Genomic DNA, 56140 nt, shown 5'->3' on the forward strand with positions numbered 1-56140 from the left:
GGACTCGGACAGCCAGGTCAGCAGCGGCATGGTCGGCGCACCTCTCCACCTGCCCGGGCGAATCCCGGACGCCCCGACCGTAGCCGGGCAGCCGGCTCAGCGCCGGTCGGGGGTGAGCCGGTGCGTCAGCGCGGTGTGCCGGCGGCCCGTGCCCGCCGTACGGACCGCGATGGCCAGCGCCTTGCGCGAGCCGGCCAGCACGACCAGGCGCCGGGCCCGGGTGACCGCCGTGTAGAGCAGGTTCCGCTGCAGCATCGTGTACGCGCTCATGGTCACCGGAACCACCACCGCCGGGTACTCGCTGCCCTGCGAGCGGTGCACGGTGATGGCGTACGCGTGCTGCAACTCGTCCAGCTCGTGGAACTCGTAGCTGATGTCCTCGTCCTCGTCGGTGCGGACCACGAGGGTCTGCTCGTCGGGGTCGAGGGCGGTGACCACGCCGACCGTGCCGTTGAACACGCCGGCCGCGCCCTTGTCGTAGTTGTTGCGGACCTGGATCACCTTGTCGCCGACCCGGAAGACGCGTGCGCCGTGCCGACGCTCCGGCGTGCCCTCGCGCTGCGGGGCGATCGCCTGCTGGAGGAGGGTGTTCAGGTTCGCCGCGCCGGCCGGGCCGCGCAGCATCGGGGTGAGCACCTGCACGTCGCGGGGGCGCAGGCCGAACCGGCGGGGGATGCGCCGGGCCACGATGTCCACCACCTGCTCCGCGGTGACCTCGGGGTCGTCGCTGGGAAAGAGGAAGAAGTCCGGGTGCTCCCCGAACAGCGGGGCCTGCCCGGCGTTGATCCGGTGCGCGTTGACGACCACGCCCGACTCCTGCGCCTGCCGGAAGATCCGGGTCAGCCGGATGCGGGGCACGCCGTCGGCCGCGAGGACGTCGCGCAGCACCTCCCCGGCGCCCACCGACGGCAGCTGGTCGACGTCGCCGACCAGCAGCAGGTGCGCCCCGGGCGGCACCGCCTTGACCAGCTTGTTGGCCAGGATCAGGTCCAGCATGGACGCCTCGTCGACCACCACCAGGTCGGCGTCGACCGGGTTGTCCCGGTCGAAGGTGGCGTCCCCACCGGGGCGCAGCTGGAGCAGCCGGTGCACGGTCGTCGCGGCGTGCCCGGTCAGCTCCGTCAGCCGCTTGGCGGCACGGCCGGTCGGCGCGGCCAGCACGATCTTCGCCTTCTTCGCCGCGGCCAGTTCGACGACCGACCGGACGGTGAACGACTTGCCGCAGCCCGGGCCGCCGGTGAGCACCGCCACCCGGGAGGTCAGCGCCAGCCGTACCGCCTGCTCCTGCTCCGCTGCCAGCTCGGCGCCGGTGCGGGCCTTCAGCCAGGCCAGGGCGCGCCCCCAGTCCACGCCGGCGAACGCCGGCATCCGGTCGACCGGGTCCCGCAGCAGTCGCAGCAGGCTCGCGGCGAGCGCCGACTCGGCCCGGTGGAAGGGGACCAGGTACACCGCCGGGATGACCCCGCCCTCGCTGCTCGGGTTGGGCACCGCCTCGCGGACGACCCCCTCCTCGGTCGCCACCAGCTCGGCCAGGCCGGCGGCCACCAGCTCCGCGGGCACCTCCAGGATCGTCGCCGCGTCGGCGACCAGGTTCGGCTCGGGCAGGTAGCAGTGCCCGGCGTCGGCGGCCTCGGAGAGCGTGTACCGGATGCCGGCGCGCACCCGCTGCGGGCTGTCGTGCGGGATGCCGACGGCCCGGGCGATGCCGTCGGCCGTCCGGAACCCGATGCCCCACACGTCGGCGGCCAGCCGGTACGGATCCTCGCGCACCACGGTGACCGAGGAGTCGCCGTACTGCTTGAAGATGCGTACCGCGTGCGAGGTCGAGACGCCGACGCCCTGGAGGAAGACCATCACCTCCTTGATGGCCTTCTGCTCCTGCCAGGCCGCGCCGATCGCCGCCGTGCGCTTCTTCCCGAGGCCGTGCACCTCGACGAGCCGCCCGGGTTCCTCCTCGATCACCCGGAGCGTGTCGACGCCGAAGGCGGCCACGATGCGGGCGGCCATCTTCGGGCCGATCCCCTTGATCAGGCCGGAGCCCAGGTAGCGCTCGATGCCCTGGACGGTGGCGGGCAGCACCGTGGTGCAGCTGTGCACCTCGAACTGCCGGCCGTACCTGGGGTGCGACCCCCACCGGCCGACCAGCCGCAGCCGCTCGCCCGGCTGCGCGCCGGGCAGCGGGCCGACCACGGTGAGCAGGTCGTCGCCGGACCGGTCGGTGGCCACCCGGGCGATGGTGTACCCGGTCTCCTCGTTGACGTACGTGACGCGTTCCAGCACCGCCTCCAGCACGGCGCCCCGGGCGGGGGCGGCGGGGGCGGCCGGCGGGCCGGCGGTCGGCGCGGTCGGGTTGGCGGACATCGCAACGATGATGGCAGACGGCGGTCGTGCGGTTTCGTCGGTACGATCTCCGGCTCGGCGGATTAGCGGGCGAACAGGAAGTGGTGGGGCCGTCAGAGGCAGAGCCGGACCGGACGGTCCGCCCGCTCAGGGCAGAGGACGGCAGATGCCCCGCGCGTGGTCGGTGACGGCCGCGCCCACCACCGTGGCCTCCAGCGGCAGCATCTCCAGGCAGCGCCGCACCGCGGCGGCCATCAGCGCGTTGGGCACCCGCATCGACAGCGTGCAGTGCGGCACCCAGCGTCCGGGCTGGTAGTGCTCCACCAGCCCGATGCCCGCCCGGGCCAGCCGGTCGTGCACGAGGGCCTGGTGGGCCAGCAGTTCGGCCGTGGGGGCCGGCCCGAGCCACAGCACCCGGCCCACGAACTGCCCGGCGTGCTGGAACGACAGCCGCAGTGGGGCGGCCACCACCGTGCCCTCCAGCGCGGCGGCGACCCGGTCCGGGTCCAGACGCGGGGCGACCGCGAGGGAGACGTGCGGCCGGTGTCGCTGCTCCAGCAGGGAACGCATGCTCTGCACCCCCTCGGACTCCAACGCGTCCCACAGCACCCGGATCCGCCGGGTGGCGTCGATGTCCAGATACAGCTCCAGTGCCGCGACCACGTCGATCACCCTAGGGCCCGAGGTTTGCCCGGGTGCGCACCCCGGCCGCGGGGCAGCGGCCGTACAACCCGGTGGGGGCACACGTCGGCGCGGTCTGGCCGTCGGACAACGCCATCATCGCGGCCGGGCTGCGCCGCTACGGCTGCGACGAGGCGGCGGCGCGGATAGCCGCCGGCATCTTCGACGTGGTGGAGGCGATGGGCAGCCCGGTGCCGGAGGCGATCGCCGGGTACGACCGCGACCTGACCGACTACCCGGTGCGGCTCCCGAACGCCGGCCGGGACGGTGGCACCGGCGCCGTCGGGGTGGCCGGCTGGGTGGGGCCGGGCGGCAACGGCAGGGCCGGGGTCCGGGAGGGCCGCCCCGCCGGTCGACCGTTCTCGTCGGGTCGATCGCTGTCGCCGGCTGGGCCGGTCGGCTTCGAACCGGCCGCCGCGTCCAGCGTTTCGGCGCACCAGGCCACCACCCTGTCCGGGGCGCCGGCGGCGGCGACCAGTTCGGCGTAGCGCGGCTTGGCCAGCACCCGGCCCGGGTCCCTGGGGGCATCGGCACGCAACTGTTGGCACAACCGCACGAGCGGCGCGGCGGGGACGCGGGTGCCGGCCGGGGACCCGGCGGGGTGCGGGCTCGGCCCGCCGGACGCCGAGGGACGGCCCGTGGCGGGGGGCGAACTCCCGGGGCCGACGGCGGGCCCGTCCGGCCCGGGCGCCACCGCGTGCGCGGCGGCGAGCGCGACCCCGCCGGTCGCCGCGAGGGCCAGCGCGGCGAGGCCGGCCTTCGCGCTGACCAGGCCGGCGAGGAGCGTACGCCGGCCGTCGAGGGCGGTCACCGGCGCGGGCGGTGCCGCGCGGGCCACCCGGTACGCGTCCAGGGCGGCACGCTCGCCGCGCAGTTCCTCGGGGCGGGCGGCGGCGCGGAGGGCGGCCAGTAGCCGCACGAGCGGGTCGGCGCCGTCCCGGGAACCGACGGCGCGACCACCCAGCAGGCGCTCGAGGGTCTCTTGGTCCATCCGCTGCGAACTCATCTCGTGTCCCTCAGCGCTGCCGTCCGCCGGGACGTCACATCGGAGCCGCCCAGCTCGGTGCAGGCGGAGAAGGGGGACCCCCGCGGCCCGGCGGGCGGGCGCTCGGGTTGCCGATCCGGCCGGGGCGCGGTCCACTGAACTACATGGGTGGAATTCGGGTGGGCACGGCGTCCTGGGCCGACCGGATGCTGCTCTCCTCCGGCTGGTATCCCCGGGCGGTCAACACCCCCGCCGGCCGGCTCGGCTACTACGCCCAGCGGTTCGGACTGGTCGAGGTGGACACCTCGTACTACGCGGTGCCCGCGCCGGAGACGACCGCCGGTTGGGTCGACGCCACCCCGCCCGGGTTCACCTTCGACGTCAAGGCGTTCAGCCTCTTCACCGGCCACCCCACCCCGGTCACCGCGCTGCCGAAGGACCTGCGGCCGGCCGCCGGCGCCGCCCGGATCCGGTGGCGGGACCTGCCCGCCGGGGCGTACGACGAGCTGTGGCGCCGGTTCCGGGCGGCGCTGGAGCCGATCGCGGCGGCCGACCGGCTCGGCGCGGTGCTGCTGCAGTTCCCCCCGTGGCTGGCGCGCGGCGCCGCCGCCGAGCGACGCATCGTCGAGCTGGCGCGGCGGCTGCGGCCCTGGCGGGTGGCCGTGGAACTGCGGCACGGCTCCTGGTTCGCCGACGACGCCGCCCTGCGCACGCTGGCGCTCCTGCGCGAGCACGACCTCTCCTTCGTGTGCGTCGACATGCCGCAGGGGTTCGCGTCGTCGGTACCGCCGATCCCGGTCGCCACCGCCGAGCTCGCCGTGGTCCGGTTCCACGGCCACAGCGACGCGTGGGAGAGCGGCGACAAGCAGGACCGGTTCCGGTACGCCTACGGCGAGCGCGAGCTGCGGAACTGGGCGCAGCTGCTCGTCGAGCTGGCCGAGCGGTCCGCCGAGCTGCACGTGCTGTTCAACAACTGCTGCGGCGACCAGGCGCAGCGGGACGCCGCCCGCCTCGCCGGCATCCTCGCCGAGCGGGGCGCCCCGGTCGGCGCGGCGGCGGGGCCGGCCGGCCACCCCTGATCCGGCTCGCGGGGCGCCGGTACCGGTCAGGCCGGGCGGCCGACCTCGACGACGACGCCGCTGGCCGGGCGGGTGGGGATGCGGTGCAGGGGAATCGTCAGGTCCTGCTCCGGCAGCCGGTGATCCAGGCGGGCCAGCCGGACGGACAGCTCGCGCAGCAGGGCCACGGTGATCTTCTCGCCGGGGCACCGGTGCCCGGTGCGGGGATCGCCGCCGCCCTGCGCCACCAGCTCGAACTCGCCGATCTCCCGGCCGACGAAGCGGCCCGGGTCGAACCGGTACGGGTCCGGCCAGAGCCGGGGGTCGTGGTTCTGCCCGTACAGGTCGAGCAGCACCAGCGCGCCGGCCGGGATGTGCACGCCCCGGAATTCGAGGTCGCCCACGGCCTTCCCGCCGACGAACGGGGCGAACGGGTAGAACCGCCGCACCTCGTGGGCGAACGCCTCCGCGAACGCCAGGTCGCCGGCGCGCAGCCGCTCCCGGTGCGCCGGCCAGCGGTGCAGGGCGTGCGCGGCGAAGGCGACGAACCAGCTGACCGCCACGGTCGGCCGCAGGATGTTGAGTAACTCCACGGCGGCGGTCCGGGCGTCCAGCGGCCGGCCGTCGGCGTCCCGGTGCCGGGCCACGGCGGTCACGGCCGAACCGTCGGGCACCCGCACCGTGCCCGCGCGTACCGCGTCCACCAGCCCGGTGAGCCTCGCCTCCCGGCGCCAGCGCGCCAGGCGGGCCCGCCAGTGCCGGGGGCCCGCGGTGGCGAAGCCGTCCACCATCGCCACCAGGTCTGCCGCGAAGCCGGGCACCTCGCCGGCCGCCAGCGGCACGCCGGTCCAGTCGCACACCGCCCGGGTCAGCAGCTCGGCCGTGGCGTCGAACAGCACCACGGAGGGTCGGCCGGCCCAGTCCCGGGCCGCCCCCGCCCAGGCCGCGCCGGCCCGGTCCACCAGCCCGTTGACGTCCCCCGCCATGAGCAGGCCGGTGAACAACGCCCTGCGGACGCGGTGCGCCTCGCCGTCGAGGCTCTGCACCGCGCCCTGCCCGAACAGCGTGCCGCGCACCGGCTCGGGGATGGCCCCGTGCCGGCGGACGTGCCGCTCGTCGTAGAAGAAGCGGGCCGCCTCCGGGCCGCGCAGCGCGACGGTCCGCAGGCCGAACAGCCGGGTGACCAGCACGTCGCCGCCGGACCGGCGCAGCCGGTCCGGCAGCCAGGCGTACCCGCGCAGCGCCAGCGGCAGGGTGTCGTCGAGGCGGAGCCGACCATGACCGGGCATGACCCCCTGGTGCCCCGGTCGCCGGCCGGCAAACGCCCGCGCTCGCGTCACCGGCCCGTCGAACCGTCGCGGCTGACCCCTTCGGGGCGCATGCGGGTCGCCTCCTCCAGGGCGTTGTCGGGCAGGTCGCCGTCGGCGTCCTCGGTCGGGAAGGTCCGCCGGGACGGCGCGGGGTCGGGCGGCGCGCCGGGGCCGGCCTCCGGGACCCGCGACGGCTCGACCGTGCCGAAGCCGTGCCGCCCCGCCGGTGGGGTCGGCGCCGACGGCTCGCCGGCCCGCTGGTCGCCGCGGCCGCCCGGCGCCACGGCGGTCTGCTCGCTGCCCTCGTTCATCGGCGAGTCCTCGCCGGCGCCCCACGGCGGGCCGGCGTCGAAGTCGTCTCCGCTGGTGCCGTACGGGCCGGGGGCCTGGGGCCCGGGCGTGCTCCCGCCGCTCGTCGATCCGTCCCTGCTCGTCATGGCCACCTCGCTGGTCGGGTCGGGTCTGGCGTACCGGTGCTGGTTGCCCGTCCCCGCGCCGCGCATGCCCCGACCGCGGGGCATGCGCGGCGGGGCGGTCAGCGGCCGGACATGGCCATGCGGCGCTTGGCGGCGGCCATACCCGCCATCTTTCCCGTCGTCCTCGGCATGCCGGAGCGCCGGTTCTTCATGGCCATGCGGCGCGTGGCCAGGCCGATCGCTGCCATCGTGCCCATCGCCTTCGGGGAGCCGCCCAGCATGCCCACCCGGGTCAGCATTCCCCGGAAGACCTGGCCGGGCTTCTGCTGCTCGCCCATGTACGCGCTCACCACCACGAGCGCGCCGGTGAGCGCCGGGACGGCCCACTGGAGCAGCTTCATCTGCCGCTGGCAGGAGGCGACGTTCGCCGGGGTGTGCGAGTTCGGTTCCGTCGTCCCCTCGACCGGCGGGCCGCCCGCCTTCTGCAGCCGCATCCCGAGCAGCCGGCTGTACCCGGTGACCGCGAGCGCGCCGAGCGTCAGGCCGGTCTTCAGGGCGCTGACCCGGCCCACCCCGCGCTGGGTGACCACCCGGGGGCTCTCCGTGACCAGTTCGCCGACCGCGCCGGTCAGGTGGGCGCCGATCGCGGCGGCGTTGACCGGGGTCCAGCGGGCCCAGCCCGCCGAGGCGACCGGAAGCCGCTGGCCCGGGTCGTTGACCTTGGCCGCCGCGCCGTTGACGCCCAGCGCCCCCATCAGCGAGCCGCCGAACCAGGCCGCCAGCCCCAGGTCGTGCATCGAACGTAGTGCCGTGTGCGTTTCGGACATCTGATCCCCTTCCACCGTACGGGCGGTGCCGCATACCCGCCGCGCGCGCGAGTACTCCTGGTGTCGGAGCTCTTCTCGTCCGTGTTCGGCGGGGGTCCTGCAGGAGTCGACCGTGCCAGCGCGGGTAGGCCACCGGTGACGACGAGCGGGAGGAGACGGGCGTGTCCCAGCCGGACGAGAACCAGAGGAAGACCGCCAAGACCGACGCGGTGCTGATGCACCCGGGCAACGATCCGAACCGGGAGCCCTCCCAGGTGCCGCCGCCGGCGGAGCGGGGCCAGGTGCGGGTCGAGCGCGACGGCGAGATGGTGCCCCTCGAACCGGAGCAGTGACCGGCGGCGGGTCAGGCCCGCGCGGGGAGGCCGGCCGCGAAGCCGGGGCGGGCCCGCGGGTAGCGCGGGTCCGGGGCGGGCGCGTCAGGCCACGGCCGGAACGGGCCGGGCGGCGCGGGCGACCGCGCCGTACACCGCGCCGAGCTGCTCCGCGCAGCGCTTCCAGGAGTACCGGCTGCGGATGCGGTCCAGCGCCGCCGTGGCGTACGCGAAGCGGCGGACGTTGTCGGTGAGCAGGCGGCGGACGGCGGTGCCCAGCGCCCGCGGGTCGCGCGCCGGCACGAGGTCGCCGGTGAGGCCGTCGACGACGGTGTCGGCGATGCCGCCGACGTTCGTGCCGACCACCGGGACCCCGCACGCCATCGACTCCAGGGGGGTCATGCCGAACGGCTCGTACCAGGGGGCGGCGACCAGCAGGTCCGCCGAGCGGTACCAGGCCGGCATCTCCTCGCGCGGCACCGCCCCGACCAGCCGCACCCGGTCGGCGACGCCGCACGACCGGGCGAGCGCGTCGAGCCGGCGGGCGAAGGCGTCGGCGGGCAGCTGCTCGGCCCGCGGGCCGCCGACGACCACGCACTCGGCGTCCGGCACGGCGGGCAGCGCCCGGATCACGTCCGCGAAGCCCTTGCGCTCCACCATCCGGCCGACGGTCAGCACCCGGGGCCGGGCCGGGTCGCGCGGGACGGCCGGGCCGTCCGGTCGGAAGATCCGCTCGTCCACCCCGGCCGGGACCAGCGCCATCCGGGACCGGGGCACACCGAGGCGCACCAGCTCGCCGACCTCGTCCTGGCACTGCGCGACCACCCGGTCCACCGCCCGGCCCAGCGCGCGCTCGTAGCCCACCCGGCCCGGCGGGCCGCCGTCCCGGCCGCCGTGGTGCCGCCGCCGCACCGCGCCCAGCCCGTGGTACGTCAGCACCACCGGAACCCCCGCGCGGCGGCCGGCGTGCACGCCGGCCAGCCCGCTCGTCCAGTGGTGGGCGTGCGCGACATTTGGCAGCCACGCCCCGTCGCGCCACTGACCGGCCAGCCACCGGCCGAACTCGCCGAGGTGCGGCAGCAGCTCGTCCACGGGGACCCGGTCCGGCGGGCCGGCGGGCACGTGTACCACCTGGTAACCGTCCGCGGTGGACACCGCCTCCGGCAGGGCGGGGGAGTCCCGGCGGGTGTAGACCCGCACGTCGTGGCCCGCCCCGGCCAGCGCCGCCGCCAGGTCCGCCAGGTGGGCTCCGCGCCCGGCGGCGTCCTCCCCGCCTCCCACCGCGAGGGGACTGGGGTGTACCGAGACCAACCCGATCCGCATGTTCTCCTCCTCCGTCAGGCGCGGGGCACCACACGTCCGTACCCGGGGCTCCGCCGGCTAACCGGTGCGGGGGGAAGGACGGGCCCCTCGTCGACGCCCGCGGTGGCGAAGGGCGCCCCTCCCACGCCCGGCGTAGGGTCACCGCGGGTGGGATGAAGCGCCCGCCCCGCGGCGTTGACACAGTCCGTACGCGCCCTCCGGCCGCCGCGGGCGAGGAGTCCCGAGCGGCGCCGGTGCGGCCCGGACTGCGGGGCGCCGACGTCCTGTCCCACCTGCCGGTTAGGCTCGCTGCGGCGCGCCGCGCGAGGTGATCGCGCGCCCGGGGCGCCGCCCGCGTCCCCGGCCCGGCCGCCGGTGAGCGGCACCACACCGCCGAGACCTGGGAGTACGACCAGTTGACCGCACAGCCTGAGACCCTCTACGGGGCCGACGACCTGACGCACCTGGAGGGGCTGGACGCCGTCCGCAAGCGCCCCGGTATGTACATCGGCTCGACCGACAGTCGTGGCGTGGGTCACCTCGTCAACGAGATCCTGGACAACTCGACGGACGAGGGTGTCGCAGGTCACGCCACTCGGATCGCGGTGACGCTGCACGCCGACGGCTCGGTGCAGGTCGACGACGACGGCCGGGGCATCCCGACCGACGTCCACGCGAAGTCGGGCATCTCCGGCGTCGAGCTGGTGCTCACCCGGCTGCACGCGGGCGGCAAGTTCGGCGGCTCGGGATACAAGACCTCGGGCGGCCTGCACGGCGTCGGCGCGTCCGCCGTCAACGCGCTCTCCCGGCGCTTCGACGTGACGGTCCGCCGGGGCGGCAAGGTGCACGCGATGTCGTTCCGGCACGGCGTACCGGGGATCTTCGACGGCCCCGGCCCGGACGCCCCCTTCACCGCCGGGCCCGGCCTCGAGGTCGTGGGCGCGATGAAGCGCGGCGAGCGCACGGGCACCTCGATCCGGTACTGGCACGACGCCCGCTACTTCGAGACCGGCGCCGCGCTGGACGCCGAGGCGGTCCGGCTGAAGCTGCGCAACACCGCGTTCCTCGTCCCCGGCGTCCGCTACCTGCTGCGCGACGAGACCGGCGAGGAGCCGGTCGAGGAGACCTTCCACTTCCCCGACGGCCTGACCGACATGGTGGAGTTCCTGGCCCCGGCCGGCGACCGGCCGGTCTCCGGCACCCTGGTCGTCACCGGCGAGGGCACCTACCGGGAGAACGCCGCCGACGCCAACGGCGTCATGCAGTCCAACGTGCAGCGGCGGGCCGAGGTCGAGATCGCGTTCCGCTGGGGCACCGGCTACGAGCGCACCGTCGAGTGCTTCACCAACACCATCCGCAACGCCCACGGCGGCACCCACCGCAAGGGCTTCGAGCGGGCCCTGGCCCGTACGCTGGCCGACGCGGCCCGCAACGCGCGGGGCCTGCTGCGCCCCAAGGAGGACGCGCCCACCCTGGACGACGTCCTGGAGGGGATGACGGCCGTGGTGCACGTGCGCATCCCGGAGCCGCAGTTCACCTCCCAGACCAAGGACGAGCTGTCCACCGCCGGCATCACGAAGGTGCTCCAGGGGCTGGTCGAGGCGCACCTCAAGGCGTGGCTGGAGGACCGCCGCACCAAGGCCGAGGCGCGTACGGTGCTGCAGAAGATCGTCGACGCGGCCCGCGTCCGGCTGACGCAGAAGCAGCAGAAGGACGCCGCCCGGCGCAAGACCGCCCTGGAGGGCGCGGCCATGCCGGCCAAGCTCGTCGACTGCCGCTCGACGGGGGTGGACCGCAGCGAGCTGTTCATCGTCGAGGGCGACAGCGCCCTCGGCACGAGCCGGATGGCCCGCTCGTCGGAGTACCAGGCCCTGCTGCCGATCCGGGGCAAGATCCTGAACGTGCAGAAGGCCACCCTCCAGCAGGTGCTGGACAATGCCGAGTGCGCCGCGATCGTCCAGGTGCTCGGGGCCGGCTCCGGCCGCACCTTCGACCTGTCCGCCCTGCGGTACGGCCGGGTGCTGATCATGGCGGACGCCGACGTGGACGGCGCGCACATCCGTACCCTGCTGATCACGCTGTTCGCCCGGTACATGCGGCCGCTCATCGAGGCCGGCCGGCTCTACGCCGCGATGCCGCCCCTGCACAAGATCACGACGAAGGGGCGCAACCCGCAGACGGTCTACACGTACACCCAGGCGGAGATGGAGGCGACGGTCCGCCGGCTGGAGAAGGCCGGCAAGCAGATCGTCACCCCCATCCCGCGGTTCAAGGGTCTCGGCGAGATGGACGCCGACGAGCTGTGGGAGACCACGATGAACCCGGCCACCCGGGCGGTCCGCCGGATCACCCTCGACGACGTCGAGGCCGCCGAGCGGATCCTGGAGCTGCTGATGGGGGAGAAGGTCGAGCCCCGCCGCAACTGGCTGATCGACTCCGCCGACCGGGTCGACCGCGAGGCGATCGACGCATGACCACGCTGACCACGCTGGCCGCGCGCCGGGAAGGACGCTGAACGATGGCACGCCGCAAGGAATCCGCCGCGAAGGTCGAGCTGTCGGCCTTCGACCAGGCCGGCGCCCGGGTCTTCGACAACCCGCTGGTGACCGAGGTCTCCGACTCCTACCTGGAGTACGCGTTCTCGGTCATCCACTCCCGCGCGCTGCCCGACGCCCGCGACGGGCTCAAGCCCGTGCACCGGCGCATCCTCTACTCGATGCACGAGTCGGGCTACCGCCCCGACCGGGCGTACGTGAAGTCGGCCCGCGTGGTCGGCGACGTGATGGGCCGCTACCACCCGCACGGCGACACCGCCATCTACGACGCCCTGGTCCGGCTCGCCCAGGACTTCTCGCTCAACGTGCCGCTCATCGACGGGCACGGAAATTTTGGGTCCCCAGACGACGGCCCGGCCGCCGCGCGCTACACCGAGTCCCGGATGTCGCGGGAGGCCATGCTGCTCGTCGGCGAGCTGGGCGAGGACACCGTCGACGTCGAGCCGAACTACGACGGCTCGCTCACGCAGCCGACCGTGCTGCCCGCCGCGTTCCCCAACCTGCTGGTCAACGGCGCGTCCGGGATCGCGGTCGGGATGGCGACCAACATGATCCCGCACAACCTGGGCGAGGTCGTCTCGGCGGCGCGCTGGTTGATCAACCACCCGGACGCCACGCTCGACAAGCTGATGGAGTTCATCCCCGGGCCGGACCTGCCGACCGGCGGCCTGCTGCTCGGCCTCGACGAGGTGCGCCGGGCGTACGAGACCGGACGCGGCGTGGTCCGGATGCGCGCCCGCGTGGAGATCGGCCCGCTGGAGGGCAGCCGGGGCCGGCAGGCGATCACCGTCGTCGAGCTGCCGTACGGCGTCGGCGCGGAGAAGGTCATCGCGGCGATCACCAACGAGGTCAACAAGACCAAGCGGCTCACCGGCATCGCCGACGTCAAGGACCTCACCGACCGGGAGAACGGCACCCGACTGGTCGTCGAGTGCAAGGTCGGCGTCAACCCGCAGGCGCTGCTGGCCGACCTCTACCGGCTCACCCCGCTGGAGCAGTCCTTCGGCGTCAACAACCTGGTCCTGGTCGACGGGCAGCCGCAGACGCTCGGGCTCAAGGCGCTGCTGGAGGTCTTCCTGCGGCACCGCTACGAGGTGGTGACCCGGCGCAGCGCGTACCGGAAGCGCAAGCGCGAGGAGCGGCTGCACCTGGTCGACGGCCTGCTGATCGCGTTGCTGGACATCGACAAGGTGGTCAAGCTGATCCGGGCCAGCGAGGACGCCCAGGACGCCCGGGACGGCCTGATGCGCCGGTTCAAGCTCTCCGAGATCCAGGCCGGCTACATCCTGGACACCCCGCTGCGCCGGCTGACCAAGTACGACCGGCTGGAGCTGGAGGCCGAGCAGGAGCAGCTGCGCGCCGAGATCGCCAAGCTGTCCACCATCCTCGACGACCCGAAGGTGCTGCGGAAGGTCGTCTCCGACGAGCTGGCCTCGGTGGTGAAGCAGTTCGGCGCGCCGCGGCGCACCACGCTGGTCGACGGCGACCTCAAGGAGGTGCTGGCCGCGTCCGTGCCGGCCGGCCCGCTGGAGGTGGCCGACGACCCGTGCCAGGTGATCCTCTCCGCCACCGGCCTGGTGGCCCGCACCGCGGCCGAGTCGGAGGAGACCGCCGAGGGGCGTCGCCGCAACGGCCGGGTCCGGCACGACGCGGTACGCGCGCTCGTCCACTCCACCGCCCGCGGGCGGGTGCTGCTGGTCACCAGCGCCGGCCGGGCGTTCAAGATCGACGTACTGCCGCTGCCGGTGCTGCCCGAGCAGGCCGGCACGGTGTCGCTGCGCGGCGGCATGTCGGCCGCCGAGCTGGTGCCGCTGGAGTCCGGCGAGACGGTGGTCGGCCTGGCCCCGCTCGGCCCGACGGCCGAGGGCTCGCCCGGGCTGGCCCTGGGCACCCGGCAGGGCGTGGTGAAGGTGTGCGCCCCGGACTGGCCGGTCCGCTCGGACGAGTTCGAGGTGATCGGCCTGCGCGAGGGCGACGAGGTGGTCGGGGCGACCTGGCTCACCGACGGCGGCGAGACGCTCGCGTTCGTCTCGTCCGAGGCGTCGCTGCTGCGCTTCGACGCGTCCCTGGTCCGGCCGCAGGGCATCAAGGGCGGCGGCATGGCCGGCATCAACCTGCCGGCCGGGGCGCGGGTCGTCTTCTTCGGCGCGGTCCGCACCGACGCCTCGGGGCAGGGCGAGCCGATGGTGGTCACCTCGACGGGCGCGACGGTCAAGGTCACGCCGTTCGGGGCGTACCCGGCGAAGGGGCGGGCGACCGGCGGGGTGCGCGCGCAGCGGTTCCTCAAGGGCGAGACGGACCTGGTGGTCGCCTGGGTCGGCCCGCGGCCGGTCGGCGCGACGCAGAACGGGGAGCCGGTGGAGCTGCCCCCGGCCGACCCCCGCCGCGACGGCTCCGGTTTCGCGGTGATGCTCGGCCCGACGGTGATCGGCCACCTCATCGAACGCGACTGACCGGGCCTCCGTGTCGATCAAGAGGTTTGCGTCGCCCGAGGGCTTCCCGGCGACGCAAACCTCTTGATCGCGCGCAGGGGTCAGAGTTCGGGTTCCGGGCCCCGGCGGGACTCCGGCGACGTGCCGCGGAGGCGGGCGACCAGGCGCATGCCGTGGTAGATCACCAGAGCGGCGGCGGTGCCCAGGGCGATGCCGTTGAAGGAGAGGTCGCCGGCGGTCAGCCCGCCGAGCGCGGGACCGATGTCCCCGCCGGCCTTCGCGGCCAGCACCGGCGCGATGAACGCGAACGACGACCCGAGGTACGACGGCAGCCGGTTGCGGGTGATCAGCAGGAACAGCAGGGTGCCGATGCCGGAGAAGAACAGCGTGGTCGCCGGCGGGAAGCCGGTGATCAGCGGCACGGTGAACGTGGCGCCGAACATCGCCACCACGTGCTGCACGCCCACCCCGAGCGTGCGCGGCCAGGAGAGCCGTTCGTCGGGGCGGACCACGTCGCCGGGATGGATGGAACGGCCGTCGCCGTGCAGGGACCACGGGGACCAGCGGGAGCGCGGCCCGGTCGGGGTGTGGGTCATGGGAGAGAGCGCCCTTCACGTCGTGTAGTGCCAGGTGACGGGGGCGTGATCGACCCTGGGAGTCGTTTGTAGCAGCAGGGGCGGGGCGGGCCGGCGGCGGGCCGGGCGCCGGTGCGTCCACCGCCACCCGGCCTGGGCCCGTCAGTTGCCGGTGAGGGCCCGGTCCCGGCCCGGGCGGGCCTGCCGCACGATCGCCGGGGACGGCTGCGCCGGACGGAGCGTGAGCAGGCTGCCGACCAGGCCGGAGAAGAACACCACCACGCCGAGCGCGATGGCGGTGGCCGACGGCAGCACCACCCGGAGGGTCTCGTGCGGGTTCAGGTCACCGAAGCCGTCCAGCCCCCAGTAGGAGACGGCGCCGACGGTGCCCACCGTGCCGGCGAGGAGCAGGAACAGGCCGACGGCGGCGCCGGTCTCCAGCCGCAGGAGGCGGATCCACCGCTCCGACGCGCGCTGCGGGACCAGCCGCTCCTGCCGCCCGTAGATCTCGGCGAGGCCGCCGAAGAGGACGAGCTGCAGCCCGACGAGCACCATCAGGCACGCGTAGACCAGCGTGCTGACGTCGAGCCGGACCGCGCCGAGGCTGAGCGGGCCGGGGGTGAGCGTGCCCACCCCGACCAGCCCGGTCAGGGCCAGCGCGGCCCCGGGCCGGACCAGGGTCTTGCGCGGGGCGAAGACGAGCAGGAAGCGCAGGTGCCGCCACCCGTCCCGCCAGGTACGCAGGTGCGGCGGGCGGGACCTCCCGTCCGGCGACAGGGTGGTGGGCACCTCGACGACGTCGTACCCGGCCAGTGCGGCGCGGACCACCAGTTCGGAGGCGAACTCCATGCCGGGCATACACAGCCCGAGGGCGCGGATCCGCTCGGCGTTGAACCCGCGCATGCCGCAGTGGAAGTCGCCGACCCCGCGCAGCCCGAACAGCGTCCGGCCGAGCCAGCTCAGCACCGGGTTGCCCAGGTAGCGGTGCATCGACGGCATGGCCCCGGGGGCGATCCCGCCCCGGAACCGGTTGCCCATCACGACGTCGTGCCCGGCGCGCAGCGACTCGACGAACGGGCCGAGGTCCGACAGCGCGTACGAGTCGTCCGCGTCGGCCATGATGACGTACCGGCCGCGGGCCTGCTCGATCCCGTTCAGCAGGGCGCCGCCGTAGCCGCGGACCGGGGCGTGCACCACCCGGGCGCCGGCCCGCTCGGCGATCGCCTGCGACCCGTCCGTGGAGCCGTTGTCGGAGACGAGGACCTCGCCGACGACCCCGCACTCCTCGAGCGAGCGGAGTGCCTTGCGGACGCAGATCTCCAGCGTCTCAGCCTCGTTGAGGCACGGCAGCAGGACCGTGACCTCGATCTCCTGTTCCTTCGTCATGCTTCCCGTTGCTTTCTGCCGTCGGGGGCGTCAGCCGTTCCGGCTCGCCGTCGATCGGTGGGGGCCGGTCGGTCCGGGCCGACCGCAGCCGCTGCCCGCCGACAGCCGCGGCGATCGGGAGGAACGCCAGGGCCGGCAATCCGTAGCGGAGGTCGAACATCGAGGTGGCGACCGAGAAGACCATGATTCCGATGCCGATCACCGCGTAGAGCAGGGCGACCATGCGCAGCCGTGGCCCGTCCCGGCCCGGCCACGCCGCCCCGAGCAGGGCGATCAGCGTCGCTGCGGCCAGCACCAGGGGCGGCGTGACCCCGTACCGGCCGTACGCCTGCATGAACCGGCTCGCGGTGTTGGGCTCGACCTCCCGCGACGGGGCCGGCTGCCACTGGTAGTCGGGGCCGGCGGTGCGGGGCGTGCAGTCGTAGTCGACCGCCCAGTTGGTCGGGGCGGGGCGCGGCCGCCACAGGCTGGCCAGGCACGCCTCCGCCGGGCCCAGCCGGGTCGGCCAGAAGTACCGGGCCGTGTCCGACGCCACCGCCGCCAGGTAGTCGCCGGGCTGTTGCCGGATCACCTCCCGGGCGAACTCGTCGAGGTCCGCGGGCCGCTCGGCGTTGTGGATGGGGCTGTCCCGGGTCCAGATGAACCAGTCCGGCCGCTCGGGCCGCTGGTCCAGCGGCTGCGTCGGGCAGAGCCTGCGCAGGCCGGGGCGCAGCTCCAGTCGATCGCAGTCGGCGATCTGTGCGGTGCGGCCGTAGAGGAACTTGCCGCCCTCCATGCCGAGCGCGTCCCGGACCGTGCCGGTGCCGACGAACACTGCGCCGAAGAACGCGACGATGCCGAGCAGGTACGCCACCGGCGGACGCCAGCCGCGCCACGGCAGCACGAGGAACACCAGCAGCGCGCCGAGGGCGACGATGCCGGTCGGACGGGTGGCCATGCCGAGCGCGACGGCCAGCCCGGCGCCGAGGCTGGCGAGCGTGCCGGGCCGCTCCCGCCGGACCAGCAGCAGGGCGGAGACGGCCAGTGCCGCGGTGAACAGCGTCTCGGTGAGCAGGTAGTGCTCCAGCGTCAGCTGGGTGGCGTCGAGCAGGAGGGGCGCCGCGGCGAGCGCGGCCAGCCACGGCCCGACCCCGAGCCGGCGCAGCAGCAGGTACGCCGCGACGCCCAGGGCGAGCCCGGCGAGGTGCTGCACCGCCACCACCGAGGCGAGCGTGCCGGTCCACTCGAAGGCCTTGAGCAGCCACGGGAACGGCCAGCGGGGCTCCAGCTCGGGCCACTGCTGCGACCTGCGGAGGTACGCGCCGGAGTCGCCCTGGAACCAGAGCGCCGGCCGGTACGCGAGCATCATCACGAAGCGCAGCGCGAGCCCCGCGGCCAGCAGCAGGACCAGCGCGGGATGCCGACGCGACAGGTCGGCCAGGAAACGAGCGGCCCGCCGCGCGGTCAGGCGTCCAACGGGCAAGGAAGACTCCACGGGACATTACAGACGGTCATGACGCACGGTGACGTTATCATGACGCACGGGGTCATAAGCGCCGTTCGACGACGGAGCGTGTCGGCGCGCTCGGTGGTCGTGCCGCGGGTGATCTGCCATCCCTGCGCCGAACGGACCGCGCGGGCCACGTCGGACGGTCGCCGCCGCCGGCCGACCCGGCGGTCCTGACGGCTGGGCGGCTGGGCGGCGCCGGTGGCTCAGGCGACGCCGGCCGGACGGAACTGGACGCTGACCCGGGGGCCCACCGCGCGGGTGGTCTTCGGGATCGCGTGCTCCCAGGTGCGCTGGCAGGAGCCGCCCATCACGACGAGGTCGCCGTGGCCGAGCGGGAAGCGCAGGCTCGCCCCGCCGCCGCGCGGGCGCAGCAGCAGCGGCCGGGGCGAGCCGAACGAGACGATGGCAACCATGGTGTCGGTGTGCGCGGCGCGGCCCAGGGTGTCGCCGTGCCAGGCGACGCTGTCCCGGCCGTCCCGGTACAGGCACATCCCGGCGGTCACGAACGGCTCGCCCAGCTCCGGGGCGTAGTGCGCGGTCAGCGCCGCCCGCGCCCGGGTGAGCACCGGGTGGGGCAGCGGCCGGTGGGCGGCGTACCAGCACAGCAGGCGGGGCACGTCGACCTCGGCGTCGTACATGGTGCGGCGCTCGGCCCGCCAGGGCACCTCGGCGAGCAGCGCCTCCAGGACCCGGTCGGAACCGAGCACCCAGCCGGGGAGGTGGTCCACCCAGGCGCCCCGGCTCAGCGCGTGCCGGCGCAGGCCGGCGAGGGAGCCGAGGGACGGCTCGTCGACGGCGAGGTCGAGCATCGACGGCTGGTAGGCGGCACCGGACATGTCCCCACCCTACCGTTCGTTCGTACAGGCGTACGACGGCGGGCTTCCGTCACCTGCCGGTCACCTGCGGCACACGTGCGCGTCGCCGTCCGTCGCCGGGGCGGTCCTAGCGTGGTCCCGCTCCGCCCGGGTCGGGCGGATCTTCCGGTGCCGCGAGGAGGCCGTCCGTGCAGAGCCCGCCCGCCACCGCCCCGGTGGCCGCCCCGCCGGAGCGGGGCACGTCGCCCCGCCGGGCCGCCCCCCGGCTGGTCGGCTGGCTCGCCGCCGCGTGGCTCGGACCCCTGCTCGCGTACGCCCTGGGGGTCGCCGGGGTGCTGCCGGTGGTGGTGCTCGGGCTGACCGCCGCGCTGCTGCGCGGCGGCCGTACGCTGCTGGACCGGCTGGTGCTGGCCGGGGCGCTGCTGCTCGGGGCGACCTGCGCCGCCGGGCTGCTTTTCTCCGCCTGGCCGTGGGGGCTGCACCCGGTTCCGGTGGCGGGCACGGCGCTGACCGTCCTGCTCGGCGTCGCCGCCGCCACCGGCCGCCGGCCCCGGCTGCCCCGCCCGGTCCCCGCCGACCTGCTCCCGGTCGCCGCCGCGCTGGTGGCGGCCGGGGCGCTGGCCTGGCCGTACCTGCGGGCGGGCGACCTCGCAAGTCGGCTCGCGTACGCGATGACCGGCGAGGACAACAGCCGGCACCTGGCCACGGTGGAGGGGATCCGCGCGGTCGGCGGGTACCTGTTCGCCGACCCGTCGGCGGCGGCCCGGATCGCACCGGAGGGGATGGTCTGGTACCCGCAGGGCTTCCACCTCACCGCGGCGCTGCTGGACGGCTTCCTGCGCTCCTCGACCGCGCCCGCCGGCCCGGCCAGCACGCTCGACCACTACCTCGGCTGGTCGCTGGGCGCGTGGGGCCTGCTGGTGCTCGCCGTCACCTGGGCGGCGAACCGGCTCGCCGGCCCGCGCCACGACCTGCCGCGCGCGGCGGCCCTGACCGGCGCGCTCACCGCCGCCTGCCTCGGCTCGGAACTCGCCCGTTTCGTCGTGTACGGCTACCCGGGCGAGAGCCTCGGGCTCGCCGCGACGGTGCTGCTGGTGGCGCTGACCTGCCGGCCGGTGGCGCGTACGGGCACGCAGTTGGCCGTGGTCGGGGCGCTCTGCGTCGCGGTCGGCTTCGCGTACCTGATGTTCCTGCCGGTGGTCGCGGCGCTGGTGCTGGCCTGGCTGGTGCGCGACCGGCGCCGGCTGCGCCGCCGCCCGGCGGCGCTGGCCGTGATGGCGCTGCTGACCGCCGTCCTGACCCCGCTGCCGGCGGTCGCCGGCCTGCTGCGCACCGACCAGGTGGACAACGTCGCCACCGGCGGCGGGGTGTTCCCCCGCTACGACGCGTTCCTCGCGCTCGCCGGCCTGGTCGCCGCCGGCCTGTTCGCGGGCGGGCTGCGGCTGCCGGTGTGGCGGCGCTACGCGGGCGCGCTGGCCGCGGCGCTCGCCTTCGCCGGCGGCTTCCTCCTCTACTTCCGCGCGCTGGGCACCGACCCGCGCTACTACTACGGAAAGACGCTGCACCTGCTGCTGGCCGTGCTGCTCGTCGGCGCGGGCGCGGTGACCCTGCTGCTGCCCGCCCCGGGCCGCGCGGCGCAGTCCCGCCCCCGCGCGGCGCGGCCCCACGACCGCCCGGCGGAGTCCCGCTGTCGGGCGGCGCGGCCCCGCCGGTGCGCGCCCCGGTCGGCGCGCGCGCTGGCCGCGGCGGCCGTGGTGCTGGCCTGCGCGGGGCTGGCCGGTCTGCCGCGCGGCACCGGGATCTTCGCCCAGCCGTTCGGCGGACGCACGATGACGTGGGCGGCGGCCTGGTGGTCGGGCACCCAGGCCCGTCCCGGGCCGGCGGAGTTGGCCGTGCGCGCGCTGGCCCAGGCGCCGGCCGAGGCCGGCGTGGTGACCGTGGTGGTCAGCGACCGCCGCCGCGAGGGCTACCTCGCCACCCTCTTCGTCGCCACCCTCCAGGGCACGCACGGGGCGTCCGGGCCGGCCGTGTACCGGCTGCCGCTGGCCGAGCCGGCCCGCTCCGCCGCCCTGGTGGAGAGGGTGCCCGGCCGGATCCGGTTCGTCGCCGCGGACCCGGCCGCCGCCGGGATCGTCGAGGCGCTGCTGGCCGCCCACCCCGACCTCGCCGGGCGGGTCACGCTCCAGCGCCTGCGCTAGCGCCGGCCGGTGCGGTCAGCCGGGGGTCCGCGCGCCGACCAGGGCCAGCACCTCGTCGGCCACCCGGGCCCGGCCCCGGCCGTCCACCGTCGACCAGGCCCGCTCGGCCAGGGTGGCCCGCCGTCGCGGGGACTCCAGCAGCGCGCGCAGCGTCCGCGCGGCCTCCGCCCGGGCCGCCCGGCCGGCCAGCCCGGCGGCGGCCAGCGCGGGCAGCTCGCCCAGGCCGGCCGCGACGCCCTCGGCCACCACCCGGTGGTACGACTCCCGCTGGTTGTCCACCACGCAGACCAGCGCCGCCGCCGCGCCCAGGCAGCACAGCTCCCAGGTGGACGTGCCGGCGGCGCTGACCACCAGGTCGGCGGCGGTGATCAGGGCGGGCAGGTCGTCGGTGGGCGGGACGGGTCGCACGGCCTGCCCCCGGCCCGGGGCCAGCGCCGCCAGTGCCGCCTCGACGTCGGGCCGGCCGACGACCACGGTCAGGTCCATCGGGTGTCCGGTGGCGAGCAGCACCCGGGCCAGCACCGGCGCCGCCCCGAACGCGTCGGTGCCGCCGAAGAAGGCGAGCACCCGGGGCCGGCCGGCCGCCGTCGCCGGGCGCGGCGCCGCCGGCCGCGCGGCCAGCACGGAGTCGCGCAGCAGCGGGTACGCCGTCCCGGCGAGCAGCCGCCCGGGCAGCGGCCCGTGCGCGGCGCCGAGGTTCTGGTCCAGGTACACGTCGGCGTCCTGCCCCCGGGTGTCGCCGTCGACGACCGCGAGGGTCACCACCCCCGCCGCCCGCAGCGCCCCCGCCCCCGCCGGGTCCAGCTCGTACGAGTCGAGCACCATCACGTCCAGCCCGTGCCGGCGGGCCGCGGCGACCAGGTCCTCGGGGCGCTCCGGCCCCGGATGCAGCGGCACGCCCCGGTCGGCGAGCTGGCGGGCCGCCCAGGCGACCCCCTCGACCCTGCCGAAGAACTCGACCCGGGCGCCCCGGGCGAGGAACTCCTCGGCCAGGGCGAGGCAGCGGACCAGGTGCCCGACGCCGCGGGTCGGCCCGGCGTCGCAGCGCACCCCGACGCGTACCGTGCTCAGGACTCCTCCAGCCGCTTCTGCCGTACCGAGGCGTTCAGGGCGCGCAGCGCCGGCTGACCGGCCAGCCAGTCGGCGAGCTTCGCCAGCGGCACGCTGACGTCGCCGAAGTGGTCGGTCACCGCCCGGACCAGCGCCCAGTCCTCCTCGGTGTCGAGCGTGAGTCGCAGAGCCGAGCGGTCCGGCGTGAGCGTCACCCCGAGCACCCGGAACAGCTCCGGGTGGGTGTACGCGTACGAGGTTACGTGCACCCGGTGGTGCTCGGTGGCGATCCGGTGCAGCGTACGCAGCGTGTCGGCCCGGACGATCTCCGCGTCCAGCCCGCGCGGCAGCGTACGGGCGATCGAGGTGCTGGCGTAGTCCAGCCCCGGCACCGCCCGGTACACGTCGGCGACCAGCCGGACGATCTCCGGGTCCAGCAACGGGCAGTCGGCGGTGAACCGCATGACCGCGTCGGCGGGGTGCCGGTCCAGCGCGCCGACGAACCGGTCGAGCACGTCGTCGACGGGTCCCCGGTAACAGGCCACGCCGAGCCGGGCGCACTCCGCGACCACCGCGTCGTCCACCGGGTCGCTGCTGGTCGCGACCACCAGGTCGGCGAGCACCCCGGATTCGGCGGCGGCGCGGACCACCCGCCCGAGCACCGACCGGCCGGCCAGCGGCCGCAGCACCTTGCCGGGCAGCCGGGAGGAGCCCATCCGCGCCTGCACGATCCCGACGATCCTGGTCACGGCTGCCCCCCGCCCTCGCGGCGTTCCCGCAGCGCCGCCTTCGCCCGGCGCTTCGCCGCCCCCGCGCCCCGCTTGGCCAGCCGCGCCGGGGCGATGGCCAGCCGGCCGACCCGGTAGCTGAGCGAGCCGCTGAGCAGGTTGATGGTGGCCTCGGCCCGGCGCAGCGCCCGTTCCCGGGAGGTCAGCAGGTCCTCGGTCCAGCGCAGCAGCGCCGCCAGCCGGGTCAGCTCCTCCTTCTGCCGCAGCCACGCCTCGCGCAGTTGCTGGTGGCTGTCCAGTCCGGGCGGCGGCGCGGTCGGCTCGACCGCGCGCAGCTCCTCGGCGAGGGCGAGCCGGGCCGTCCCGTCGAGCCCGCGCAGCGCCGCCGTGACCGCCACCTCCGCGTCCACGGCCGCCGCCACGGTCGCCCGGTCCAGCTCCCGCCCGGCGATCCCGCCGAGCACCACCGTCAGCCCGGCCACGTCGAGGGTGGACGGCCACGGGTGGGCGTACCCGCCGGTGACCAGCGCCGCGGCGAACCGCCACAGGCCCCGGGCCAGCACCACGTCGACCGGCCACGCGTCGGCGGCCCGCCAGCTCGGGTCGAGCACCGCGAACACCGGTGTGGGGCCGGCGGCGTCGGCCACCACGACGTTGTCGGGTGCGGCCAGGGCCACCGCGCCGCCGAGCCGGCCGGCGTGGTCGGCGTGCCCGGCGAGCCAGTCCGCGTACCCACCCAGCAGCCGCCGCAGGGCGTCGAGGTCCCGGCGCAGGCACGCGTCGAGCAGCACCGTACGCAGCAGCCGTCCCCCGGGCACCGGCCCGGCCAGCGCCGACGGGTCGCGCCAGGCCGCCTCGCGGGTGGCGAACGGGGCGTCCCGCGTCGCCGTCACCGGCCCGGCGACCCGCCACCGCCAGCCCTCGGTCACCTCCACCGCGCCGATCCCGGGCGGCCCGGTCTGCACCAGCGCCACCGGCAGCCCGTCGGTCCGGGCCGGCGGCGCCGGCCGTCCGTCCGCCTCGGGCCCCGTGAGCGGCGCCGGCGGCCCGTCCGGTTCGATCCCCGTGAGCGGCGCCGGCGGCCCGTCCGGGGCGTCGCCGGCGCGCACGGCCAGCACCAGCCACCCGGGCGCGAGCGCCGCGCCGAGGCCGGCGTGCAACGCGTCGACCGCCAGGCGCGCCGGGTCCTGGAGCACCGGCCGGCCGGCGAAACCGCCGGCGCACGCGCCGTGCAGCACGGCGTCGAACAGCCCCGACGTGGTACGGCCGGCCAGCGCCTCGGCGTCCACCAGCGCGGTCGGCGCGGCCGTTGCGGGGTACGCGGCGAAGCAGCCGGACGGGCGCAGCCCCACCCCGGCCAGCCGGTCCCGGAGCTGGTCGAGGTTGGCCGGCCGCCCCGTGTCCAGCGCCCCGCCGACCGCCCAGTCGGCGTCGTCGCGCCCGGCGTACCAGGGCGCCGCGGCGACGATCCGGTCCAGCCCGGCCGGGTTGTCCAGCCGCAGCAGCAGGGTCCCGCCCGGGGCGAGCGCGGCGGCCAGCCGCTCCAGCAGGCCGTCCCAGCCGACCCGGGCGCCCTCCACCGACTCGACGGCGTCCAGCCCGCAGGCGGCGACCACCACGTCGAACGTCTCGTCGGCGGGCAGCCCGCCCGGGCCGCCGACCACCACCGAGACCGGGCGGTCGCCGGCCCGGTCGGCCAGGGCGACGCCGTCGGGGTAGCTGCGCAGCAGGCAGGTCACCTCGGCGTGGCCCAGCCGCTCCAGCAGGGCCGGGTCGTGCGGACCGGCCAGCAGGACGCGCGCGCCCGCCGGCACCACCCGCTCGACCAGTGCCGCGAGCGGCCCGCCGCCGGGCAGCCGCCGCTCGGGCAGGTCCGACCAGGCCAGCATCTCCCCGCCGGGCAGGGCGATCCGGGGCGCGGTCTCAGTCGTCAACTCGTTCCTCCTGGAGGTTCGCCCAGCCCAGCAGCTCCCGCAGCTCGGCCGGCGCGCAGCGGTGGTCGGTGCCCAGCTCGGCGCGGGCGATCTCGACGGCGGTGGGCAGGTGCACGGACTCGCCGTGCAGCTCCGGCCACTGCCGCCGGATCCGGGCGGTGCCGCCGAACGTCGGGTCCTCGTCGGCCAGCACCATCGGGTCGCCGTAGACGGCGGGCTCGCACCCCGCCGCGATGCCGTAGAAGATGGCGCTGGTCAGCCGGTTGGACGCGACCCGGCGGTGCCGGCGCAGCTCGGTGAGCTGCTTGTCGAGGAACAGCGGGTCCGTGTCCTTCCACCAGTGGCCCCGGTAGCCGTGGCAGATCACCCGGAACCCGGCCCGCTCGTAGAGCCGGCGCACCCGGCGCATGCCGTACTCGTGCCAGTACAGGCACACGGTGACCGGGCCGGGCTCGGTGTCGCGGATCCGGGCGATCAGCTCGCGGTGGTCGCCGCGCACGTGCTGGCCCTCCCAGCCGTGGAACGGGTACCAGATGGTGCCCTCCCGCTCCTCGGCCGGCGGGTCGTCGGGGCGCAGCGCCAGCAGGTACGCGAACGGCGCGCCGATCACCACGACGTTGCGTCGCCCCACCGACCAGGCTCGCCGCCGGGTCTGCTCCGACCACAGCAGGCTCGGCGTGCCCGCCACGTACGGGTGGCCGGGCGCGAGGCCGTCGCCGATGTTCCAGCCGTGCTGGACGTACCCGTTGATCCGCGGCGGGTGTCCGTCGCCCAGCCCGCAGTAGCGGGCCAGCACGTGCGCGTGCCCGTAGAAGTGGTTCGCGTGGTGCATCCGTGGCCCCTCAGGCGGCGGCGCGGGCCGGGGCGGCGTGCAGCGCGGCGGCCAGCGCGTCGACGACCCGCTCCTGGTCGGCGTCGGTGAGGTCGGGGAACAGCGGCAGCGAGAGCTGCTCGGCGTAGAACGCCTCGGCGACCGGGCAGGAGCCGCGCCGGTAGCCCAGGTCGGCGAACGCCGGGTGCCAGTGCGCGGGGATGTAGTTGACCTGCACCCCGATCCCGGCGGCGCGCATCGCGTCGTACACCGCGCGGCGGCGGTCCTCGTGCACCCGGATCGGGTACAGGTGCCAGGCCGGCCCCGCCCACGCCCGGCGGCCCGGGATCGACACCCCCGGCAGGTCGGCCAGGGCCTCGTCGTACCGGGCGACGAGTTCGGCGCGGCGGGCGAGGAAGGCGGGCAGCCGGCGCAGCTGGCTGCGGCCCAGCGCGCAGAGCACGTCGGGCAGCCGGTAGTTGAGCCCGAGCTCGTGCACCTCCTGGTGCCAGCCGCCCTCGTCCGGCCAGCGCTGCTCCTCGCGTACGCGGACCAGGCCGTGGTTGCGGAACCGCCGGGCCCGGGCCAGCAGCGCCGGGTCCACGGCGGCGATCGCGCCGCCCTCGGCGGTGGTGAGGTTCTTCGTCGGGAAGAACGAGAAGGTGGTGAGGTCGGCAAGCGAGCCGACGGGCCGGCCGTGGTAGGTGGCGCCGATGGAGTGCGCGGCGTCGGCGAGCAGCAGCGCGCCCGTGTCGCCCACGGCCGCGCGCAGGGCGTCGTAGTCGGCCGGGTGACCGGCGTAGTCGACGGCCGCCACCACCCTCGTCCGGTCGGTGAGCGCGGCGGAGACGGCCGCCGGGTCCAGGGTGAACGTCTCGGGCTCGACGTCGGCGAAGACGACCTTCGCGCCGAGGGCCACGGCGGTGCTGGCGGTCGCCACGAACGTCATCGGCGGGACCACCACCTCGTCGCCGGGGCCGACCCCGGCCGCCGCGTACCCGACGTGCAGCGCCGCCGTGCCGTTGGACACGGCCGCGCAGCCGGCGCCGCCGGTCCAGGCCGCGAGGTCGGCCTCGAACGCGTCGACCTGCGGGCCGGTGGTGAGCCAGTCGCTGCGCAGCGCCGCCACCACGGCGGCGACGTCGTCGTCGGTGACGGACTGCCGCCCGTACGGGAGCATCGCCGTCACGCCGCGATGCCGAGCATGTCGCGCAGCTGCTCCACGCTCAGCCACTCGTCGTTGCTGTCCGACTGGTACGCGAACCCGTCCGGCACCGGCTCGCAGTCGGCGGGCGGCTGGTAGCCCCAGCCGGCGATCGTCGGCTGGACGACGAACCGGTCCGCGAGACGCACGGTCCGCCGGCTGTCGTCCGGCGCGATCATCTCCTCGTGCAGCTTCTCGCCCGGCCGGATGCCGACCTCGTGGGTCGTCGCGTCCGGGGCGACCGCCTCCACCAGGTCCATGATCCGCATGCTGGGGATCCGCGGCACGAACAGCTCGCCGCCGCGCATCTGGTCGAACGAGTCGACGACGAACCGCACCGCCTGGTCGAGCGTGATCCAGAACCGGGTCATCCGCTTGTCGGTGATCGGCAGGCTGCGGCCCTCGGCGGCGAGCCGGCGGAACAGCGGCACCACCGAGCCGCGGCTGCCGACGACGTTGCCGTAGCGCACCACGGCGAACCGGGTCGGGTGGTGGGCGGCGTAGTGGTTCGCCGAGACGAACAGCTTGTCGCCGACCAGCTTCGTCGCGCCGTACAGGTTGATCGGGCTGGACGCCTTGTCGGTGGAGAGCGCGATGACCTTCTTCACGCCGGCGTCGATCGCCGCGTCGGCCACGTTCTGCGAGCCGCTGATGTTCGTGGCGATGAACTCCGACGGGTTGTACTCGGCGGTGTCCACCTGCTTGAGGGCGGCGGCGTGCACCACGTACTCCACCCCGTGCATCGCCCGGGTCAGCCGCTGCCGGTCCCGGATGTCGCCGAGGAACCAGCGCAGCCGGGGGTCGTCGCCCAACTGCTGGCGCAGCTCGTACTGCTTGAGCTCGTCCCGGGAGAACACCACCACCCGGGCCGGGTCGACCTCGGCCAGGAGGTGCCGCAGGAACGTGCGGCCGAAGGACCCCGTTCCGCCGGTGATCAAGATGGACGACCCGTTCAACTCGCTCAACTGGTGCTCCGATGGTGATGGGTTTCTCGGCCTGGCGGCCGGCGGACGGATCGGACGCTAGGCCGGGTGGGTTAACGGGCCGACGCCACGCGGTGAACGCGTGCGACGCTCGCGATGAACTGGGGCAAGCCCGGGCGGGGTGACCGACCAGGTCCGTCGCCCGCGCCCGGCGGCCGTCAGATCAGGTCCCAGCCCAGCGCGGTGCCCCGGGGCACGTCGCGGCGGAACGTGCGGCCGAGCACCCGGTCGAGGTCGACCGGCGGCAGCCCGCCCGCCGGCCGGATCGACCGGACGTTCTCGGCGGTCACCGGGTCGCCGGCCCGCACGTCGGCCACCACGTACAGCGACCGCCGGAAGCGCAGCCCCTCCCGCTCGGTCGGGGTGGGGCCGATGGCGGTGCTGCCCAGCGCCGCCCAGGCCCGCTCGGCCTCCACCCGCAGCTCGGCCAGCTCGGTCGGCTCCAGGGAGAAGTCCGAGTCCACCCCGCCGTCGGCCCGGCGCAGCGTGACGTGCTTCTCGATCAGGCAGGCTCCGAGCGCCACCGCGGCGACCGGCACCCCGATGCCGGGGGTGTGGTCGGAGAGCCCGACCGGCACGCCGAAGGCGTCGGCGAGCACCGGCAGCCGGCGCAGGTTGCTGTCCTGCGGTGGCGCCGGGTAGGACGCGGTGCAGGCCAGCAGCACGATGCCGCCGGCGCCGCCGTCGCGGGCGGCCCGGACCGCCGCGTCGATCTCGCCGATCGTGGCCATCCCCGTGGAGATGACCAACGGCTTGCCGGTGCTGGCCACCAGCCGGATCAGCGGCAGGTCGACCAGCTCCGACGAGGCGATCTTGTACGCCGGGACGTCCAGCTCCTCCAGCAGCTGCACGGCGGTGGCGTCGAACGGCGAGGAGAACGCCGTGAGCCCGTGCCGCCGGGCCCGCTCGAAGATCGGCTCGTGCCACTCGTACGGCGTGTGCGCCCGCTCGAAGAGCTGGTAGAGCCGCTCGCCGCCCCACAGCTCGTGCCCGCCGGAGATCCGGAACTCGGGCGCGTCCACGTCGATGGTGATCGTGTCCGGCGTGTACGTCTGGAGCTTGAGCGCGTGCGCCCCGCTCGCCGCGACCGCGTCCACGATGGCCAGGGCCCGGTCCAGGTCACCGTTGTGGTTGCCCGACATCTCGGCCACCACGAAGGGGCGCTCCCCGGTGCCGACCGCGTGCGGCCCGATCTTCACTGTCGCCGTCAAGTTCCCCTGCCCAGTTCCGTCCACACCACCTGGTGCGGCGTGCCGTCGACGTCCCGCTCGTAGCGCCGGACGATCTCGAATCCGAAGCGCCGGTGCAGTGCCAGCACCGGTCGGTTGGTGGCCAGCGTCTCCCCGCCGAGGGTCCGCGCGCCGAGGGTGTCGAAGGCGTACGCGATGGCGGCGCGTTCCAGCGACAACCAGGCCGGCATGAGCTGCCCGCGCGCGTCCAGGCCCTCGACGTCCAGATAGAAGCCCCAGGTCAGCGCCTTCTCGGGGCTGTCCACCCCGGAGAAGGTCACCACGCCGCAGGGCTCGCCCCGGTGCTCGTGCACCAGCAGCCGGCGGTCCGGGTCGGTCCGCACGACCGCCCACCAGGCGGCGTGCTCCGCCGGGCTGATCTCGTGTCGGGTGAGGCTGACCTCGCGGACCCGCGGGTGGTTGCGCCAGCGCAGGATCGTCTCCAGGTCGGCGTTCTCCGCCGGGCGGAGGCCGTCGGCGGCTCGGGTCGCGGTGTCGCTCATCCCTGGCCCGCCAGCGCGCTGGGCTGCCCGGCCGCGGCCTCGACGGGCCGGCCGGGCGGCCCGCTCCCGGGATCCGCCCCGGCGGGCGCGGGCTCGGCGGCGCGGGCCGGACGCACCCGGCCGGCCAGCCGGTGGGCCCGGCGCAGCGTGCTGTACGCGAGGTAGCTGTCCCGGGCGACCAACCGGTGCTTCAGCCCGGCCACCCCCACCGGCCGGGGGTAGCCGCCCGCCGGCAGGTACCGGTGGTAGTGCTCGGCCACCCGGCGGAAGAACGCGCGCCGTAGCCGCGGGTGCACCCGGCCCTCGTTGCCCACCACGACGAGGTAGTGGTTGACCATCAGGGCGAACAGGTCGGTGCGGATCCACTCCTGCGTGACGTGCCGGGCCACCCACTCGTGCAGCCGCTCGTACTGCGTGAACGCCTCGAAGTGCCGGCGGCTGCGGGTGGAGGTGATCGCGCCGAGGCGGCCCTGCCGGTAGCGGTAGCAGACCCGGTCCAGCACCGCGATCCGCTCGGCGGCGATCAGCAGCGGGTGGCTGAACGGGATGTCCTCGTACCAGCCGGGGTGGAAGCGCAGCCCCAGCTCGTCGAGGAACGTCCGGCGGACCACCTTGTTCCACGCGGTGTGCTGGACCCGCAGCAGCTCGGGCCGGTCGGCCAGGCGGACACAGCCGTCGATCCCGCGCAGCAGGTGGCTGCTCGCGTCGACCTCCAACCGGCCGTTCTCGTGCACCCGCAGGTGGTCCAGCAGCAGCACGTCCGGCTCGTCGCGGCGCAGCCGGTCCAGCACGGCCGGCACGCTGCCCGGGGGCAGCCAGTCGTCGCTGTCGACGAACCAGACGTACCGGCCGGTCGCCGCCTCCAGCCCGGCGTTGCGGGCGAGGCCGAGCCCGACGTTGCGGGTCAGCTCGACCACCCGCACCTGGGGGCGTCCGGCCGCGTACGACCGCAGCATCTCCCCGCACCGGTCCGGGGAGGCGTCGTCGACCGCGACCAGCTCGACGGCGTCCGCCTCGGCGGCGGGCAGCCCGCCCAGGACCGACTCCAGGCACTGGTACAGGTACGCCTCGACGCCGTGCACGGGCACGACGATGCTCAGCAGTGGGCTTCGCGTCGGCTCATTGACCACGCCCGACAATTTCGACCGCCCGGATGGACGGCCCCGGAACCTGGCGTTGCCGCCGGGCGTGGGATGGCTGAACAGCCACCCCACGGAGGGTTAACGCTTGAGGATCTGCCGCACCCGGCCACCCACCGCCGCCCGCACCCGGGCGGGCAGCCGCTGGCTGTTCAGCTCGGTGACGGTCTCCGTCAGCTCCTCGTTCCGGTCGCGCAGCCACTGGATGCGGGCGATCAGCTCGGCCGGGTCGACGGCGCTCTGCGCGCGTACGGCCGGGGGGTACGTCGTCGCGGCGACCTGCCGGTCGAAGCGGGCGGCGCTGTCGCCGTCGGCGAACGAGTGGCCCAGGTCGTGCTTGGCCAGGAAGCCCACCATCGTCTCGAAGCGGGCCTTGTGCCCGTTGTTCAGCGCGGTGTAGTCGGCCTCGTCGTAGAGCTGGATGGCGTCGATGTCGGCCGGCACGTCCTTCATGATCCGGTGCGGGATGTCGAAGTAGCGGGCCAGTTCCAGGGTGCGCGAGTCGTGCGCGAACAGGTAGCCCGGGGTGCCGGCGATCAGCGCCGTGATCGTGCCGTGGATGCGGGTGCCGAAGTTGAAGTCGAACCGGGACAGGTAGTCCATCCAGGTCCACGGGTCGACGAACATCCGTACCTTGTCCTCCAGGAACAGCGGGTGCGAGGTGTGGATCGGGATGGCGGCGCTCTTGCCCCGGTCCTCCTTCGCGTCGCCGTACAGGAGGGTGCCGAGGGTCTTCAGGTCCTGGGGGATGTACCGCAGGTTGGGGTAGCGCCGGTGGTGCGAGGTGATCACCTTCGCCATCGACTTCACGTACGGGGAGATCGTCAGCGCGACCCGGTCCTCGACCGTGAGCGTGGCCTTCTTCTTCTCCACCCGCAGGCTGTCGCCGTGCAGGAACATCGACGGGCAGCCGATCACGTCGACCGCGGAGAAGCCCAGGGCGCGCAGGTAGCTCTCGGTGATCTCGCCGCGGACGCCGATCGTGTGCGACCGGTCGAGCACCGCCTTGACGAACCTCTTCACCCCGTCGTCGAGCGGACGCAGGTACTCGCGGTCGCCGTCGACGTTCGTCTGCGCGCCGACGCCCATGACCACCACCGGGATCTTGAGCCGCTCGATGAGCCGGGTCATGTTGACGAGCCGGTGGGCGTAGCTGCGCCGGAAGGCGTTCGCCAGCGGCACCACGAAGACGTCGTACCGCTCGTTGATCTCGTCCGCGTCGCGCGGGTTGGCCCGGAACTCCGAGGAGGTGATCTCCGCCGTCGCGGTCCGCAGGATCTTGTGCGCCGCGTGGCTGAACACGAGATTGCCTGTGTTGTCGCCGATCCAGTTGCGCTCGAACGTCTCCTCGGGGGAATAGACGTCGAACGGGCCCTTCTTGGCCCGCAGCAGGATCCGCTTGTGCATCAGGGGCTTCCCTCTCATCGTGTCCGCGCCGCCGCCGCCGCGATAGTAGGTCATTCCAGCCCCGCCGTCGGGTACGCGCACGCCGAGCGGCCGTCGCCGCCGGCCCGCCCGGTAGGGTGCCCGGCATGACCAGCGCCCCCGCCCTCGTACGCGCCGAGGCGCCGGCCCGCCCGGCGAGCCGGCTGCCCTCGCTGACCGGGCTGCGCTGGATCGCGGCCCTGCTGGTCTTCGGCTACCACGTCGGCACGATGCGGGTCGTCGCCGAGCCCGACTACCAGGCCGTCGTCAGCTGGGCGTTCAGCCTCGGCCTGTCCGGCGTGGAGTTCTTCTTCATCCTCAGCGGCTTCGTGCTGGTGTGGTCGGCCCGGGACGGGGATCGCCGGCGGGACTTCTGGCGCCGCCGGCTCGCCAAGGTCTATCCCAACCATCTGCTGATGTGGGCGGTGGCGCTGCTGGCCGGGGTCTGGCTGTTCGCCGAGCCGGTGAACGTCCGCGCCGCCGTGGAGAACCTCCTGCTCGTCCAGGCCTGGGACCCCACCCCGGGATACTTCTACAGCGTCAACTCGGTGAGCTGGTCGCTGTCCTGCGAGCTGTTCTTCTACTTCTGTCTGCCGTTCGCGCTGCCCGTGGTGCGGCGGGTGCGCCCCGGGGTGCTGTGGGCGGTGGTCGTGGCGGTGCCCCTGCTGATCCTGGCGCTCTGGCCCGGCCAGCGCCTGGTGCCGCAGGAGAGCACCTGGTGGTTCACCCAGATCTTCCCGGTGGTGCGCTCGCTGGAGTTCTGGATGGGCGTCGCCGCGGCCGAGCTGCTGCGGCGGGGCCGCTGGCGGGGCCCCCGGCTCACCGTGGCCAGCCTGGCCTTCGTGGCCACCTGGATCGTCGCCGCGCAGTGGGTCCGCGCCGAGCTGTGGGCGGCGCTGCTCGCCGCGGCGTACGTGCTGGTCATCGCGGCCGCGGCCGACGCGGACGTGCGCGGCGCGCGGACACCCTGGCGCAGCCGCCCGATGGTCTGGCTCGGCGAGGTCTCCTTCGCCTTCTACCTGGTGCACGTCTTCGTCATGATCACCGTCCTGCGGCTGGCCGGCCGGCTCGGCGCGGGACTGCCCGGCTGGTGGGGCCCGCTGGCCGCGATCGGGTTCCTGCTGGTAAACCTCGGGCTGGCCGCGCTGCTGCACCGCTTCGTGGAGGTGCCGCTGACCCGCCGGCTCGGCCCGGCCCGCCGACCCCGGCGGCCCCGGCCCCCGGCCGCGGAGCCCACCGTCGCGCCGCCGTCGGCTGCGGAAGCCACCGTCGCGCCGCCCACGGTCCCCGCCCCGCGCGGGCGCCCCCGCGAGTACGCCGCTCTCCCCGATCGCTGACCGCCCCGGCTCGCCGGCCGCCCGCTTGGCGCTGGCCGCCTGCTTGGCGCTGGCCGCCCGCTTGGCGCCGGCCGCCTGCCGCCGACCGGTGGCGGCGCGCCCCGAGTGCAGAGCCCCCACGCCGACCCCCCCACGCGGAGCCCCCACGCGTGCCGGCCGAACCACCGGCGGTCGGCTGCTGTGGAGCTGCCCCGTCTGTGCGTCCGGGGACTGCCCCGTCTGCGCGGGCAGCTCCACATTGGCCGACAGCGCCGGTTCGGCCCAGGCGGCACGCGGGCATTCCCGACCGGATCGTGCCGGACGCGCCGACACGCCCGGCGTCCGTGCGCCGTACCGTCGGCGACGGTAGCGTGGACGCGTGCCGTCCGTCGCGCTCACCTGTCCTCTGTGGTGGGTCGCGCGCTCGGCCGCCCGGATGCTGACCAGCCTCGCGGTCGCGGTCGCCTTCTCCCTCGGGGCCGGCTCGCTGCCGTTCGACGCCGTGATCCCCGCCGACGCGTCTGCCGTCCGGTCCCCGGCCGGCGGTCTCTCCATCAGCGCCGTCGGTCACACCGACCCCGGCGCCCCGTTCGCCGGCCGGCCGGTCGTGCTCGGCGCGCCCGCCGGGGCGGCCCCGGCTCCGGGCGCCCCGGTCGGGCTCCGCGCCGTCGCGGACCACGCCGCGGCGAGCGTGGGCACCGCCGCCGCGTACACCGCCAATGCTCTCCCGGCCGGGGCGGCCATGCCGCCGCTACCCACCGCGCACCCCGTGGCCCGGGCGGCCGGGCCGGGCCGGGCGCCGCTCGGGCCCGCCCCCGCCGCTTCCGGCCCCCGCGCGCCCCCGCGGCCCTGACGCCCCGCGGGCCGAGCCCGCTTCCACCGCGCTCCAGGACCCCTCGCGTTCCCGCCGGCCCGACTCCGGTGGCGCTCCCGCGCCGCCCGGTCGGTCGGTGCGGGCTCCGCTTCCGCATCCACCCCGTGAGGTGCCGACGTTGGACACCGTTCTCTACCAGTTCCTGATCGAGGTGCCGCAGGCCGCCGTCATCTGGTTGGTCCTGCTCGTGCTGGCGCTGACCGTGCTCACCGTCCTGGTGACCCGCCCGCAGCGGGACCAGCCGGCGGGCGATCCCGCTCCGTCCGCCGTCGAGGCCGCCGCCGAGGAGTTGGCCGACCTGCGCCGGTACGCCGAGGAGGTGGCCGTGGCGGCGGCCGGCGCCGCGCGGACCGCCCGCCGCCGCCGCGACGCGTGGCTCGCCGCGCAGGAGGCCGCCGAGCGGGCCTGGCGGGCGTACGACGCGGCGGAGACGGCCGCCCGCCGGTTCGGCGGCGCGGGTGCCCTGCCGACGCCCCGCACCCCCCGCACCCCCACCGAGTACGCGGCCCGCGAGCGCTGGCTGCACCACGCCGCCACGGCCGCCCACCTGCGCGGCGAGCTGTCGATGGGGCAGCTCTGCGACGTCTTCGCCCGACGCGGCGGCTGGGACCCCCGGCGGCACCCGGTGGAGCAGGAGGTCGTGCTGGCCCGTGCGGTACGCGACGGCAGGCGGGCCGGGTACCTGGCGGCGGCGGAGCGGGAGCGGGCCGCCTGGCGCGACGCCGAGCTGGCCGCCGAGGCCGCCCGGATCCTGGCGGCCGAAGCGTCCGCCGCGGCCGAGCGGGCCCGTCCCGCCCCGGCGCCCCTAGCCCCCGCGGCGGTCTCGTCCCGGCGGCCCGCGTGGGTGGCCCGGTGGCGTCCGGCCCGGGCCGGCTGACCCCGGCCCGCGGCCCGGGCTGACTGGACCCGGCCCGCCCACATGCTGGGCCGACGGGCCGAACTCTGCCGGGTGAGCCCGGTCACGTCGCCTCGGAAACGGGCGTCGGCAACCATTCGGTGTGTTTGAAGACTGCAAGTCCCCGACGATCACGACCGATTGTCCGATTGTCGACCGGCGGCGCCGGAATGGTCGCCTATCCCATTGAGTCACGTCAGTTCCCGGATGTGCCGCAAAAAAATCGGCCGTCGAAGGTTTAAGCAGGTGACACGCGGTTGGCAGGCCGGCGACCGGCCAGTAGTGTCGGCCCGTCCGGTGCGGTAACCGATCGCAAGAGGCGACGCCGCGCCGACCCGCTCAATCGTGACCAACACGAACCGGGGACCCAGTGCACGTGTGGGGTGAATCCGCGGGCCACGGCCCGTGGTAGGGCGATCTTCCCGCCCGAATCCGTCAGCTAACCCGGTAGGCGGTGTCGGAAGGAGTTCCATCCTCGTGCAGCACCACCACACCTCTTGGTTGTCCGTCCCGTGGAGGAACGCGTGAACGACAACCTGAAGCAGCAGCTGCGGCGTCTCGCCGCCCGGCGGCCGTACCAGATCGTCGCCGGCTCGGCCGCGGCGCTCCTGCTCGCCTCCGGCACCGGGGCGCTGCTCGCGAACGGCGACGACGCCTCCGCCCCCCGGCAGGCCACGACGGCCGTCGCCGAGATCGCCCCCCGCCTCGACGGCGCGGCGACCCGGGGCCAGGCCCGGGCCGTGACCGACGCGCCGAGCGCCACCTCGACCGCGGCGAACCCGGACCTGACGGCCACCGCCGCCCCCACGCAGTCCGAGTCGAGGCCGGCCGCCCCCAAGCCGCCGTCGTCGAAGGCCCTCGACTACGACTACCAGGCGCAGACGACCTACTACAACTGCGGCCCCGCCGCCGTGCGCAACGCGCTGTCGGCCACCGGGATCGCCAGCGACCAGGACACCCTGGGCGTCAAGCTCGGCACCACCGAGATGGGCACCAACTCGGCCGAGGACACCACCCGGGTGCTCAACCAGATGGTCAAGGGCAGCCCCTACAAGACCCGGATGATCCCGGGCAACGCCGCCACCCCGGCGCAGATGGACCAGCTCCAGGCCGACGTGGTCAAGGCGATCTCGGCCGGGCGGGGCGTCGTGGTGAACATCGCCGGCTCCGCCACCGACGTCGACGGGGGCTGGCACTCGTTCCCCGGCGGCCACTACATCGCCGTCGTCGGGTACGAGGACCAGGGCCGCACGGTGAAGATCGCCGACTCGGCGAACCCGGCCGTGCCGTCGTACTGGATCAGCACGATCGCGCTGGCGAACTGGGCCGCCACCCGCGGCTACTCGGCCTGACCCGTCCTCCCCGCACACCGGGCGCCGGCCCGCCCTGGGCCACAACGCCCACGTCGAGGACCCGGCCGCGGTCCTGGCCCTCCTCGCCCCGTACGCGACGCCCGCGCGGGGCTGACCTCGCCCCGCACGCGGGCCGACCGGCCGGGTCGGCTGACCGGCCGGGTCGGCTGATCAGCCGGGGTGAGGGCGCCGGGTCAGGCTGTCGGGGACAGGGGGGAGCCGTCGTGGGCGACGGCCTCGGCGGCGCGCGGCGTGGGCGCGGCGGTCGGCTCCCCGCCGGCCGCCAGCTCCCGTCGGGCCGCCGCCAGGAACGCCTCGGCGTACGACTCGGCCGGGAAGTCGCCCAGGTACCGGGCCCGGGTCGCCCACCGGGCCGCCGCCGACGGGTCGGTGTCCAGCAGCCGCCCGAGCACCTCGTCGAGGTTGCCGGCGTCCCGCCGCAGCACGTAGCCCGACCCGGCCAGCGGGAACCGCTCGACGAACCGGTCGCCGTCGGCGCCCATGTCCGTCACCGCGTACGGCTTGCCCGAGTAGAGGTAGTCGGAGATCACGCCGGAGACGTCCGAGACGAGCGCGTCGGAGCGGTTGACGCAGTCGACCAGGGACATCCCCCGGCTGGCCGCGGCACCCCAGACGTGCTGGCGGCCGGTGCGGGCACGGTCCGCCGCGAGCAGCTCCTCCAGCCGGGCGAGCTGCCGGGCCGACGCCGGGTTCTGCGAGGTGTACGGGTGGGCGCGCAGGATCACCGTGGCGCCCCGGGCCAGCAGCCCCCGGACGATCGTCTCGCCCACCGGCAGCGAGCAGTAGTTGGCGTCGGCGTGGTGGCCGGTCCACGTCGGCGTGTACAGCACGGTCGGGTTCGCCAGGCCGGTGACCTGCGCCCGGCGTACCTCGATCGACTCGACCTGCGGGCGGCCGACCACCACGAACTTCTCGGCCGGGATCTCCACGCCCGCGCGGGCGTACCGGTCGATCGCCGCCGGGCCGGCGACGAAGATCCGGTCGAAGATGGCCGAGACCGGGTTCGCGCTCGGCGCCTTGTCGCTGTCGCCGTGGTGGATCTGGATGTGGGTGAGCTGCGAGAACCGGATGCAGTGGCTGTTCTTCGCCCCGTGGTTGACGTAGAACGCCACCCGCAGGCTCGGCACCAGCGCCTCGTCCATCGTCCTGGTGGTCGGGCAGTAGACCACGGGGGCCGTGGTGGCCGCCGCGATCGGGGCGAGGAACTCCGGCTCCCGGACCAGCACCAGGAACGGCCGGCCGATCCGCTCCAGGTACGGCAGCCACATGGTGACCTGGTACTCGGACCCGGGCGGGGCGGAGAAGTGCAGCAGGAACTCCGGCTGGTGCCGGCGCAGCGCCCGGGCCACCGCCCCGCCGCCCGCGCCCGGGCGGAACCGGCGGCGGGCCAGGTCCAGGGCGACCGCCCCGGCGGCGGCGCCGACGAGCAGGGCCGCCACCAGCGCGACCGCGGCGGGCAGCGCCAGCGCGGCGGCCAGGGCGACGGCGGCGAGCAGCGCCAGCAGGGCGTCGCCCAGCCCGGCGGCGACCAGCGGCGTCCACGACCGGACGGGCAGGTTGGCGGCCCGGATCTCCAGGTTGCCGGCCTGCCGCAGCGGGCCGACGAGCAGCACCAGCCCGAGCAGGACGAGCGCGGTGGCGGCCAGGGCCGGGTCGAAGCCCGCGTCGAGCCGGCGCGCGTACCCCACCAGGACGCCAGCGGCGAGCAGCACCGCCTCGGCGGTGCTGTCGGCCGCCGGCCGGACCCGGCGCTCCCAGGCCGCGGCGGCGAGGGCCGCCACCGCGAGCGCCAGCCCCCAGCCGGTCGCGCCGGTGAGCGCGAGGACGAGGAACGCCAGCACCGCCAGGCCGGTGGCCGCCGCCCGGGCGGTCAGCTTCCTGACCAGGTCACCACGCATGTCGGTACCCGCTTCTCCCGCCGCGCCGGCGAACTCAGCCGGCCGTCGCCGGGGCGGCGGGCTTGCCGGCCTGGCCGGGAATGCCCGCCGCGGGCGCCTCGCCCGGCGCCCGGCGCACGTCGATGACCTGCCCGGTGAGCTCCGAGACCAGCACGTCCAGCGACGACTGGGCGACCGTCTCGGCGGCGAGCAGGGTGTGCTCCGGCTCCTCGCCGAACGCCTTGGTGCGCATCGGGGTGGCGGTGCGCTCCGGGTTGATGCAGTTCACCCGTACGCCGTACTCGGCCCACTCGTCCGCGAGGGCCTGGGTCAGGTTGACCAGGGCGGCCTTGGTCGCCGAGTAGAGCGCGTAGCGGGCCCGGCCCCGGGTGTACGAGCTGGAGGTGTAGAGCAGCAGCTGGCCCTTGGTCTGCTGCAGGTACGGCAGGGACTGCCGGGCGATGGTGACCGGGCCCACGAAGTTGACGTGCAGGACCCGGTCCATCGTCTCCTGGTCCATCTCGGTCAGCTCGCCCTTCTCCAGGATGCCGGCGGTGACGACCACGTGGTCGATCCGGCCGGTGGCCTCGAAGGCGGTCCGCAGCGCGGCCTCGACGTCCTCGGCGCGCTCGACGTGGGTGCCGGTGGTGGAGCGGCTGAACGGGAAGACCTGCGCGCCGTAGCCGCGGGCCAGCTCGGTCAGCTCGTGGCCGATGCCGTAGCTGCCGCCGAAGACGACGATCGTCCGGCCGGTCAGCTCCTCGGTGTAGGCGCGCTGGTCGGTCAGCCGGGGCGCCTGCGCGGCGGCGAGCTGGAACAGCTTGTCCGCCAGGTGCACGTCGACCGGGTGGGTGACCTTGATGTTCTCGTCCGAGCCGTCGATCACCTTGATCGGGGTGCCGGGCAGGTAGCGCAGCACCACGCCGCAGTCGTCGGTGGCGGCGAAGTTCGGGTCGTCCGCCGCGATCCGGTACGCCTCGCGGATCGTGCCCGAGCGGAACGCCTGCGGGGTCTGGCCGCGGCGCAGGGTGGAACGGACCGGGATGTCGGTGATGCAGTCGTTCTCGTCGACCTGGACGATCGTGTCGGCCGACGGGATGGCCACGTCGACGGCCGAGTATGTCCACAGCGCGTTGACGCACTCGCGCACGATGCGGGCGCTGACCAGCGGACGCACGGCGTCGTGGAAGAGGATGTTGACGTCGCCCTCGCCGACGGCGTCCAGCGCGATCCGGGTGGTGGCGTTACGGGTGTCGCCGCCCTCGACGACCTTGCTGACCTTGCGGAAGCCGGCCTTGTCGACGATCTGCTGCGCCTCGGCGACGTGCCCCGCGGCCATCAGCACGATGATCTCGTCGATCTCGGGGGCCGCCTCGAAGACCGCCAGGGTGTGCTCGATGATCGGCTTGCCGGCGATCTTCAGCAGCTGCTTGGGGATGCCGAGGCCCAGCCGGGTCCCGGTGCCGCCGGCCAGCACCACCGCCACTGTCCGCGCGGGCCGCCACGGTGCCGGGGTCTCCGGTGCGGCGTCCAGGCCAGCGGTGTGGTCCTGCGTCATGTGCCGATCCTCACTTCCGGGGGAGGGATGCCAAACGTTGGGTTGCGACCGCACTACGGCCGGGTGAACGATAACGCGTACGCCGCGCCGCCCCCAGGGACGACGCGGTGGGTCGGCACCCGCACGACACCGTACGGGCGCCGCAGCCCTACTTGCCGTTCGAGAATTCCTCGTAGGCGCGCAGCACCTCGTCGGTCGGGCCGTCCATCCGCAGCACGCCCGACTCCAGCCAGATCGTCCGTTCGCAGGTGTCGCGGACGGAGGAGAGCTGGTGGCTGACCAGGAACACCGTCCCAGCGCTCTCCCGCAGCTCGCGTACCCGCTGCTCGCTGCGCTTGCGGAAGCCCTTGTCGCCGGTCGCGAGCGCCTCGTCGATCAGCAGCACGTCGTGCTTCTTGGCCGCCGCGATGGAGAACCGCAGCCGGGCGGACATGCCGGAGGAGTACGTCCGCATCGGCAGCGAGGCGAAGTCGCCGCGCTGGTTGATCCCGGAGAACTCGATGATCTCCGGAGCGAGCCGCGCGACGTCGTCGGGGCGCATGCCCATGGCCAGGCAACCCAGTGTGACGTTCCGCTCACCGGAGAGGTCGTTGAGCAGGGCCGCGTTGACGCCGAGCAGCGACGGCTGACCCTGGGTGTAGACCGCGCCCCGGTTGACCGGCAGCAGCCCGGCGATGGCCCGCAGCAGGGTCGACTTGCCGGAGCCGTTGCTGCCGATCAGCCCGATCGCCTCGCCCCGGTACGCGGTGAAGCTGACCCCCTTGACCGCGTGCACCTCGCGGACGTTCGGCGCGGAGGTGCGGGACACGATCCGCTTCAGGGCGGCGACCGGGCTGGTGCCGCCCGTGGCGCCCTTGTGCACCCGGTAGACCACGTGCGCGTCGTCGACCACCACGGTCGGGATGCGCTCGGTGATCCTCGGCAGGGTCACGGTGACGTCGTTGGACGCCTCGATGTAATCAACCACGGCCGTACTCCTGTTCCCCGCGCCAGAAGTAGATGAAACCCCCGACGCCCATCAGCAGCGCCCAGCCCACCGCGTACGCCCAGGCCTGCAGCATCGAGGAGCTGAGCAGCGGCGCGCCCTCCAGCAGCGCGTGCCGGGCCAGCTCGATGTAGACCAGCATCGGGTTCGCCTCGACCAGGCGGGTCGCCCAGCCCGGCAGCCGCTCCTCGAACAGGGCGACGCTGTAGAGCACGCCGGAGCCGTACATCCAGGTGCGCAGGACGAACGGCATGACCTGCTTGAGGTCGGCGATCTTCGCGCCCATCCGGGCGACCGTCATGGTCAGCCCCGCGTTGAACACCGCCTGGAGCAGGACCGTCGGCACCAGCAGCAGCCACTCGACGGTGAGCGGCTCGCCGGTCACCAGGACGATGCCGACGAGCACCAGCAGCGAGGCCAGCAGCTGCTGGAACTGGGTGAGCATGACGGCCAGCGGCAGGCAGGCCCGGGGGAAGTGCAGCGCCCGGATCAGCCCGAGGTTGCTGGTGATCGACTGGGTGCCGTTCTGCACGGTGGTCTGGGTGAAGTTGAAGATGAACAGCCCGGCGGTCAGGTACGCGATGAAGTTCGGGATGCTGTTCTGGTTCAGCACCACACCGAAGATCAGGTAGTAGACCGCCGCGTTGGTCAGCGGGGTGAGCACCTGCCACAGCTGCCCGAGCCGGGCGTTGCTGAACGAGGCGACCAGCTTGGCGTTGGAGTACGCGGCGATGAAGTGCCGGTACGCCCACAGGCGGCGGGTGTACTCCGCCAGGGACGGCCGCTCGCCGGCGACCCGCAGCCCGTACCGGGCGGCCAGCTGCGCCTGGGTCAGGCCGGCGTCGGGATCGGCCAGCGCGGTGTTGGCCATGGGATGGGCGCTCCGATCTTGTGGGGCAACGGGATGCGCGTGAACGATATCGAGCGTGGCCGGTGCGTGGATCGCCGCCTCGTCGCTGCGTGGAAGGTAGTCCAAAACACGTCGGGACGCAACCGTACCGTCGTTGCGCTACATTGTTCCACGTGACAGCCGAGAAGAGTCACGTGACGACCGGGAAGCGGCGGGCGCCGGCCGGCGCGGCGGTGCTCCGTGGGGAGATCACCACGGCCATCCGGCGCGCGTTGATGCAGGAGCTGGCCGCCGTCGGCTACGGCCGGCTCTCCATCGAGGCGGTCGCCCGCCGGGCCGGGGTCGGCAAGACCGCGATCTACCGGCGGTGGAGCTCGAAGCTCGAACTGGTGCTGGAGGTCGTCGCCGCCGCCGCCGGCAGCAAGCTGCCCGCGCTGGACACCGGCACCCTGCGCGGCGACCTCGCCCTGCTGTTCCAGGTGCTGGCGCACGCCCTGCGCCACCCGCTGGCCTCGCAGATCATCCCGGACCTGCTCGCCGAGGCGGCCCGCAACCCGGAGATCGACGAGACCCTCCAGGCGCTGCTGCGCGCCAAGCAGCAGGAGATCGGCGGCTCGCTCGTCGCCCGGGCCGTCCGACGCGGCGAACTGCCGGCCGACACCGATCCCGAGGCGGCCGTGGACCTGATCGTCGGGCCGCTGTACTGGCGGCTGGCCATCGCGCGCACCGCGCCGGCCGAGGCGTACCTCGACGCGCTGGTCGAGGCGGTGGCGGCCGGGCTCGGCGCCGCCCCGGCCGTGCCCCGGCAGCGGGACGCCGTGCCGGTCGCCCCCGCCTGAGCGGCGCCGCGCGGCCCCCGGCCGTGACCCCGCCGCACGGCGGCGCCCCCGACCCACGCCCGGCCCGGGGCGTCAACCCCGTAGGGAGACCGTCAGGGTGTCGCGTCCAGCGGCAGCCGGGAGACGATGTGCCGGGCGATTTCCAGCGAGCTGGTCGCGGCGGGGGACGGCGCGTTGAGCACGTGCACCTGCCGGTCCGCCTCGACGATCAGGAAGTCGTCCACGAGGCCGCCGTCGGGCAGGATCGCCTGGGCGCGTACCCCCGCTCCGGCCCGGACGATGTCGTCCGGGGTCAGCTCCGGCACCAGCCGCGCCAGGCTGGCCGCGAACCGCTTCCTCGACAGCGACCGGGCCACCTCGGTCAGGCCGTACCGGTAGTGCCGGCGGCCCAGCGCCCACAGGCCCCGGTACGTCAGCTCGTCCCAGACGTCGCGCGGGCTGAACCGCCCCCACGAGTAGCCCTCCCGAGCCGTGGCCAGCACGGCGTTCGGACCGGCGTGCACGCTGCCGTCGATCATCCGGGTCAGGTGCACCCCGAGGAACGGGAACTGCGGGTCCGGCACCGGGTAGATCAGCCCGCGCACCAGGCCGCGGCGCTGGGGGGTCAGCTCGTAGTACTCGCCGCGGAACGGCACGATCCGCACCGGCGTCGGCACCCCGGCCAGCCGGGAGACCCGGTCGGCGTGCAGGCCGGCGCAGTTGATCAGCACGTCGCCGACCATGTCGCCGCCGGTGGTGTCCACCACCACCCCCTCGGGCCGGGTGGCGATCCCGGTCACCTCGGTCCGCGTGCGCAGGTCGGCGCCCCCGGCGGCGAGCAGCGCCGCGAGCGTGCGGCAGACCGCGCCGAAGTCCACGATGCCGGTCGAGGCGACGTGCAGCGCGGCCACGGCCGCCACGTGCGGCTCGTACTCGGCGGCCTCCGCCGCGTCGAGCAGCCGCACCGGCAGGCCGTTGGCCACCGCCCGCTCGTGCAGCGCGTGCAGCCGCGGCAGCTCCGCCGGTTCCGTGGCCACGATCAGCTTGCCGCAGATGTCGTACGACAGCCCGTGCTCGGCGCAGAACTCGACCATCGACGCGCTGCCGGCCCGGCACAGGGTCGCCTTGAGGCTGCCCGGCTTGTAGTACACCCCGGCGTGGATCACGCCCGAGTTGTGGCCGGTCTGGTGGGCGGCCCAGCCGGCCTCCTTCTCCAGCACGGTCACCGAGTCGCCGGGTCGGTCGGTCATCAGCCGGTGGGCCACCGCCAGGCCGACGATGCCGCCGCCCACGACCACGAACCTCGTCATCTCGTCCCCCCTGCCGGCGTATTCCGAGGTGGATGGTAGCCAAGCCGGACGTGCCCGATTCGTCGCAGCCGACCCGGGGTGGCCTAGACTGCACCGGGTCGACTTCTAGGGAGTCTCATGTCAGACGACGTCATCGCGCTCGGTCAGCCCACGGTCGGGGAGGCGGAGCTCGCGGCGATCGCCGAGGTCTTCGCCTCCGGCTGGCTGGCGGGCGCCGGACCGACGTGCCGCAGGTTCGAGGAGCGCTTCGCCGCCGCGACGGGCACCGCCCACGCGCTGGCCACCAACAACTGCGGCGCCGCCCTGCACCTCGCCCTGCTCACCCTCGGCGTCGGCGCGGGCGACGAGGTCATCGTCGGCGACTACACGTTCCCCGCCACCGGACACTCGGTGATGTGGACGGGCGCGAAGCCGGTCTTCGCCGACGTCCGCCCCGACATCTGGACGGTCGATCCCGCCGCCGTCGAGGCCGCCATCACCCCCCGTACCGTCGGGATCATCGCGGTCGACGTCGCCGGCCAGCCGGCCGACTACGACGAGCTGCGCGCCATCGCCGACCGGCACAAGCTGTTCCTGGTCGAGGACGGCGCCTGCGCCGCCGGCGCCACCTACAAGGGCCGCCCGGCCGGCAGCCTCGCCGACATCGCCGCGTTCAGCTTCCACGGCCGCAAGGGCATCACGGCCGGCGAGGGCGGGGCGCTCACCTCGGACCGCGAGGACCTCGTCGCCCACGCCCGGAAGCTGCACACGTACGGCATCGAGGGCGCGCTGACCCGGGCGGCCTCCACCGACCTGCCCATCCCGACCTTCGACGAGCTGGGCTACAACTACCGGCTCTCCGACGTCGCCGCGGCGATCATGCTCGCCCAGCTGGACCGGCTGCCCGACCTGCTGGCCACCAAGCGGCGCATCGCCGCCCGCTACGGCGAGCTGCTCAAGGACCTCGACCTGGTCACCGTGCCCGCCGAGCTGCCGGACCGGGAGCACCCGTGGCAGGCGTACATCCTCACCCTCGACCCCTCGGTCGACCGGGGCGCGGTGGCGACGGGGCTGCGGGGGCGCGGCGTGCAGTGCAACTTCGGCACGTACGCCTCGCACGTGCAGCCGCTCTACGGCGAGCCGGCGCGGCCGTGCCCCGTCTCGGCCGACGTCTTCGCCCGCCACCTCGCGATCCCGATGCACGCCAACCTGACCGACGAGCAGGTCGACCGGGTCGCCGCGACCGTGCGCGAGGTCGTCACCGCGGTCGCCGCCGGTCGCTGAGTCATCCTTGAAGGGAACCGAATCCGCATGAGCAAGAAGGTCTTCATCACCGGCGGCGCCGGTTTCATCGGGCTGCACGTGATCCCGCTGCTGTTGGAGAAGGGCTACGAGGTCCGCATCTTCGACAACATGGCGCGCGGCGACCGGGCCCGGGTGAACGAGCTGGTCAAGACCGGCAAGGTCGACCTGGTCGAGCAGGACGTGCGCTACGGCGGCGCGGTGCACAACGCGATGAAGGGCTGCTCCCACGTCATCCACTTCGCGACCGTCTCGATCAACAAGAGCCAGGCCGACCCGTACGAGTCCATCGACATCAACATGGTCGGCAACAACAACGTCTTCGCCGCCGCCGCCGACCACGGCGTGCAGCGGCTGGTGTTCGCCTCCTCGGCGTCGGTCTACGGCGACCCGAAGAAGCTGCCGATGCACGAGGACGACCAGCTCGACCCGCTCACCCCGTACTGCATCTCCAAGCGGGCCGGCGAGGACCTGCTCGGCTACTACCAGCGCAGCAAGGGCCTGTCCTGGATGGCGCTGCGCTTCTTCAACGTGTACGGCCCGGGCCAGAAGATCGAGGCGTACTACACCAGCGTCATCAACACCTTCATCCAGCGGCTGCGCGCCGGCCAGGCCCCGATCATCGACGGCAAGGGCGAGCAGTCGATGGACTTCATCCACGTCACCGACCTGGCCCGCGCCGTGGTCGCGGCGTTGGAGTCGGAGCAGGACAACATGCCGCTGAACATCGGCACCGGGGTGGACACCTCCATCGCCCAGCTGACCAAGATCCTGATCCAGGCGGTGGGCACCGACGTCGAGCCCATCTTCAACCCGCGCGACGTGCTGGTCAGCCGCCGGGCCGCCGACATCACCCGGGCCCGCGAGGTGCTCGGCTGGGAGCCCCGGATCACGGTCGAGGAGGGCATGAACGAGCTGGTGCGGAACTCCGCCCCGGCCGCCTGAGCCCCGAGACGCCGTGGGGGCGCCGGCCACCGGCCGGCGCCCCCACGCCCGTCGTCTGCGCGGTGTCCACGGTCGCCGTGCCGGTCACCGGATCAGCCGTCGGCGCCGAGAACCGGCGGCGTCACTCCTTCTCCGAGGCCATGGCCTTGGCCCATGCGGACAGCTCGGCGGCGACGTCGTCGGGCAGGCCCGCCGGCAGGTTGGCGCGGCCCTTCAGGTACTGCTCGAAGGCGTCGACCACGTCCTCCGTGCAGCCACGCCGGGACAGGCCCACCCGGTTGACGCCGGTGGCCCGGGCCGGGTTGCCCACGGTGATGGTGAACGGCTCCACCGCGCGGCGCACCGCCGAGCCCATGCCGACCATGGCGCCGGGGCCGACCTGGCCGCGCTGGTGCACCACCGTGCCCAGCCCGATGTTGGCCCAGGACCAGACGTGGGTGTGCCCCCCGAGCAGCACGGCGTCCGTGATGGTCACCCCGTCGTTGAGCACGCAGTCGTGCCCGATGTGGCTGCTGGTCAGCAGGTAGCAGTCGGCGCCGATCCGGGTTGTCTCCTGGATGCCCTGGTTGACCGTGACGAACTCCCGGAGGACGTTGTTGTCGCCGATCACGACGCCGCCTCCCGCGCGCCCGCCGTCGGGGTCCCAGGCGGCCGGGTGGGGACCGCCCCGGTACTCGGCCGGGGTCCCGATCACCACGTGCGGCCCGATCCAGTTGCCGTTGCCGATCCGGGTCGGCCCCACGATCACGCTGTACGGGCCGATCGTGTTGTCGTCGCCGAGCTGCACGTCGGCCCCGATGACGGCGGTCGGGTGGATGGTGTTCGCCATGCTTGTCCGCTCTGCAAGGTGTGTCCGGCTGATGGCCGGCCGGCAGGGCCGGCGCCGGTCGGAGAGCCTACCGGACGGGTGGGTCCGCCCCGGCCGGCCGCGGCTGCCGGGCGGGGCGGACCGCGGGTTCGGGAGGTGCGGGCAGGGCCTCCTGGCAGGACGGCAGTCACCGCCTGTTCACGGCGCTGAGGTAGCGTAGGCCCGCGTCGCCTCCCGGCAGATCCTCCGGACCGCCCGTACGATCCACCGGTGGGCCCCGGACCCCCACTCCGCCCCTCACACCGACCTCGACGGGAGTTACCGCTGTGCGGATCGCGGTCGTCAACAACTTCTTCCCCCCGCGGCCCGGCGGGAGTTCGCACCTCGCCGCGGCGCTGGCGGAGCGCTACGCCGCGGCCGGTCACGAGGTCCTGGTCCTGACAGCCGCCTACCGGGACGCGCCGGCGGAGGAGCGGCGGGACGGTTACCGCGTCATCCGGCTGCCCGCCATGCCGATGCCGAAGCTCGGCCTGTCCATCGACTTCGACATGGCCTTCACGCTGGCCCGCCCCGGCAACCTGCGCCGGGTCTCCCGGCTGCTGGCCGAGTTCAGGCCCGACGTGATCCACCAGCACGGCCAGTTCTTCGATCTCAGCTGGATCTCCGGCTGGTACGCGCGCCGCCACCGCGTACCGGTGCTGCTGTCGATCCACACCCGGCTGGAGAGCCCGGACCCGAAGTACGCCGCGCTGTTCCGGACGCTGGACCGCTTCCTGGTCAGGCCGATCGTCACGCGGTTCCGGCCCAGCTACGTGATCATGGACGAGCTGGCGGCCCACTACTGCGCGGAGCGTTACGGCGCGACCACGGCGGACTTCGAGTACATCCCGGTCGCGGTGGAGCCGAGCCGCTTCGAGGGCACCCCGGAGACCGACGTGCGCGCCCGGCACGGTGTCGGCGACGGCCCGCTGATCGTCTCGCTGGGCCACGTGATCCCGCTGCGGGACCGGCTGGCCCTGGTCGAGGCGCTCCCGGCCGTCCTGGCCAAGCACCCGGACACCAAGGTGATGATCATCGGCCGGGTCTACTACGACGCGTTCGCCAAGCGGGCGGCGGAGTTGGGCGTCGACCACGCGATCATCACCACCGGCGTGGTGCCGCCGGCCGACGTGCCGGCCTACTTCGCCGCCGCCGACGTGGTGGCCCACGACCTGCAGGGCGGCGGCTTCGGCACCGCCAGCCTGGAGGCGATGGCGGCCGGGCGGGCCACGATCGGCACGGTCACCGAGACGAACTTCCCGGCGGTGCGGCTGCGCAACTGGGAGAACTTCGTGCTGGTCCGGCCGAACGACCCGGCCGACCTCGCGGACGCGGTGATCCGGCTGCTGGACGAGCCGGAGGAGCGGGAGTGGATCGCCAAGCGCCAGCGCGACCTCGTGTACTCGCACTTCACGCTCGACGTGGTCACCCGCCAGCACCTGGAGGTCTTCGCGAGGATGGTCGGTGAGCGGGCGTGAACATGTTCTCCGACGACGAGCGCAGCAACCGGCTGCGTACGGGCATCCTCAACGACTTCGTCGGCGGCCTCCTCAACGACGTCGAGCGGGCCCGCTTCCTCGGCCTGCCCGAGACCACCCGGATCCGGGAGCGGACGAAGATCGTCAGCCCGGAGAACCTGGTCATGGGGGAGCACTGCTGGATCGGGGAGAACACCGTCCTGGACGCCAGCGGCGGACTGGAGATCGGCGACCACACCAGCATCGGGTTGAACTGCCTCGTGTTCACCCACTCCAGCTGGTTGGCGAACATGATGCTGGAGAACCACTCCGGCAGCGACCTCATCGAGCGCAAGCCGGTCAAGATCGGCAAGGGTTGCTTCATCGGCGGCAACAGCGTGATCATGATGGGTGTCACCATCGGTGACTGCGCGACCGTCAGCCCGCTGTCGGTGGTGACCAAGGACGTTCCCCCCTACAGTCTGGTGTCGGGCAATCCCGCCCGGGTGTTCCAGCGTTATGACCAGGACCACATCAAGGCCGAGGCGGAGCGGGTCCGCGCCGAGAACGCCGCCCGGCGGGCCGAGGCGCAGGCGCGTGGGGAGGCCCCGGTCTGGGGCTCGCCCGCGGTGCGCCGCGACGGGCAGTGACCATCCCTTCCCTTAGCGATCAACGGAGTAGAAGCGAAATGACCCTCACCGACCGCCTGCGTACCGTCTTCGTGGACGCCCTGGAACTGCCCGAGGGCACCGACGTGGAGAGCCTCACCTACCGCGGCATCGAGCAGTGGGACTCCCTCGGCCACATGACCCTGGTCGCCGCGATCGAGGACGAGTTCGACGTCCAGCTGGAGACCGAGCAGGTCATCGACATGAGCAGCTTCAAGGTCGCCCTCGACATGCTGCGGGGTCTCGGCGTCGATGAGTGAGCTGACCGGCCGGGTGGCCCTCGTCACCGGCGGCACCCGGGGCATCGGCCTGGCCACCGCCCGCGCCCTCGCCGCGGCCGGCGCCACGGTCGTCGTCACCGGCCGCGACGCCGGTCGGGCCGAGGCCGTGGCCAAGGAGTTCGGCGGGCACGGCCTCGGCCTGGAGGCGGCGGACTTCGACGCGGTCGGCGCCACGGTCAAGCAGGTCGCCGCCGAGCACGGCGGGCTGGACGTGCTGGTCGCCAACGCGGGGATCATGGAGAGCGGCCTGCTCGGCATGATGCGGGCGGACGACGTCCGCCGCACGCTGGACGTCAACGTCGCGGGCGCCGTCGCGGCCGTGCAGGCGGCCGGCCGGGCGATGGCCCGCAAGCGCAAGGGGGCCGACGGCACCGAGCGGCGGGGCGGCTCGATCGTGCTGCTCGCCTCGGTCGTCGGCACGTACGGCGCGGCCGGCCAGTCCGTGTACGCGGCGTCGAAGGCCGCCGTGGCCGCGCTGGCCCGTTCCGCCGCGCGCGAGCTGGGCGGCCGGGGCATCCGCGTCAACGCCGTCGCGCCCGGGGTGATCCGCACCGACCTCACCGCCGCGCTGCCGGCCGAGGTGCTGGACCGGCAGGCGTCGGCCGCGGCGCTCGGTCGCCTCGGCGACCCCGACGAGGTGGCCGACGTGATCCGGTTCCTGGCCGGCGACGCGGCCCGGTACGTGACGGGCCAGGTACTCGGCGTGGACGGAGGGCTGGTGCCGTGAACCTGGTGGCCCCGACCGCCCGCCTCATCGACGCCGCCACCGGCGACGTCCTCGGCGGCGTCGAGCTGGGCGCCGAGGTCGACCGGCACGCCACCGCGTACGGCGGGTTTCCGCCCGGGGTGGTCTTCGCCCGCAGCGGCACCTCGGTGGCCGCGGTGCTGCGGTACGCCGGCGCGCTGCGCGCCGACCGCCCCGTGGCCCTGCTCGACCCGTCGCTGGACCCGGCCGTGCTGGCCGACTTCGTCCGCCGGTTCGAGCCGGCCGTCGTGGTCGGCCTCGCCGAGGGCGGCGCGGGCGCCAGCCCGGGGGAGCGGCCCAAGCAGTACCGGGAGGTCGACGACGCCGTGCTGGGCCCGGTCTGGGTCCGCGAGCGACCCTCGGCCGACCAGCCGCACCCGGACCTGGCGGTGCTGCTGGCCACCTCCGGCTCCACCGGCGACCCGAAGTTCGTCCGGCTCTCCCGCACCGCCGTGGAGTCCAACGCCGCCGCGATCGCGCGGGCCCTGGACATCGGGCCGGACGAGATCGCCCCGACCAGCCTGCCGCTGTACTACAGCTTCGGCATGTCGGTGCTGAACAGTCACCTGGCCGCCGGGGCGACCGTGCTGGTGGTGGACGGCGGGGTGCTGGCCCGCGAGTTCTGGCAGGCCGTGCAGGCCCACGGCGCGACGTCGCTGGCCGGGGTGCCGTACAACTACGAGATGCTGCACCGGATCCGGTGGAGCCCGGCGAAGTATCCGTCGCTGCGTACGCTGACCCAGGCCGGCGGCAAGCTGCGCGACGAGATGATCCTCGCCTTCCACGAGCGGATCGCCGCGGTGGGCGGCCGGTTCCACGTCATGTGGGGCTGCACCGAGGCGGCGCCCCGGATGAGCACGCTGCCGGCCGACGCGCTGCCCGAGCGGGTCGGCTCGGTCGGCCCGGCGCTCGACGGCGGGTCGTTCACCGTCCTCGGCCCCGACGGCGCGGAGACCGACCGTCCCGGCGTGGTCGGCGAGCTGGTCTACCGCGGCCAGAACGTGATGATGGGGTACGCGGAGAGCTCGGCCGATCTGACCCGCGGCGACGAGCAGGGCGGGGTGCTGCGTACCGGGGACCTCGGCCACCTCGACGCCGACGGCTTCGTCTGGCTGCGCGGCCGGCTCAAGCGGTTCGGCAAGATCTTCGGCATCCGGGTGAACCTGCACGACATCGAGGAGCTGGCCCGCGACCAGGGGCCCGTCGTCGCGGTCTCCGGCCCGGACAAGGTCGTCGTGTTCGTCGAGGGGATCACCGGCGACGACGCGAAGGCCCTCGCCGGCCGGCTCGCGGAGCGGCTCAAGCTGCACCGGTCCGGCTTCGACGTCCGCACCATCGAGCGGTTGCCGCAGCTGCCCAACGGCAAGATCGATTACCGCTCCCTGGAGGCGCTGGTATGACGCTGTTCACCCTCGACCAGGCGGCGCGCGAGGCGAAGCTGCTGCCCGAGCTGGTGGAGCTGACCGAGCACCACCGGGCCAACAGCCCGGAGTACGCCCGGCTGCTCGCCTCCCTGGGCCACCTGCCCGGCCGCCGGTACGACCGGGTGGCCGACCTGCCCTGGCTGCCGGTGCGGCTGTTCAAGCACCACGCGCTCAAGAGCATCGGAGACGACGAGGTCTTCAAGGTGCTCACGTCCTCGGGCACCACCGGGGACGTGAGCCGGATCTTCCTCGACAAGGAAGCCGCCGGCGTCCAGCAGAAGATGCTCTCCGCCACGCTGAGCACGGTGATCGGGCCGAAGCGGCTGCCGATGCTGCTGGTCGACACGAAGGCGCTGTTCGCCAACCGGCAGTCGTTCTCCGCGCGGGGCGCCGGGGTGCTCGGCCTGATGAACTTCGGCCGCGACCACACCTTCGTGCTCGACGAGCACGACCAGCCCGACCCGGACGCGGTGCGCGCCTTCCTCGACAAGCACGGCGACCAGCCGTTCCTCATCTTCGGCTTCACGTTCATGACCTGGCTCTACCTCTACGAGCTGGCCCGGGACCACAAGCTCGACCTGAGCAACGGCATCCTGATCCACAGCGGCGGCTGGAAGAAGCTGGTCGACCGTGCGGTGGACAACGCGGAGTTCCGCCGCCGCCTCACGGAGGACACCGGGCTGACCAGGATCCACAACTTCTACGGGATGGTCGAGCAGATCGGCCTGACCTTCCTGGAGGGGCCGGACGGCGGCGGCCTCTACTGCCCCGACTTCTCCGACGTCATCGTCCGCGACCCGCACACCTGGGAGGAGGTGCCGGTGGGCACCCCGGGCGTGGTGCAGGTGATCAGCACCCTGCCCCGGTCGTACCCCGGGCACATCCTGCTCACCGAGGACCGGGGCGTGGTCCACGGCGTCGACGACGGCGTCTGGCCGGGCAAGCGGTTCTCCATCCTGGGCCGGCTGCCCCGGGCGGAGGCGCGCGGGTGCAGCGACACGTTCACGGAGGCGGCATGAGCGGCAAGGTGATCGAGCGGTTCCCGGCGGGCGGCGCCATCGGCGTCGACGACCTGGTCACCGCGCTGCGGGCGGCCCCGGCCGGTGGGCCGCTGACCGTCGGCGACGAGCGGGTGGTGGAGTTCCTGGTGGCGTTCGCCCGCCGGCTGCTCCGTCCGGCGGTCGCCCGCCGGCACCCGGAGTTGGCCTCCCTCGGGTTCTTCCTCCGCCGTGGCGAGATCGCCAAGGCGCTCGAGCGGGTGGGCGACGAGCCGGGGCAGCTCCGCTTCCCCCGAGGGCTGGTCTTCCACGTCCCGCCGGCCAACGTCGACACCATCTTCGTCTACTCCTGGGCGCTGTCCGCGCTGGCCGGCAACGCCAACGTGGTGCGGATCTCGTCCCGGTCGGCCGGGGCGGCCGACGCGGTGCTCGACGCGCTGAACGACACCCTCGCCGACGCGGACGAGGCGGTCCGGCAGACCCAGCGGATGGTCACGTACGGCCGGGACGACGCGGTGACCGCCGCGCTGTCCGCCGCCGCCGACCTGCGGGTGATCTGGGGCGGTGACCGGTCGGTCGCCGAGATCCGCCGGCACCCGCTCGCGCCGCACGCCCGGGACCTGACGTTCCCGGACCGCTCCTCCTTCACGGTGATCGGCGCGGCCGGCTGGCTGGCCGCCGAGGAGCGGGACCGGGACGCCGCCGCGCTCGGCTTCTACAACGACTCGTACTGGTTCGACCAGGCGGCCTGCGCCTCGCCCCGTACCGTGTACTGGGTCGGCGACCCGGCGGCGACCGCGACGGCCCGCGCGGACCTGCTGGCCCGACTCCGCACGGTGCTGGACGGCAAACGGCCCGAGGTGGACGCCGCGATGGCGGTCGAGAAGCGGGTCGCCACGTACGGCCTGGCCATCGAGGGGGCCGCCACGGCCGTCCACTTCGACGGCAACGACCTGGCGACGGTCGACCTGGCGGAGCCGGGCGGCATCCCGCGCCGCTGGCTCGGCGTCGGGACGTTCCCGCAGGCCCGGGTCGACACGCTCGCGGACCTCGCGCCGCTGGTGGTCCGTCGGGACCAGACGGTCACCCACTTCGGGTTCTCCGCCGACGACCTGGTCGCCTTCGCCCGCACGCTCGCCGGCCGGGGGGTGGACCGGATCGTCCCGGTGGGCGACGCGCTCAACTTCGCCGCCACCTGGGACGGGTACGACCTGATGCGCGAGTTCACCCGGATCACCACCGTCACCACCCGCTGACGATCGCAACGACAAGGGCCCGGTCACCGACCGGGCCCTTGTCGCGTCTCCGCTACTCGGTGGCGGGGGCCACCTCGGCCCCGCCCTCCCGGCGCAGTTGCCGCACCCCGGACAGGGCGGCCAGCCCGGCGGCGATGACGTCGGCGATGGTGAAGATCAGCCGGGACGCCAGCGCGATGCCCATCGCCGCGCCGACGCCGCCGCTGCCCGCCAGGAACGGGGCCAGCGCGGCCACCAGCACGGCCTCCCGCACGCCGAGCCCGGAGGGGGAGAGGAAGGCGAACATGCCCACGGTCATCGCGATGGCGAACGAGCCGACGCTGCGCAGCAAACCGTCCAGCCCGGGGGCGGCCTGGGCGTTCGCCAGCAGCCACAGGTGCACGCCGAACAGGCCGTAGCCCAGCGCGCTCCAGCCGACCACCCGCAGCACGCCGGGCCAGGTGAGCCGGTGCTCCAGCGGCGGGCGGCGCAGCACCTTCAGGGTGAGCTGGACGAGCGCGGTGAGCACCCGCGGCAGGGCGCAGACCAGCGCGACCGGGAACAGCGCCGCCACGATCCAGAGCGCGACCCGCACCGAGTCGGCGTAACTGGTCTCGTCGCCGGCCGCCGCGTCGCGCAGCGCCGGCAGGCTCAGCAGGCCGAGGCCCAGCGCGGCGGTCACGCCGAGGCCGACGCTGACCAGGGTGGCCAGGAAGGCCCGCGCGCGTGGCAGTCCCGCGCGTCGGCTCAGTTCGATCTGGAGCACGTACGCCCACACGCTGCCGGGGATGTACTTGCCCAACTGGCCGACGAGGCAGATGCGCAGGGCCGCGGCGACCGACACCCGGTGCCCCAGGTCGGCCACGGCGGCCCGCCAGGCCATCGTGTTCGCGACCATCCCGAGCAGCGCCGCCAGCACCGACAGCGCCACCGACTGCCAGGCCAGGCCGAGCCAGGTCGACCGGACCTGGGGCCACTGGTCGACGACGCTCCAGGTCATCCCGGCGGCGATGGCGACGATGACGACCACCCGTACGCCGAGCGACAGCCACCGCCGCAGCGGGCTGGCCGGGGCCGGCGCGGCGCCGGCCGGCAGGTCGTCGGTCGACGGCGTCGGCGCTGTCGCGGGGGCGGCGCTCTTGCGCGTGGCCGTCTCTACCATGCGTTACCTGCCTCCGCGTCGCATTCGCCCGTCGCCGGGGTGGGGTGGTCAGAGCAGGGAACTACACTAGCCCAGGTCCCGCGCCGTACGTACCCCGGCGCGCGTGGTGTGGAACCCCTCGACGGCGGACCGTCGCTGCCTCGTCGCAGCTCACCGCTGTTACCGTCTGCTCGCTGCCACCAACCCCCCGAGGAGAGACGCCGTGATCCCCATTTCCGTGGTCAGACTCGACGAGGCGGCCGAGCAGCTCGCGGTGGAGGTGATCCGTTCCGGAGTGCTGGCGCAGGGTCCGATGGTCGCCCGGCTGGAGCGGGAGTTCGCCGACCTGGTCGGGGTGGAGCACGCGGTGGCCGTCAACAACGGCACGACGGCGCTGGTCGCCGCCCTGGAGGTGCTCGACCTGCAGCCCGGGGACGAGGTCGTCACCAGCCCGTTCACGTTCGTCGCCACGCTGAACGCGATCCTGGAGGCGGGCGCGACCGCCCGGTTCGCGGACATCCGTGAGGACGACTTCTGCATCGACCCGGAGGCGCTGGCCGCCGCGATCGGGCCGCGGACCAGGGTGGTCATGCCGGTGCACCTGTACGGGCAGCCGGCCGACATGGGCGCGATCGTCCCGCTGGTCGAGCGGCACGGGCTGGGCCTGGTGGAGGACACCGCGCAGTCGCTGGGGGCGACCGTCGACGGGCGCGGGGCGGGCAGCTTCGGCCTCGGCACGTTCTCCCTCTACGCCACCAAGAACCTCACCACGGGCGAGGGCGGCATGATCACCACGAACGACGCGGCCCTCGCCGACCGGCTGCGGGTACTGCGCAACCAGGGCATGCGGCAGCGCTACCAGTACGAGGTCGCCGGCCACAACTACCGGCTCACCGACCTGCAGGCCGCCCTCGGTATCCCGCAGCTGGCCAGCTACGCCGACAGCGTCAAGCGGCGCAGGGACAACGCCGCCCGGCTGTCCGCCGGCCTCGCCGACGTCCCCGGCCTGCGCCTGCCGACCGAGCTGCCCGGCCGCTCGCACGTCTGGCACCAGTACACGGTGCTGGTCACCGACGCCGCCCCGGTCAGCCGCGACGAGGTGATCGCCCGGCTCACCGAACAGGGCGTCGGCAGCGGCATCTACTACCCGAAGACGGTCTACGACTACGACTGCTACCGCGACCACCCCCGGGTGGTCGCCGACCCGGCCCCGGTGACCGGTCGGGTGGTCCGGCAGTGCGTCTCCCTCCCGGTGCACCACCACCTCGCCGACGGCGACGTGGACCGGGTGGTCGAGGCCGTCCGCAAGGCGGCGGGCGCGTGACCGCCCCGGTGCGCTTCGCCCTGGTCGGCACGGGCGTGATGGGCTCCCTGCACGCCCGGGTCATCGCCCAGTCGGACCGGGCCCGGCTGGTCCGGGTGATTGAGCCCCGCGAGTCCGTCGGCCGGGACGTCGCCGACCGGTACGGCGCCGAGTGGGCCCCCGACCTGACGAACCTCTCCGACATCGACGCGGTGGTCATCGCCGCTCCCACCGAGCTGCATCACGGCCTGGCCGGCGAGGTGCTCGCCGCGG

At 74.6% G+C, this 56140-nt stretch carries 51 protein-coding genes and 1 riboswitch (2 of these 52 running past the window's edge); of the genes, 23 read left to right on the forward strand and 28 right to left on the reverse strand.

The features are described from left to right. The 3 genes from ACGFIZ_RS10175 to ACGFIZ_RS10185 form a co-directional block, all read right to left on the reverse strand. Positions 1 to 30: the beginning of an acyl-CoA synthetase gene (locus ACGFIZ_RS10175; RefSeq protein ID WP_393417741.1), read on the reverse strand. The gene continues 1380 nt to the left of window position 1, outside the view; 30 of the gene's 1410 nt are visible here — the first part of the coding sequence; the start codon lies at positions 28 to 30; its stop codon lies beyond the left edge, outside the window. Positions 31 to 96: 66 nt separating this feature from the next. Continuing rightward, positions 97 to 2361 (reverse strand): ATP-dependent RecD-like DNA helicase, encoded by a 2265-nt coding sequence (locus tag ACGFIZ_RS10180; RefSeq protein WP_393417743.1) that lies wholly within the window; start codon positions 2359 to 2361, stop codon positions 97 to 99. A 126-nt stretch (positions 2362 to 2487) separates the two neighbouring features. Next, positions 2488 to 3003: a 2'-5' RNA ligase family protein gene (locus tag ACGFIZ_RS10185; RefSeq protein ID WP_393417745.1), complete on the reverse strand. Its 516-nt coding sequence runs from the start codon at positions 3001 to 3003 to the stop codon at positions 2488 to 2490. A gap of 32 nt (positions 3004 to 3035) precedes the next feature. Here ACGFIZ_RS10185 and ACGFIZ_RS10190 point away from each other — a divergent pair, with 32 nt between their 5' ends. From ACGFIZ_RS10190 to ACGFIZ_RS10200, 3 genes are all read left to right on the forward strand, one after another. Next, the gene (locus ACGFIZ_RS10190) at positions 3036 to 3509 is read left to right on the forward strand and encodes a hypothetical protein (protein WP_393417747.1); all 474 of its coding nucleotides are present in this window, start codon (positions 3036 to 3038) and stop codon (positions 3507 to 3509) included. Positions 3510 to 3718: 209 nt separating this feature from the next. Beyond that, on the forward strand, positions 3719 to 3934 hold the full coding sequence (locus tag ACGFIZ_RS10195; protein WP_393417749.1) for a hypothetical protein: 216 nt from the start codon (positions 3719 to 3721) through the stop codon (positions 3932 to 3934). Between the two features lie 236 nt (positions 3935 to 4170). Then, positions 4171 to 5085 (forward strand): DUF72 domain-containing protein, encoded by a 915-nt coding sequence (locus ACGFIZ_RS10200; protein WP_393417751.1) that lies wholly within the window; start codon positions 4171 to 4173, stop codon positions 5083 to 5085. A 26-nt stretch (positions 5086 to 5111) separates the two neighbouring features. Here ACGFIZ_RS10200 and ACGFIZ_RS10205 read toward each other — a convergent pair whose 3' ends face one another. Genes ACGFIZ_RS10205 through ACGFIZ_RS10215 form a run of 3 tightly spaced genes read right to left on the reverse strand, consistent with a single transcriptional unit; the run spans position 5112 to position 7617 of the window. Then, positions 5112 to 6353 carry a cytochrome P450 gene (locus ACGFIZ_RS10205; protein WP_393417753.1) on the reverse strand — a complete coding sequence of 414 codons (1242 nt, stop codon included), beginning with the start codon at positions 6351 to 6353 and terminating at the stop codon, positions 5112 to 5114. Between the two features lie 47 nt (positions 6354 to 6400). Continuing rightward, positions 6401 to 6877 carry a hypothetical protein gene (locus tag ACGFIZ_RS10210; RefSeq protein WP_393417755.1) on the reverse strand — a complete coding sequence of 159 codons (477 nt, stop codon included), beginning with the start codon at positions 6875 to 6877 and terminating at the stop codon, positions 6401 to 6403. A 32-nt stretch (positions 6878 to 6909) separates the two neighbouring features. Then, positions 6910 to 7617, reverse strand: a complete 708-nt coding sequence (locus ACGFIZ_RS10215) for a hypothetical protein (RefSeq protein WP_393417757.1) — start codon at positions 7615 to 7617, stop codon at positions 6910 to 6912. A gap of 161 nt (positions 7618 to 7778) precedes the next feature. Between ACGFIZ_RS10215 and ACGFIZ_RS10220 the strand changes: the two genes are divergently transcribed. Beyond that, positions 7779 to 7949: a hypothetical protein gene (locus ACGFIZ_RS10220; RefSeq protein WP_347666985.1), complete on the forward strand. Its 171-nt coding sequence runs from the start codon at positions 7779 to 7781 to the stop codon at positions 7947 to 7949. An 84-nt stretch (positions 7950 to 8033) separates the two neighbouring features. Here ACGFIZ_RS10220 and ACGFIZ_RS10225 read toward each other — a convergent pair whose 3' ends face one another. Continuing rightward, complete coding sequence (locus tag ACGFIZ_RS10225) at positions 8034 to 9251, reverse strand: glycosyltransferase (RefSeq protein WP_393417759.1); 1218 nt, start codon at positions 9249 to 9251, stop codon at positions 8034 to 8036. A 395-nt stretch (positions 9252 to 9646) separates the two neighbouring features. Here ACGFIZ_RS10225 and ACGFIZ_RS10230 point away from each other — a divergent pair, with 395 nt between their 5' ends. Next, a complete protein-coding gene (locus ACGFIZ_RS10230) occupies positions 9647 to 11704 on the forward strand; it encodes a type IIA DNA topoisomerase subunit B (protein WP_393417761.1) in 2058 nt (685 codons plus the stop codon). Positions 11705 to 11748: 44 nt separating this feature from the next. After that, complete coding sequence (locus ACGFIZ_RS10235; protein WP_393417763.1) at positions 11749 to 14238, forward strand: DNA topoisomerase (ATP-hydrolyzing) subunit A; 2490 nt, start codon at positions 11749 to 11751, stop codon at positions 14236 to 14238. 80 nt (positions 14239 to 14318) lie between these two features. Here ACGFIZ_RS10235 and ACGFIZ_RS10240 read toward each other — a convergent pair whose 3' ends face one another. The 4 genes from ACGFIZ_RS10240 to ACGFIZ_RS10255 form a co-directional block, all read right to left on the reverse strand. Then, on the reverse strand, positions 14319 to 14813 hold the full coding sequence (locus tag ACGFIZ_RS10240) for a solute carrier family 23 protein (protein ID WP_393417765.1): 495 nt from the start codon (positions 14811 to 14813) through the stop codon (positions 14319 to 14321). Between the two features lie 141 nt (positions 14814 to 14954). After that, a complete protein-coding gene (locus ACGFIZ_RS10245) occupies positions 14955 to 16178 on the reverse strand; it encodes a glycosyltransferase family 2 protein (protein ID WP_393417767.1) in 1224 nt (407 codons plus the stop codon). Continuing rightward, positions 16120 to 17640, reverse strand: a complete 1521-nt coding sequence (locus ACGFIZ_RS10250; protein ID WP_393417769.1) for a glycosyltransferase family 39 protein — start codon at positions 17638 to 17640, stop codon at positions 16120 to 16122. Before ACGFIZ_RS10250 ends, ACGFIZ_RS10245 begins: the two co-directional genes overlap by 59 nt. A 230-nt stretch (positions 17641 to 17870) precedes the next feature. Beyond that, positions 17871 to 18503: an alpha-ketoglutarate-dependent dioxygenase AlkB gene (locus ACGFIZ_RS10255; RefSeq protein ID WP_393417771.1), complete on the reverse strand. Its 633-nt coding sequence runs from the start codon at positions 18501 to 18503 to the stop codon at positions 17871 to 17873. Positions 18504 to 18670: 167 nt separating this feature from the next. Here ACGFIZ_RS10255 and ACGFIZ_RS10260 point away from each other — a divergent pair, with 167 nt between their 5' ends. After that, positions 18671 to 20680 (forward strand): hypothetical protein, encoded by a 2010-nt coding sequence (locus ACGFIZ_RS10260; RefSeq protein ID WP_393417773.1) that lies wholly within the window; start codon positions 18671 to 18673, stop codon positions 20678 to 20680. 15 nt (positions 20681 to 20695) lie between these two features. On the opposite strand, the gene ACGFIZ_RS10265 is transcribed toward ACGFIZ_RS10260, so the two are convergent. The 10 genes from ACGFIZ_RS10265 to ACGFIZ_RS10310 all read right to left on the reverse strand — a co-directional run bounded on the left by ACGFIZ_RS10265 (position 20696) and on the right by ACGFIZ_RS10310 (position 31668). Further along, positions 20696 to 21751 carry a PseG/SpsG family protein gene (locus ACGFIZ_RS10265; protein ID WP_393417980.1) on the reverse strand — a complete coding sequence of 352 codons (1056 nt, stop codon included), beginning with the start codon at positions 21749 to 21751 and terminating at the stop codon, positions 20696 to 20698. Further along, entirely contained in the window at positions 21748 to 22479 is a 732-nt protein-coding gene (locus tag ACGFIZ_RS10270; RefSeq protein WP_393417775.1) for a cytidylyltransferase domain-containing protein, read from the reverse strand. The genes ACGFIZ_RS10265 and ACGFIZ_RS10270 overlap by 4 nt, the downstream gene beginning before the upstream one ends. Beyond that, positions 22476 to 24392 carry a class I SAM-dependent methyltransferase gene (locus tag ACGFIZ_RS10275; RefSeq protein ID WP_393417777.1) on the reverse strand — a complete coding sequence of 639 codons (1917 nt, stop codon included), beginning with the start codon at positions 24390 to 24392 and terminating at the stop codon, positions 22476 to 22478. Before ACGFIZ_RS10275 ends, ACGFIZ_RS10270 begins: the two co-directional genes overlap by 4 nt. After that, a complete protein-coding gene (locus ACGFIZ_RS10280; RefSeq protein ID WP_393417779.1) occupies positions 24382 to 25224 on the reverse strand; it encodes a hypothetical protein in 843 nt (280 codons plus the stop codon). The genes ACGFIZ_RS10275 and ACGFIZ_RS10280 overlap by 11 nt, the downstream gene beginning before the upstream one ends. Positions 25225 to 25234: 10 nt before the next feature. Beyond that, the gene (locus tag ACGFIZ_RS10285; RefSeq protein WP_393417781.1) at positions 25235 to 26392 is read right to left on the reverse strand and encodes a DegT/DnrJ/EryC1/StrS family aminotransferase; all 1158 of its coding nucleotides are present in this window, start codon (positions 26390 to 26392) and stop codon (positions 25235 to 25237) included. After that, positions 26389 to 27372 carry a UDP-N-acetylglucosamine 4,6-dehydratase (inverting) gene (gene pseB / locus ACGFIZ_RS10290; protein ID WP_393417783.1) on the reverse strand — a complete coding sequence of 328 codons (984 nt, stop codon included), beginning with the start codon at positions 27370 to 27372 and terminating at the stop codon, positions 26389 to 26391. Before pseB ends, ACGFIZ_RS10285 begins: the two co-directional genes overlap by 4 nt. 176 nt (positions 27373 to 27548) lie before the next feature. Next, a complete protein-coding gene (gene pseI, locus ACGFIZ_RS10295; protein ID WP_393417785.1) occupies positions 27549 to 28601 on the reverse strand; it encodes a pseudaminic acid synthase in 1053 nt (350 codons plus the stop codon). After that, positions 28598 to 29122, reverse strand: coding sequence for a UDP-4-amino-4,6-dideoxy-N-acetyl-beta-L-altrosamine N-acetyltransferase (gene pseH / locus ACGFIZ_RS10300; protein WP_393417787.1), 525 nt, complete (start codon positions 29120 to 29122; stop codon positions 28598 to 28600). The genes pseI and pseH overlap by 4 nt, the downstream gene beginning before the upstream one ends. Next, entirely contained in the window at positions 29119 to 30252 is a 1134-nt protein-coding gene (locus ACGFIZ_RS10305; RefSeq protein ID WP_393417789.1) for a glycosyltransferase family 2 protein, read from the reverse strand. The genes pseH and ACGFIZ_RS10305 overlap by 4 nt, the downstream gene beginning before the upstream one ends. Positions 30253 to 30342: 90 nt before the next feature. Beyond that, a complete protein-coding gene (locus ACGFIZ_RS10310; RefSeq protein ID WP_393417791.1) occupies positions 30343 to 31668 on the reverse strand; it encodes a polysaccharide pyruvyl transferase family protein in 1326 nt (441 codons plus the stop codon). 125 nt (positions 31669 to 31793) lie between these two features. Here ACGFIZ_RS10310 and ACGFIZ_RS10315 point away from each other — a divergent pair, with 125 nt between their 5' ends. From ACGFIZ_RS10315 to ACGFIZ_RS10330, 4 genes are all read left to right on the forward strand, one after another. Further along, the gene (locus tag ACGFIZ_RS10315) at positions 31794 to 33023 is read left to right on the forward strand and encodes an acyltransferase family protein (protein ID WP_393417793.1); all 1230 of its coding nucleotides are present in this window, start codon (positions 31794 to 31796) and stop codon (positions 33021 to 33023) included. Positions 33024 to 33381: 358 nt separating this feature from the next. After that, a complete protein-coding gene (locus tag ACGFIZ_RS10320) occupies positions 33382 to 33855 on the forward strand; it encodes a hypothetical protein (RefSeq protein ID WP_393417795.1) in 474 nt (157 codons plus the stop codon). A gap of 130 nt (positions 33856 to 33985) precedes the next feature. Continuing rightward, positions 33986 to 34753, forward strand: a complete 768-nt coding sequence (locus tag ACGFIZ_RS10325; protein ID WP_393417797.1) for a hypothetical protein — start codon at positions 33986 to 33988, stop codon at positions 34751 to 34753. Positions 34754 to 35097: 344 nt separating this feature from the next. Then, a riboswitch (cyclic di-AMP (ydaO/yuaA leader) is annotated at positions 35098 to 35240 on the forward strand. Positions 35241 to 35283: 43 nt separating this feature from the next. Continuing rightward, positions 35284 to 36123, forward strand: a complete 840-nt coding sequence (locus ACGFIZ_RS10330; RefSeq protein ID WP_393417799.1) for a C39 family peptidase — start codon at positions 35284 to 35286, stop codon at positions 36121 to 36123. 194 nt (positions 36124 to 36317) lie between these two features. Here ACGFIZ_RS10330 and ACGFIZ_RS10335 read toward each other — a convergent pair whose 3' ends face one another. The 4 genes from ACGFIZ_RS10335 to ACGFIZ_RS10350 form a co-directional block, all read right to left on the reverse strand. Beyond that, positions 36318 to 38042, reverse strand: coding sequence for a CDP-glycerol glycerophosphotransferase family protein (locus tag ACGFIZ_RS10335; RefSeq protein WP_393417801.1), 1725 nt, complete (start codon positions 38040 to 38042; stop codon positions 36318 to 36320). A 34-nt stretch (positions 38043 to 38076) separates the two neighbouring features. Further along, positions 38077 to 39579 carry a D-ribitol-5-phosphate cytidylyltransferase gene (locus tag ACGFIZ_RS10340; protein ID WP_393417803.1) on the reverse strand — a complete coding sequence of 501 codons (1503 nt, stop codon included), beginning with the start codon at positions 39577 to 39579 and terminating at the stop codon, positions 38077 to 38079. A gap of 148 nt (positions 39580 to 39727) precedes the next feature. After that, positions 39728 to 40546, reverse strand: coding sequence for an ABC transporter ATP-binding protein (locus tag ACGFIZ_RS10345; RefSeq protein WP_393417805.1), 819 nt, complete (start codon positions 40544 to 40546; stop codon positions 39728 to 39730). Beyond that, positions 40539 to 41435 (reverse strand): ABC transporter permease, encoded by an 897-nt coding sequence (locus tag ACGFIZ_RS10350; protein WP_393417807.1) that lies wholly within the window; start codon positions 41433 to 41435, stop codon positions 40539 to 40541. Before ACGFIZ_RS10350 ends, ACGFIZ_RS10345 begins: the two co-directional genes overlap by 8 nt. A 212-nt stretch (positions 41436 to 41647) precedes the next feature. Here ACGFIZ_RS10350 and ACGFIZ_RS10355 point away from each other — a divergent pair, with 212 nt between their 5' ends. Beyond that, positions 41648 to 42253 carry a TetR/AcrR family transcriptional regulator gene (locus ACGFIZ_RS10355; protein WP_393417982.1) on the forward strand — a complete coding sequence of 202 codons (606 nt, stop codon included), beginning with the start codon at positions 41648 to 41650 and terminating at the stop codon, positions 42251 to 42253. 92 nt (positions 42254 to 42345) lie between these two features. On the opposite strand, the gene lhgO is transcribed toward ACGFIZ_RS10355, so the two are convergent. After that, the gene (gene lhgO, locus ACGFIZ_RS10360) at positions 42346 to 43542 is read right to left on the reverse strand and encodes an L-2-hydroxyglutarate oxidase (protein WP_393417809.1); all 1197 of its coding nucleotides are present in this window, start codon (positions 43540 to 43542) and stop codon (positions 42346 to 42348) included. A 117-nt stretch (positions 43543 to 43659) separates the two neighbouring features. Between lhgO and ACGFIZ_RS10365 the strand changes: the two genes are divergently transcribed. Further along, entirely contained in the window at positions 43660 to 44805 is a 1146-nt protein-coding gene (locus ACGFIZ_RS10365; protein ID WP_347666955.1) for a DegT/DnrJ/EryC1/StrS family aminotransferase, read from the forward strand. A gap of 27 nt (positions 44806 to 44832) precedes the next feature. Further along, positions 44833 to 45768, forward strand: a complete 936-nt coding sequence (locus ACGFIZ_RS10370; protein WP_393417811.1) for an NAD-dependent epimerase/dehydratase family protein — start codon at positions 44833 to 44835, stop codon at positions 45766 to 45768. A 121-nt stretch (positions 45769 to 45889) separates the two neighbouring features. On the opposite strand, the gene ACGFIZ_RS10375 is transcribed toward ACGFIZ_RS10370, so the two are convergent. After that, positions 45890 to 46597 carry a UDP-N-acetylglucosamine acyltransferase gene (locus tag ACGFIZ_RS10375; protein WP_393417813.1) on the reverse strand — a complete coding sequence of 236 codons (708 nt, stop codon included), beginning with the start codon at positions 46595 to 46597 and terminating at the stop codon, positions 45890 to 45892. A 305-nt stretch (positions 46598 to 46902) separates the two neighbouring features. Between ACGFIZ_RS10375 and ACGFIZ_RS10380 the strand changes: the two genes are divergently transcribed. From ACGFIZ_RS10380 to ACGFIZ_RS10410, 7 genes are read left to right on the forward strand one after another with little or no spacing between them, the layout of a single operon-like run. Continuing rightward, the gene (locus tag ACGFIZ_RS10380; RefSeq protein ID WP_393417815.1) at positions 46903 to 48093 is read left to right on the forward strand and encodes a glycosyltransferase family 4 protein; all 1191 of its coding nucleotides are present in this window, start codon (positions 46903 to 46905) and stop codon (positions 48091 to 48093) included. Between the two features lie 2 nt (positions 48094 to 48095). After that, positions 48096 to 48722 carry an acyltransferase gene (locus ACGFIZ_RS10385; protein ID WP_347667021.1) on the forward strand — a complete coding sequence of 209 codons (627 nt, stop codon included), beginning with the start codon at positions 48096 to 48098 and terminating at the stop codon, positions 48720 to 48722. Positions 48723 to 48760: 38 nt separating this feature from the next. Continuing rightward, the gene (locus ACGFIZ_RS10390; protein ID WP_347666951.1) at positions 48761 to 49000 is read left to right on the forward strand and encodes an acyl carrier protein; all 240 of its coding nucleotides are present in this window, start codon (positions 48761 to 48763) and stop codon (positions 48998 to 49000) included. Next, positions 48993 to 49748, forward strand: a complete 756-nt coding sequence (locus ACGFIZ_RS10395) for an SDR family oxidoreductase (protein ID WP_393417818.1) — start codon at positions 48993 to 48995, stop codon at positions 49746 to 49748. Before ACGFIZ_RS10390 ends, ACGFIZ_RS10395 begins: the two co-directional genes overlap by 8 nt. Continuing rightward, entirely contained in the window at positions 49745 to 51166 is a 1422-nt protein-coding gene (locus tag ACGFIZ_RS10400; RefSeq protein WP_393417820.1) for an AMP-binding protein, read from the forward strand. The genes ACGFIZ_RS10395 and ACGFIZ_RS10400 overlap by 4 nt, the downstream gene beginning before the upstream one ends. Continuing rightward, positions 51163 to 52209, forward strand: coding sequence for an acyl-protein synthetase (locus tag ACGFIZ_RS10405; RefSeq protein ID WP_393417822.1), 1047 nt, complete (start codon positions 51163 to 51165; stop codon positions 52207 to 52209). The genes ACGFIZ_RS10400 and ACGFIZ_RS10405 overlap by 4 nt, the downstream gene beginning before the upstream one ends. Then, positions 52206 to 53444: an acyl-CoA reductase gene (locus ACGFIZ_RS10410; RefSeq protein WP_393417824.1), complete on the forward strand. Its 1239-nt coding sequence runs from the start codon at positions 52206 to 52208 to the stop codon at positions 53442 to 53444. Before ACGFIZ_RS10405 ends, ACGFIZ_RS10410 begins: the two co-directional genes overlap by 4 nt. A gap of 52 nt (positions 53445 to 53496) precedes the next feature. Here ACGFIZ_RS10410 and ACGFIZ_RS10415 read toward each other — a convergent pair whose 3' ends face one another. Next, positions 53497 to 54585, reverse strand: coding sequence for a YbhN family protein (locus ACGFIZ_RS10415; protein WP_393417826.1), 1089 nt, complete (start codon positions 54583 to 54585; stop codon positions 53497 to 53499). Between the two features lie 202 nt (positions 54586 to 54787). Between ACGFIZ_RS10415 and ACGFIZ_RS10420 the strand changes: the two genes are divergently transcribed. Both ACGFIZ_RS10420 and ACGFIZ_RS10425 read left to right on the forward strand, forming a co-directional pair. Then, a complete protein-coding gene (locus ACGFIZ_RS10420; protein ID WP_393417828.1) occupies positions 54788 to 55888 on the forward strand; it encodes a DegT/DnrJ/EryC1/StrS family aminotransferase in 1101 nt (366 codons plus the stop codon). Then, positions 55885 to 56140: the start of a Gfo/Idh/MocA family protein gene (locus tag ACGFIZ_RS10425; RefSeq protein WP_393417830.1), read on the forward strand. Its footprint extends 710 nt past the window's final position; 256 of the gene's 966 nt are visible here — the first part of the coding sequence; the start codon lies at positions 55885 to 55887; its stop codon lies off the right edge, out of view. Before ACGFIZ_RS10420 ends, ACGFIZ_RS10425 begins: the two co-directional genes overlap by 4 nt.

The organism is Micromonospora sp. NPDC048830 (assembly GCF_043198215.1).
GTDB lineage: Bacteria > Actinomycetota > Actinomycetes > Mycobacteriales > Micromonosporaceae > Micromonospora.

Excerpts from the sequence above, each read along its gene's own strand:
- ACGFIZ_RS10215 (WP_393417757.1), bottom strand. The coding sequence starts at position 7,617 with ATGTCCGAAACGCACACGGCACTACGTTCGATGCACGACCTGGGGCTG.
- ACGFIZ_RS10340 (WP_393417803.1), bottom strand. The coding sequence starts at position 39,579 with ATGACGCAGGACCACACCGCTGGCCTGGACGCCGCACCGGAGACCCCG.
- ACGFIZ_RS10335 (WP_393417801.1), bottom strand. The coding sequence starts at position 38,042 with ATGCGTGGTGACCTGGTCAGGAAGCTGACCGCCCGGGCGGCGGCCACC.
- ACGFIZ_RS10210 (WP_393417755.1), bottom strand. The coding sequence starts at position 6,877 with ATGCGCGGCGCGGGGACGGGCAACCAGCACCGGTACGCCAGACCCGAC.
- ACGFIZ_RS10280 (WP_393417779.1), bottom strand. The coding sequence starts at position 25,224 with ATGCACCACGCGAACCACTTCTACGGGCACGCGCACGTGCTGGCCCGC.
- ACGFIZ_RS10405 (WP_393417822.1), top strand. The coding sequence starts at position 51,163 with ATGACGCTGTTCACCCTCGACCAGGCGGCGCGCGAGGCGAAGCTGCTG.
- ACGFIZ_RS10395 (WP_393417818.1), top strand. The coding sequence starts at position 48,993 with ATGAGTGAGCTGACCGGCCGGGTGGCCCTCGTCACCGGCGGCACCCGG.
- pseH (WP_393417787.1), bottom strand. The coding sequence starts at position 29,122 with ATGAGCGACACCGCGACCCGAGCCGCCGACGGCCTCCGCCCGGCGGAG.
- lhgO (WP_393417809.1), bottom strand. The coding sequence starts at position 43,542 with ATGACGAGGTTCGTGGTCGTGGGCGGCGGCATCGTCGGCCTGGCGGTG.
- ACGFIZ_RS10235 (WP_393417763.1), top strand. The coding sequence starts at position 11,749 with ATGGCACGCCGCAAGGAATCCGCCGCGAAGGTCGAGCTGTCGGCCTTC.
- ACGFIZ_RS10410 (WP_393417824.1), top strand. The coding sequence starts at position 52,206 with ATGAGCGGCAAGGTGATCGAGCGGTTCCCGGCGGGCGGCGCCATCGGC.
- ACGFIZ_RS10315 (WP_393417793.1), top strand. The coding sequence starts at position 31,794 with ATGACCAGCGCCCCCGCCCTCGTACGCGCCGAGGCGCCGGCCCGCCCG.
- ACGFIZ_RS10390 (WP_347666951.1), top strand. The coding sequence starts at position 48,761 with ATGACCCTCACCGACCGCCTGCGTACCGTCTTCGTGGACGCCCTGGAA.
- ACGFIZ_RS10225 (WP_393417759.1), bottom strand. The coding sequence starts at position 9,251 with ATGCGGATCGGGTTGGTCTCGGTACACCCCAGTCCCCTCGCGGTGGGA.
- ACGFIZ_RS10255 (WP_393417771.1), bottom strand. The coding sequence starts at position 18,503 with ATGTCCGGTGCCGCCTACCAGCCGTCGATGCTCGACCTCGCCGTCGAC.
- ACGFIZ_RS10350 (WP_393417807.1), bottom strand. The coding sequence starts at position 41,435 with ATGGCCAACACCGCGCTGGCCGATCCCGACGCCGGCCTGACCCAGGCG.
- ACGFIZ_RS10365 (WP_347666955.1), top strand. The coding sequence starts at position 43,660 with ATGTCAGACGACGTCATCGCGCTCGGTCAGCCCACGGTCGGGGAGGCG.
- ACGFIZ_RS10200 (WP_393417751.1), top strand. The coding sequence starts at position 4,171 with ATGGGTGGAATTCGGGTGGGCACGGCGTCCTGGGCCGACCGGATGCTG.
- ACGFIZ_RS10370 (WP_393417811.1), top strand. The coding sequence starts at position 44,833 with ATGAGCAAGAAGGTCTTCATCACCGGCGGCGCCGGTTTCATCGGGCTG.
- ACGFIZ_RS10385 (WP_347667021.1), top strand. The coding sequence starts at position 48,096 with ATGTTCTCCGACGACGAGCGCAGCAACCGGCTGCGTACGGGCATCCTC.
- ACGFIZ_RS10205 (WP_393417753.1), bottom strand. The coding sequence starts at position 6,353 with ATGCCCGGTCATGGTCGGCTCCGCCTCGACGACACCCTGCCGCTGGCG.
- ACGFIZ_RS10310 (WP_393417791.1), bottom strand. The coding sequence starts at position 31,668 with ATGCACAAGCGGATCCTGCTGCGGGCCAAGAAGGGCCCGTTCGACGTC.
- ACGFIZ_RS10415 (WP_393417826.1), bottom strand. The coding sequence starts at position 54,585 with ATGGTAGAGACGGCCACGCGCAAGAGCGCCGCCCCCGCGACAGCGCCG.
- ACGFIZ_RS10375 (WP_393417813.1), bottom strand. The coding sequence starts at position 46,597 with ATGGCGAACACCATCCACCCGACCGCCGTCATCGGGGCCGACGTGCAG.
- ACGFIZ_RS10240 (WP_393417765.1), bottom strand. The coding sequence starts at position 14,813 with ATGACCCACACCCCGACCGGGCCGCGCTCCCGCTGGTCCCCGTGGTCC.
- ACGFIZ_RS10180 (WP_393417743.1), bottom strand. The coding sequence starts at position 2,361 with ATGTCCGCCAACCCGACCGCGCCGACCGCCGGCCCGCCGGCCGCCCCC.
- ACGFIZ_RS10245 (WP_393417767.1), bottom strand. The coding sequence starts at position 16,178 with ATGACGAAGGAACAGGAGATCGAGGTCACGGTCCTGCTGCCGTGCCTC.